The following is a 56,803-nucleotide window of genomic DNA, read 5'->3' on the forward strand; positions in this document are numbered from 1 at the left end:
CGCCGTTGACCCGCACCTCGCTCACGTCCAGCAGGAAGTCCAGGTCGAACCGGGAGAGGTCCTGGGTGGTGCGGGCCCGCAAGGTGGCCGTGCCCCCGCCCGTTCCCCGGATGATCCCGTTCGTCCGCTACGGCGCGCCCAGTTCGGCGGCGTACGGCGGTTCCGCACCCGCCCTGGAACAGGTGATCGCCGCCGCGCGCGCCGCGAACCCCAGCAACTCCCGCCAGCCGTCCGCCCCCAGCCCGGCGAGGGCCGCCGCGGACAACGAGTCCCGCACCGAAAGACCGTGCAGCAGCGCCGCGTTCACGGTGTCGCCGGCGCCGATCGTGTCCACGACGTCGACCCGCTCACCCGCCACGGAGTGCACGGCGCCGTCCCGGGTGACGACGCTCAGCCCGTCGCCGCCGTGCGTGATCACGACGGCCGAGGGGCCGGCGGACAGCCACTCGCGCGGGGTGCCGCCCAGCCACAGGGCGTCCTCCTCGGAGAGCTTCAGCAGGTTCACCGAGGGCAGCCAGCTCTTGAAGCGGACCCGGTAGGCGTCCGCGTCCGGGATCAGCCCGGGCCGGATGTTCGGGTCGAGCGTGGTGAACACGCCCTGGTCCGCGGCGGCCCGCAGCAAGTCCTCGTACGCGGTCGCACCCGGCTCCAGGACCAGCGAGCAGGTGCCGAAGGACACCGCGCGCGTCCCCTCGGGAAGCGCGGCCGGCGCCGAGAACAGCCGGTCGGCGGTGCCCTCCACGTAGAAGGAGTAGGCGGCGGAGCCGCTGTCGTCGACAGTGGCGACCGCGAGGGTGGTCGGCTCGCTGCCGCGCTGCACGGCGGACACGTCCACGCCCGACTCTCGCAGTCCGCCGAGCAGCGCCTCACCGAAGGCGTCGTAGGAGAGACGGGAGCAGAAGGCGGTGGGGGAGCCGAGACGGCCGAGGGCGACAGCGGTGTTGTAAGGGCCGCCGCCGAGGGCCGGCCGCAGACCGGCGAGGGCGCCCGGCCCCTGCGGTACCAGGTCGATGAGGGCCTCACCGGCGACGACGATCACGGGGCGGTTCCTTTCGGGGACACCTCGGGCTGCTGGGACAGCTCGGGTCGAGTGTGCCCGCTCCGCCGGAGGTCACGGTACGGAACGGCACGATCCGCACCGCGCCCCGGTGGCCTACTCCCAGTCCCACCCGATGCCCAGCAGCCCGGTCCGTACGCGAGGCTCGACCAGGTGGACAGAGTGGTGGCGGCCGCTGAGCGCCAGCTCTTGCCGGCCGCCGCGCGGCGCGGCCGCCGAGTGCTGGCTGAACCGGTGGCAGCGCACGGGCAGAGCGTGCTCGTCGAAACGAATCTGCAGGGCGTACTGGCCGCCCGCCGCGCCGAAGCCCCGGACGTACTCGCGGGAGACGCCGGCGGTGCCGTCCTCGACGGCGTAGCGGAAGAGGAAGGTGTCTCCGGCCCGCAGCCGGGTGTCGAAGAGCAGTTCGGCCACCAGGACGCCGGTGTCCTGGTGGCGGCGGACGCGGCCCGCCCGGCAGTTCTCCAGGGCGTGCACGGTCATCCGGTCGGGAGCGCACCCGGGGTCGCCGTGGTGGACGGCCACGAAGCGGTCGACGCCGTCGCGGTGCGCGCGCACGATGTGCTGCGACTCGCGTCCCAGCAGCTCACGGCGTGCACCGATGCGGACGCGCTCGTGGTGGCCCAGCGTGTGCAGCCCGCTGTCCAGTGGGCACTCCAGTTCGGCATGCAGCCGTTCAAGGACGTCGGACGCTTCGAGGAACCAGCGGTAGGACCGGCCGGCGGGCTGTCCGGCCGCGAGGACGGCGCCGCCGCTTCCGCCGCTGTCCTCCAGCAGCCGGATCAGGGACTCGTCCGGCAGGTGCAGGATCTCCTCCAGCGCGCGGACGGCCCGCAGGGACTCGGGGCGCTGCGGGCGCCGGGCGCCCTGCTGCCAGTAACTCAGGCTCGTGACACCGACCTTGACCCCGTGACGAGTCAGATGGTGCTGGACGCGCTGCAGGGGCAGTCCACGGGCGGCGATCGCGGCACGCAGCGCGACGTGGAACGGGCCGCCCCGCAGGACCGTGTCCAGTTCCGCGGTGGCGGCGTCCTCGACGGCGTCCGCGTGCTGTGTGGCGTGCGGCATGCAGGGGCCTTTCTGTGGAGGCTCGCGCAGGCTGGTCAAACCGTGCGCGTGAGGGGTCGGGGCCGCCCGCGGACGCCAGGCACTCCTTCACATCCGTGAAGCGTCGTTCGGGGCCCCGAGTTCCCCCGCATTGAAGCGTGTTGACCAAGTCCCGACAACACCTGATGCCCGAGTGACGCACGGCTGTGGCCGGTGTGCGAGGTTCACCGGTGTGATGGGGACCGGGACGCTCGGCGGCGGTTCGGGGCCCGTGACGGCGGCGGACGTCGCCGGCCCGCCGCGGGAGCGGATCGCGGCCGGCTGTCCAAAAACATCCGGCGGCCGGCCGCCGACGTCTCCCGGAGGCCCCTGATCGGGGCCCTCGAAAGCCCTCTGCCGGGGGCCTGCCGCACCTTCCGGGTCCGGAGTCGTCCACAGCCCCCAGGACACTCCGACGGTTGTCCACAGCCCCGCCGGAGTGTCACTCCGCGCCAGTAGGGTGTGAGACATGGCCGACCCCTCCAGCTACCGCCCCAAGCCGGGACAGATCCCGGACTCTCCCGGGGTGTACAGGTTCCGCGACGAGCACCGCCGGGTGATCTACGTCGGAAAGGCGAAGAGCCTGCGCCAGCGCCTGGCGAACTACTTCCAGGACCTCGCGGGCCTGCACCCGCGCACCCGCTCGATGGTCACCACCGCCGCGTCGGTGGAGTGGACGGTCGTGTCCACGGAGGTCGAGGCACTCCAGCTGGAGTACTCCTGGATCAAGGAGTACGACCCCCGGTTCAACGTGAAGTACCGCGACGACAAGAGCTACCCGTACCTCGCGGTCACGATGAACGAGGAGTTCCCGCGCGTACAGGTGATGCGCGGCCACAAGAAGAAGGGCGTCAGGTACTTCGGTCCGTACGCGCACGCGTGGGCGATCCGGGACACCGTCGACCTGCTGCTGCGCGTCTTCCCCGTGCGCACCTGCTCCGCCGGAGTCTTCAAGAACGCCGCCCGCACCGGCCGCCCCTGCCTGCTCGGCTACATCGGCAAGTGCTCCGCCCCCTGTGTCGGCCGGATCACCGCCGACGACCACGGAGAACTGGCCGACGAGTTCTGCGACTTCATGGCGGGCCGCACCGGCACCTACCTCCGCCGTCTGGAGAAACAGATGACGGAGGCGGCCGAGGAGATGGAGTACGAGCGGGCCGCCCGCCTGCGCGACGACATCGAGGCCCTGAAGAAGGCCATGGAGAAGAACGCGGTGGTCCTCGCGGACGCCACCGACGCCGATCTGATCGCGGTCGCCGAGGACGAGCTGGAGGCGGCCGTCCAGATCTTCCACGTCCGCGGCGGCCGGGTGCGCGGCCAGCGCGGCTGGGTCACCGACAAGGTGGAGGAGATCACCACCGGTGCCCTCGTCGAACACGCCCTGCAACAGCTGTACGGCGAGGAGAGCGGCGACGCCGTGCCCAAGGAGGTGCTGGTCCCGGCCCTGCCCGACCCGGTGGACCCCGTCCAGGAGTGGCTGACCGGCCGCCGCGGGGCGAACGTCTCGCTGCGCATCCCGCAGCGCGGCGACAAGCGGGCCCTGATGGAGACCGTGGAGCGCAACGCCCAGCAGGCACTCGTCCTGCACAAGACAAGGCGCGCCTCCGACCTCACCACCCGCTCGCGTGCCCTGGAGGAGATCTCCGAGGCCCTCGGCCTGGACAGCGCCCCGCTGCGGATCGAGTGCTACGACATCTCGCATCTCCAGGGCGACGACGTGGTGGCCTCCATGGTGGTCTTCGAGGACGGCCTGGCCCGCAAGAGCGAGTACCGCCGCTTCCAGATCAAGAGCTTCCAGGGCCAGGACGACGTCCGCTCCATGCACGAGGTGATCACCCGCCGGTTCCGGCGCTATCTCGCCGAGAAGGAGCGGACGGGGGAGTGGGCCGACGGCGAGGACGCCCTCACCGAGGAGGACGGCCGCCCCAAGCGCTTCGCGTACCCGCCCCAGCTGGTCGTCGTGGACGGCGGGCAGCCCCAGGTCGCGGCCGCGCAGCGGGCCCTGGAAGAACTGGGGATCGACGACGTCGCCGTCTGCGGCCTCGCCAAGCGCCTGGAGGAGGTCTGGCTGCCGCACGAAGAGGACCCCGTGGTCCTGCCCCGCACCAGCGAGGGCCTCTACCTCCTCCAGCGCGTCCGCGACGAGGCCCACCGCTTCGCGATCACCTACCAGCGAACCAAGCGGGCCAAGCGGTTCAGGGCCGGCCCCCTGGACGAGGTACCCGGTCTCGGCGAGACCCGCAAGCAGGCGTTGATCAAGCACTTCGGCTCGGTGAAGAAGCTGCGCTCCGCGACGATCGACGAGATCTGCGAGGTTCCCGGCATAGGCCGCAAGACGGCCGAGACCATCGTCGCGGCCCTCGCGCTTGCGGCCCGGCCCGCCCCCGCCGTGAATATGGCGACCGGAGAGATCATTGATGATGAGGAACCCGAGACGACGGAGGGTTCCCCGGGGGACCCCGTGACAGCGGGCGCCCCGGAAGAACGACGGGGGCAGGAGACATGACCGAGCACGAGTACCGAGCACACCCCACGGACGAGCGAGATCAGGCGCCCACGGCCGCAGCCGGCCAGGCGCCCAGGGAAACGGGCGAAAGCCGCCCCCGGTCCGACACCGGCCCCGAGCCGGCCCCCGACAGTGCCCAGCCCCACACCGGCCCCGAGCCGGCCCCCGACAGCGCCGAGCACGACGCACGCCACGAAGACGGAGCACAGGTGAGTACGGACAGCACGCCGCCCGGGGTCCCCGAGGCGGCCATCCCCGAGCTGGTGATCATCTCCGGCATGTCCGGGGCCGGCCGCTCGACGGCCGCCAAGTGTCTGGAGGACCTCGGCTGGTTCGTGGTCGACAACCTCCCGCCCGCGCTGATCCCCACCATGGTGGAACTCGGCGCCCGCTCCCAGGGCAACGTGGCCCGGATCGCGGTCGTCGTCGACGTCCGCGGCCGCCGCTTCTTCGACAACCTCCGCGAGTCCCTCGCCGACCTCGAGTCGAAGCACGTCACCCGGCGGATCGTCTTCCTGGAGTCCTCCGACGACGCGCTGGTGCGCCGCTTCGAGTCCGTGCGCCGCCCGCACCCCCTCCAGGGCGACGGCCGGATCGTCGACGGCATCGACGCCGAGCGCGAACTGCTGCGCGAACTGCGCGGCGACGCCGACCTGGTGATCGACACCTCCAGCCTCAACGTGCACGAGCTGCGCGCCAAGATGGACGCCCAGTTCGCCGGCGAGGAGGAGCCCGAACTGCGGGCCACCGTCATGTCCTTCGGCTTCAAGTACGGCCTCCCGGTCGACGCCGACCTGGTCGTGGACATGCGTTTCCTGCCCAACCCGCACTGGGTCCCGGAGCTGCGCCCCTTCACCGGCCTCAACGAGGAGGTCGCGGCGTACGTCTTCAACCAGCCCGGCGCGAAGGAGTTCCTCGACCGGTACGCGGAGCTCCTGCAGCTGGTTGCCGCGGGCTACCGCCGGGAGGGCAAGCGCTATGTGACCATCGCGGTCGGCTGCACGGGCGGCAAGCACCGTTCGGTCGCGATGTCGGAGAAGCTCGCCGCCCGCCTGGCGGCCGAGGGTGTGGAGACGGTGGTCGTACACCGGGACATGGGACGGGAATGACGGGACGTACTCCGCGGCTGGGCCGGCTGCGCAGGCCGGTTCCCGAGGCCCGCGCGAGCCGGCCGGTCGAGACCCGCGGCGCCCGGCCGCGCCGTCGCGGCGCCCAGCCCAAGGTCGTCGCGCTCGGCGGCGGCATGGGCCTGTCCGCGTCGCTCGCCGCGCTGCGCCGGATCACCGGCGACCTCACCGCCGTCGTCACGGTCGCCGACGACGGCGGCTCCAGCGGCCGTCTGCGGGACGAACTCGGCGTGCTGCCACCCGGGGACCTGCGCAAGGCGCTGGCCGCGCTGTGCGGCGACGACGACTGGGGCCAGACCTGGGCCCGGGTCATCCAGCACCGCTTCCAGTCCCAGGGAGAGATCAACGGACACGCGGTCGGCAATCTGCTGATCGTCGCCCTGTGGGAGCAGCTCGGCGACCACGTCCAGGCCCTGGACCTGGTCGGCAACCTGCTGGGCGCGCACGGCCGGGTGCTGCCCATGTCGGCCGTCCCGCTGGAGCTCCAGGCCCTGGTCAGGGGCCACGATCCGGAGCGGCCGGAGGACGTGGACACCGTCCGCGGCCAGGCGACCGTCGCCCTGACCCCCGGCGAGGTGCAGTCCGTGCACCTGGTGCCGCACGACCCGCCCGCCGTCCCCGAGGCGGTGGCGGCCGTCCTGGACGCCGACTGGGTGGTCCTGGGCCCCGGCTCCTGGTTCTCCTCGGTCATCCCGCACCTGCTCGTGCCCGAACTGCTGGACGCTCTCATGGAGACCAAGGCGCGGCGGGTACTCTCGCTGAACCTCGCGCCGCAGCCGGGAGAAACCGAGGGCTTCTCCCCGCAGCGTCATTTGGAGGTTTTGGGACGACACGCCCCTAAACTCGCCCTGGACGTGGTGCTGGCCGACGAGGCCGCCGTGCCCGACCGCGACTCCCTGACCGATGCCGCCACCCGGTTCGGGGCCGCTGTCGAGCTGGCGACGGTGGCCCGGACCGACGGAACGCCCCGGCACGACCCGGAGCTCCTCGCCGCCGCGTACGACCGTATTTTTCGGATGCATGGAAGGATCGGCCCATGGCGATGACGGCAGCGGTGAAGGATGAGATCTCCCGGCTCCCCGTCACCCGGACCTGCTGCAGAAAGGCGGAGGTCTCCGCCATCCTGCGGTTCGCCGGCGGCCTCCACCTGGTGAGCGGTCGCATCGTGATCGAGGCGGAGCTCGACACGGCGATGGCGGCCCGCCGGCTCAAGCGGGACATCCTGGAGATCTTCGGCCACAGCTCGGAGCTGATCGTGATGGCACCGGGCGGGCTGCGCCGCGGCTCGCGCTATGTCGTGCGCGTGGTCGCCGGCGGCGACCAGCTGGCCCGGCAGACCGGTCTGGTGGACGGCCGCGGGCGGCCCATCCGCGGGCTGCCTCCGCAGGTGGTCTCCGGTGCGACCTGTGACGCCGAGGCGGCCTGGCGGGGGGCCTTCCTGGCACACGGCTCGCTCACCGAGCCCGGCCGCTCCTCCTCGCTGGAGGTGACCTGCCCGGGCCCGGAGGCCGCGCTCGCACTGGTCGGCGCCGCCCGCCGGCTGTCGATCGCCGCGAAGGCCCGCGAGGTGCGCGGCGTGGACCGGGTCGTGGTCCGCGACGGGGACGCGATCGGCGCGCTGCTCACCCGCCTCGGCGCGCATGAATCGGTGCTGGCCTGGGAGGAGCGCCGGATGCGCCGCGAGGTGCGCGCCACGGCGAACCGGCTCGCCAACTTCGACGACGCCAACCTGCGCCGCTCCGCCCGCGCCGCGGTCGCGGCCGGCGCCAGGGTCCAGCGCGCCCTTGAGATCCTCGGCGACGAGGTGCCCGAGCACCTCGCGGCGGCCGGCCGGCTGCGCATGGAGCACAAGCAGGCCTCCCTGGAGGAGCTGGGCGCGCTCGCCGACCCGCCGCTGACCAAGGACGCGGTGGCCGGCCGGATCCGCCGCCTGCTGGCGATGGCCGACAAGCGCGCCTCGGACCTCGGCATCCCGGGTACGGAGGCCAACCTCAGCGAGGAGCTGGCCGACAACCTCGTGGGCTGACGCCCCCTCAGAACGCCGGTGGACTACCCCGATCGGGTGGGACCACCGGCGTTTCCCTGTCCTTGAGGCGCCCTTGACTGGATCATGAACTGTCATGAGCCTGGCAGAGTTCGCCGCTGTGGCGAACCTACGCAAGGGGGGTACATGAGACGAAGAGCGAGATCGATCCTCGCTGTCGGCGCACTCCTGCTCGGCGGAGCAGCACTCGCACCCATCGCCCAGGCGCAGCCCGCGGGCGCGCCCAAACCAGACCCGGACGAGGTCAAGGTCTTCCGCGCCGAGGTCACCAGGCAGCAGGTGCCCCTGCTGCTGGCGGCCGGCCAGGACGGCCATGAACTCGGTGAGCAGGCGCCCGAGAAGGGAACCGCCACCGTCGAGGTCTACCTCACCGACGGGCAGGCGAAGAAGCTCGAGAAGCAGGGTGTCGAGCTCACCGAGCACACCCTTTCGGCCAAGGCGGAGAACCGGCTGGAGGCGGCCTCCGACGGAGTGTTCCGCCCCTACGGCGGCAGCGGCGGCCTGAAGGAGGAGGTCGTCCGCACCGGGCAGCAGAACCCTGGCCTGACCAAGGTCGTCTCCATCGGGAAGACCGTCGACGGCCAGGACATCCTCGCGCTCAAACTGACCAAGAACGCGAAGAGTTCGAAGGACGGCTCCAAGCCCTCGGTCCTGTACGTGTCCAACCAGCACGCGCGCGAGTGGATCACGCCGGAAATGACCCGCCGGCTGATGCACTACTACCTGGACAACTACAAGACCGACAAGCGCGTCAAGAAGATCGTCGACTCCACCGAGCTGTGGTTCGTGCTGTCGGCCAACCCCGACGGCTACGACTACACCTTCCAGAACTCCGACACCCGCCTGTGGCGCAAGAACCTGCGGGACGTCAACGGCGACGGCGTCATCTCCACCGGTGACGGCGTCGACCTCAACCGCAACTTCTCCTACAAGTGGGGCTACGACGACGAGGGTTCGTCCCCCAACCCCACCAGCCAGACCTACCGCGGCGCGAGCCCCGGCTCCGAGCCCGAGACCAAGGCACTCGACTCCTTCGAGAAGCGGATCGGGTTCACGTACGGCATCAACTACCACTCCGCCGCCGAACTGCTGCTCTACGGCGTCGGCTGGCAGGTCGCCACCGACACCCCGGACGACGTCATGTACAAGGCGCTCGCCGGCACCCCCGACAACTCCGCGATCCCGGGTTACCACCCGCAGGTCTCCTCGGAGCTCTACACGACCAACGGCGAGGCGGACGGCCACGCGGCGAACGTCAACGGCACGGCGATGTTCACGCCCGAGATGTCCACCTGTCAGACCGCGTCGAACATCGACCCGAACGACCAGTGGAACGCCGCGGACTGCCAGTCGGTCTTCAACTTCCCGGACGACGAGAAGCTGATCCAGCAGGAGTTCACCAAGAACGTCCCGTTCGCGCTCTCCGTCGCCGAGTCCGCGGCGCAGCCCGACCAGCCGAAGTCCTCGGTCGGTCTGAAGGCCGCCGACTTCGCCCCGGCGCCGTTCACGACGTCGTACTCGCGCGGCGCGGACCAGGAGGTCTCCGTCGTCGCCCGCAGGGCGATCCGCGACAAGGAGCTCAAGTACCGCGTCAACGGCGGCCGTACGCACGACCGGAAGCTCAAGCCCTGGAAGGGCGGCGAGACCTACGGCGGGTACGACAACCTGTACTTCGACGAGTACCGGGCCAAGGTGCAGGACGGCGGGCCGGGCGACAAGGTCGAGGTGTGGTTCACCGGTGAGACCAAGGCCGGCAAGAAGGTCTCCAGCTCGCACTTCACCTACACGGTCGCCGCGCGGCCCAAGGCCGACACCCTCGTCGTCGCCGAGGAGGGCGCGGCCGCCACGCAGGCGCAGACCTACGTCGACGCGCTGAAGGCCAACGGGCACAAGGCGGTCGTCTGGGACGTCGCCACCCAGGGCGCGCCCGACGCGCTCGGGGTGCTCGGCCACTTCGACACGGTCGTCCACTACACGGGCGCGAGCGTCCCCGGCAATCCGACCCAGCTCGAACTGCGCGCCTTCCTCAACGAGGGCGGCAAGCTGATCGAGGCGGGCGAACTGGCCGGCGGCACCGTCGACCTCGGCGACGGCACCCTCTCGGACGACTTCAGCCAGTACTACCTGGGCGCCTACTCCCGGACGACGACCCCCGGCGCCACCGGCTTCACCGGCTCCGGCGCGCTCGTCGGCTTCACCGGCGCCCTCGGCGCGGCCCCCGGCAACCCGCTCGACAAGGCGGGCACCTACGGCGTCACCTCGGACGAGCTGCCCGTCTCGACGTACCCGCAGTTCACGAGCGCGGGCGGGGGCCAGTTCAGCGGGACGGTCAACCCGTACGGGCCGTACACGGGCTCGTACATGGCCGCCGCGGTGCACACCGACGACGCCTACAAGCGTCTCACCCGCACCATCGACCTCAGCGGTGTCGGCGCGGCGAGCAAGCCCACCCTGCGCACCCAGCTGCTGTGGGACACCGAGCCGGGCTACGACAACGCGATCGTCGAGGTCCACACGGCCGGCGCCGACGACTGGACCACGCTCCCCGAGGCGGGCGGCGCGACCAGCACGGCCGTACCGGCCGAGTGCGGGGGCGGCTTCTACATCGGCGAGCACCCGTGGCTCAAGCACTACCTGACCCTCGGCTCGAACGGCTGCACCGCGACCGGCACCACCGGCTCCTGGAACGCCCTCACCGGCGCCTCCAGCGGCTGGCAGCAGGTGAACTTCGACCTGAGCGCCTACGCGGGCAAGAACATCGAGGTCTCGATCAGCTACGTCACCGACCCCGGCACCGGAGGCCACGGCGTCCTCGTCGACGACGCCTCGCTGGTCGTCGGCTCCGCCGCCACCGAGACCGAGGGGTTCGAGACGTCGCTCGGCGCCTGGCAGGTCGCCGGACCGCCCGCGGGCAGCCCGGCCGTCCTGAGGGACTGGGCGCGCACCGGCGCGCTGTTCCAGACGTACGGAGCGGTCACCACCGACGACACCGTGCTGCTCGGCTTCGGCCTGGAACACGTCTCCTCGGCCGCCGAACGCAAGACGCTCATCGGAAAGGCACTCGCATCACTTGATCAGTGACATGACGTGTCCGCCCGGTTGACGCTCCGTGCTGAAACCGGGCGGCAGGGCCTTACGGCCCGGGCGGTCCGTACCCCTACTGGCGGGTACGGACCGTCCTGCCGTGTATGGGCGAAGTCGATGTCACCGACGGCGTCCCGGAGAGGTAGGGTCGGGGGTGGTCGGGGACATCCCAAATACAGCTCGCCGGCACCGCATGGCCGGCGTACCAACGAGGAGATCGGTTCGTGACGATCCGCGTAGGCATCAACGGCTTTGGCCGCATCGGTCGTAACTACTTCCGCGCGCTGCTGGAGCAGGGTGCTGACATCGAGATCGTGGCTGTCAACGACCTGGGTGACACCGCGACCACCGCTCACCTGCTCAAGTACGACACCATCCTGGGCCGCCTGAAGGCCGAGGTGTCGCACACCGCCGACACGATCACCGTGGACGGCCACACCATCAAGGTGCTGTCCGAGCGCAACCCCGCCGACATCCCGTGGGGCGAGCTCGGGGTCGACATCGTCATCGAGTCGACCGGCATCTTCACGAAGAAGGCCGACGCCGAGAAGCACATCACCGGCGGCGCCAAGAAGGTCCTCATCTCGGCTCCGGCCAAGGACGAGGACATCACCATCGTGATGGGCGTCAACCAGGACAAGTACGACCCGGCGAACCACCACGTCATCTCCAACGCCTCCTGCACCACCAACTGTGTGGCGCCGATGGCCAAGGTCCTCGACGAGAACTTCGGCATCGTCAAGGGTCTGATGACGACGGTCCACGCGTACACCAACGACCAGCGCATCCTGGACTTCCCGCACTCGGACCTGCGCCGTGCCCGCGCCGCCGCCGAGAACATCATCCCGACCACGACGGGTGCCGCGAAGGCCACCGCCCTGGTCCTCCCGCAGCTCAAGGGCAAGCTGGACGGCATCGCGATGCGCGTCCCGGTCCCGACCGGTTCGGCCACCGACCTGGTCGTGACGCTGCAGCGCGAGGTCACCAAGGACGAGGTCAACGCCGCGTTCAAGAAGGCCTCCGAGGACGGCGACCTCAAGGGCTACCTGGCGTACACCGAGGACCCGATCGTCTCCTCGGACATCGTCAGCGACCCGGCCTCCTGCACCTTCGACTCCTCCCTGACCATGGTCCAGGAGGGCAACTCGGTGAAGATCCTCGGCTGGTACGACAACGAGTGGGGCTACTCCAACCGCCTCGTCGACCTGACGGTCTTCGTCGGCGGCCGGCTCTGATCGTCGGATCAGGCACCTCGATGTGAACGCAGGGCCCGGGCGGCGCAGGGACGCGCCGCCCGGGCCCTGACTCGCGTACGCCGCGCCCTTGTCTACGATCACGGTGCATCACCAGCCCTCGGGAGCCCCTTTCATGAAGACGATCGACGAACTCCTCTCCGAAGGAGTGGAAGGCCGGCGGGTCTTCGTCCGCGCCGACCTCAACGTGCCGCTGGACGGCACGACCATCACCGACGACGGCCGCATCCGCGCCGTCCTGCCGACCGTCAAGGCCCTCGCGGACGCGGGCGCCCAGGTGGTCGTCGCCTCCCACCTGGGCCGCCCCAAGGGCGCCCCGGACCCCGCGTTCTCCCTCGCCTCCGCCGCCGCCCGGCTCGGCGAACTCCTCGGCTCCGCCGTGGCCTTCGCGACCGACACCGTCGGCGAATCGGCCCGGGAGACGGTCGCGGGCCTCGCCGACGGCCAGGTCGCCGTCATCGAGAACCTCCGGTTCAACGCCGGTGAGACGTCCAAGGACGACGCCGAGCGCGGCGCCTTCGCCGACCAGCTCGCCCAGCTCGCGGACGTCTACGTCGGCGACGGCTTCGGCGCGGTGCACCGCAAGCACGCCTCCGTCTACGACCTCCCCGCCCGGCTGCCGCACGCCGCCGGCTTCCTCATCGCCACCGAGGTCGGCGTCCTGAAGAAGCTCACCGAGGACGTCAAGCGCCCCTACGTCGTAGCGCTCGGCGGCGCCAAGGTGTCCGACAAGCTCGCCGTCATCGACGAACTGCTCGGCAAGGCCGACCGCCTGCTCATCGGCGGCGGCATGGCGTACACCTTCCTCAAGGCCAAGGGCTACGAGATCGGCAGCTCCCTCCTTCAGGAGGACCAGATCCCGGTCGTCCGGGAGTACGTCGAGCGCGCGGAGAAGACCGGCGTCGAGCTGGTCCTTCCCGTGGACGTGCTGGTCGCCCCCGCGTTCCCGGACCTGAAGACCAAGGCGCCGGCGAACCCCACCGCCGTCGCCGCGGACGCCGTCCCCGCCGACCAGATGGGCCTGGACATCGGTCCCGAGACCCGCAAGCTGTACGCCTCGAAGATCACCGACGCCGCCACCGTCTTCTGGAACGGCCCGATGGGCGTCTTCGAGCACCCCGATTTCGCCGAGGGCACCAAGGCGGTCGCCCAGGCCCTCGTCGACTCCCCGGCCTTCACGGTCGTCGGCGGCGGTGACTCCGCCGCCGCCGTCCGACTCCTGGGCTTCGACGAGAACGCATTCGGCCACATCTCGACCGGCGGCGGCGCCTCCCTCGAATACCTCGAGGGCAAGACGCTCCCCGGCCTCGCCGCACTGGAGGACTGACCCTCAATGACTGCTCCCGAAACGGGCCGCACGCCCCTGATGGCGGGCAACTGGAAGATGAACCTCAACCACCTCGAGGCCATCGCCCACACCCAGAAGCTCGCCTTCGCCCTGTCCGACAAGGACTACGAGGCCGTCGAGGTCGCCGTCCTGCCGCCCTTCACCGATCTGCGCTCCGTGCAGACCCTGGTCGAGGGCGACAAGCTCGCCATCCGGTACGGCGCCCAGGACATCTCGGCGCACGAGTCCGGTGCCTACACCGGCGAGATCTCCGGCCCGATGCTCGCCAAGCTGAAGTGCACGTACGTGGCGATCGGCCACTCCGAGCGCCGCCAGTACCACGCCGAGACCGACGAGATCGTCAACGCCAAGGTCAAGGCCGCCTTCAAGCACGGCCTCACCCCCATCCTGTGCGTCGGTGAGGAGCTGGACGTCCGCGAGGCGGGCAACCACGTCTCCCACACCCTCTCCCAGGTCGAGGGCGGACTGAAGGATGTCCCCGCCGAGCAGGCCGAGACCATCGTGATCGCCTACGAGCCCGTCTGGGCCATCGGCACCGGCAAGGTCTGCGGCGCCGGGGACGCCCAGGAGGTCTGCGCCGCGATCCGCGGGAAGCTCGCCGAGCTGTACGGCCAGGAGCAGGCCGACAAGGTCCGCATCCAGTACGGCGGCTCCGTGAAGGCCGGCAACGTCGCCGAGATCATGGCGCAGGCCGACATCGACGGCGCGCTGGTCGGCGGCGCCTCGCTGGACACGGACGAGTTCGTCAAGATCGTGCGTTTCCGCGACCAGTGAAACGACCGGTGAGTCGGGCTGCGAGTATGCGGTAGGCCCGATCCGTCGTACTCTTGCGGGGGCACAGCCGAGGTGCTGTGCCCCCGTCGTCATATCTCGTTATCCGAATCCGAGGAAGTTGGTCCAGCCGTGGTTTTGGGGTTCTCGATCGCCCTGATCGTCTTCAGCCTGCTGCTGATGCTGCTGGTGCTGATGCACAAGGGGAAGGGCGGCGGTCTCTCCGACATGTTCGGTGGCGGTATGCAGTCGTCCGTCGGCGGCTCCTCGGTCGCCGAGCGCAACCTCGACCGCATCACCGTGGTGGTGGGTCTGTGCTGGTTCGCGTGCATCGTCGTCCTCGGCATCATCATGAAGACGAACAGCTGACCAGGCTCTCACAGGCACGCACATTCCGTACGTAAGGCCCCATGTTCGGTACGCGCAGCTGAGCGCGGCCTATCATGGGGCTTGCGTCTAGATGTGGGGGCTGTAACTCCAATCACTGGACGCGCGTTGGGCCTTACGTAGACTGAGGCGCTCGCAGCGAAGCGAAACGCCGACTCGCTTTGCGGCACCATCACGCAGGGAGTTACGACCGTGGCAAGTGGCAACGCGATCCGAGGAAGCCGGGTCGGGGCGGGGCCGATGGGCGAGGCCGAGCGGGGCGAGTCCGCGCCCCGTCTGCGCATCTCCTTCTGGTGCTCCAACGGGCACGAGACGCAGCCCAGCTTCGCGAGCGACGCGCAGGTTCCCGACACCTGGGACTGCCCGCGCTGCGGATTCCCGGCCGGCCAGGACCGGGACAACCCCCCGGCCCCGCCGCGCACCGAGCCCTACAAGACGCACCTCGCCTATGTGCGGGAGCGGCGCAGCGACGCGGACGGTGAGGCGATCCTCGCCGAAGCGCTCGCCAAACTGCGGGGCGAGATCTAGGTGTATTGATCGATACCGGCCGGACGCCTCGAGGCGTCCGGCCGATTGTCAGTGGTGCCCTCTACGGTTGTCCGCAGCCGTTCTCGTGACGGTGACGCGCCGGTGACCGGAGGGGGATCCGTGACGGAGTTCGGCGGCTGTGGAGCGCCGCCGTGCTGTCCAGCTTCGGTGACGCCCTGCGTGCGGCCGCCCTGCCGCTGCTGGCCGTGTCACTGACCGACGATCCGCTGCTCATCGCCTCGGTCACCGCCTGCAGCTACCTGCCATGGATCGTCTTCGGACTGCTCGGCGGCGCCGTCGCGGACCGGGTGGACCAGCGGCGCGCCATGGGGGCGGTGGACGCCGTACGGGGCCTTCTCGTCGCCGGCTTCGCGGTGGCCGTGGCGCTCGGCCACGCCTCGATCGCCCTGCTCATCGTGCTGACCTTCGCCCTGACCACGCTCCAGACGCTGTTCGACAACGCCTCCACGGCCCTGCTGCCCGCCCTCGTGGGCCGCGAAGCGCTGGGCAGTGCCAACGCCCGCCTGATGACCGGGCAGCGGATCGCCGGCGGTCTGGTGGGCACACCGGTCGTACCGCTGCTGATCGCCGCCGGCGCGGCCGTGCCGTTCGCGGTCGACGCGGCGACCTTCCTCGTGGCGGCCGCGCTGGTCGCCTCGCTGCGCACCACCGCTCCCGGGCGGAAGCCGACAGGCGCGGGCAGCAGCCTGCGCCGGGAGATCGCGGAGGGCCTGAGGCACCTGTGGCGGGACGGTCCGCTGCGAGGCCTGTGCGCAGCCACCGCCCTGTGCAACGTCGGCATGGGTGCCCAGCTCGCCACGCTGGTCGTCCTGGTGACCGGCTGGCTGGACGCCGGCCCCGCGGGCTATGCCGCGGCGGGCACCGCGGTCACCGTCGGCAACCTCGCCGGGGGAGTGGTGAACGGCCGGCTCGTGCGCCGCATCGGCCCCGTCCGTGCCGTGCTCCTCGCCGGCGGGGCGCAGACCGCCGCGCTCGTCGTCATGGGAACCGTGCGCAGTCTGGCCGTGCTGGTCGGCGCCCTCGTCGTCTTCGGGCTCATGGGCATGGTGTGGAACGTCAACACGACGACCCTGATGCAGCAGCGCACCCCCACCGACCTCCTCGGCAGGGTCAGTTCGGCCTTCCGGACCCTGTCCTTCGCCGGAGTGCCCCTGGGCGCCCTGATGGGAGGAGCCGTCGCCGGTGCCTGGGGGCCGCCTTCTTCGCCCTCGCCGTCGCCGCGTTGATACCCGCGGGCCGGGCGGACGTACCTGTTGTTGCCCCGCGTGGCAGCGACGCGTCCGCTCATGCGACGCCCTGATCAACTAGGTTGGGAGCGGCGGGGCAAGACGTGCGAGGCAGCACGGACAGGTGAGGAAGGGCTGAAGTCCGACATGAACGCAGACGGCCGTACGAGGCTCAACCAGACGCCCGAGTGGACGGCTCTGGCCAAGCACCGCGAAGAGCTCGGCGAAGTACAGCTGCGCGAGCTGTTCGCCGCAGCCCCGGAGCGCGGCAGCGGATACACGCTGCAGGTCGGCGACCTGCACATCGACTACTCCAAGCACCTCGTCACCGACGAGACACTGCGGCTGCTGCGCGAGCTGGCCGCCTCAGCCGGCGTGTTCGGGCTGCGCGACGCGATGTTCCGGGGCGAGAAGATCAACACCACCGAGGACCGCGCCGTTCTGCACACCGCGCTGCGCGCCCCCGCCGACGCGGTGATCGAGGTCGACGGCGAGAACGTGGTGCCCGCGGTGCACGCCGTCCTCGACAAGATGGCCGACTTCGCGGGCCGGGTCCGCTCCGGCGAGTGGACCGGGCACACCGGCCGGCGGATCAGGAACGTCGTCAACATCGGCATCGGCGGCTCCGACCTCGGCCCGGCCATGGCCTACGAGGTGCTGCGCAGCTTCACCGACCGCGACCTCACGGTCCGCTTCGTGTCCAACGTCGACGGCGCCGACCTGCACGAGGCCACCCGTGATCTGGACCCCGCCGAGACGCTGTTCATCATCGCGTCCAAGACCTTCACCACCATCGAGACGATCACCAACGCCACCTCGGCCCGCACATGGCTGCTGGACGCGCTGGGTGGGGGAGAGGCGGCGGTCGCCAAGCATTTCGTGGCGCTGTCGACCAACGCCGGGAAGGTCGCCGGCTTCGGCATCGACACGGCCAACATGTTCGAGTTCTGGGACTGGGTCGGCGGCCGCTACTCCTTCGACTCGGCGATCGGCCTGTCGCTGATGATCGCCATCGGCCCGGACCGGTTCCGGGAGATGCTCGACGGCTTCCATCTGGTCGACGAGCACTTCCGCACCGCTCCCGCCGAGTCCAACGTTCCGCTGCTGCTGGGCCTGTTGGGCATCTGGTACGGCAACTTCCACGACGCCCAGTCGCACGCGGTGCTGCCCTACAGCCACTACCTGTCCAAGTTCGCCGCCTACCTCCAGCAGCTCGACATGGAGTCCAACGGCAAGTCGGTCGACCGGGACGGCGATCGGGTCGACTGGCAGACCGGCCCCGTCGTCTGGGGCACACCGGGCACCAACGGGCAGCACGCCTACTACCAGTTGATCCACCAGGGCACGAAGCTGATCCCGGCGGACTTCATCGGCTTCGCCCGGCCGGTCGCCGAGCTGAGCGACGAACTCAGCGCACAGCACGACCTGTTGATGGCCAACTTCTTCGCCCAGACGCAGGCGCTGGCCTTCGGCAAGACGCCCGAGGAGGTGCGAGCGGAGGGGGTGCCGCAGGAACTGGTCGCCCACAAGACGTTCCGGGGCAGCCACCCGACGACCACGATCCTCGCCCGTGAGCTGACCCCTTCGGTGCTCGGCCAGCTCGTCGCGCTCTACGAGCACAAGGTGTTCGTGCAGGGCGCGATCTGGAACATCGACTCCTTCGACCAGTGGGGCGTGGAGCTGGGCAAGGTCCTCGCCAAGCGCGTCGAACCCGCGCTGACGGAAGGGGCCCAGGTGCCCGGCCTCGACGCCTCCACCGAGGCACTGGTCGCCAAGTACCGTGAGTTGCGCGGCCGTAGCTGATTCCATTCCTTGTAGACTCCCGGGCGATCATGCACACGATCGTTCGGGAGCCTCAAGTGGGTAATGCGCACCGCAGGAGCTGGACCGACGGCAGTCTGACGGCCCGGTCCTTCCTGCTGCCCCATCGCGTGGCCCGCGCGGTGTTCCACCCCGCCTGGATCCCCGAACCGCTCGACCCGACCGTGGAGCGGCTCAAGCGGGCCAGAGTGGCCGCCGGATTCTTCGCGGCCCTCGGCGTCCACTTCTTCGTCGGGGCCCGGTTGGCCTGGGACGACCTGCCGAGGAACGCCGCGACCGCATCGGCCGTGCTGTTCTGCGTCACCCCGCTGGCGACCGGTGCGATGCTCCTGGTCTGGCGTCGCGGCGGTACCGTGCGCCGGCTGCGGGCGAGACTCTTCGACTCGCTCAAACTGCTCTCGCTTTTCACTGCCTCGGCCTTCGTCTGTATCGCGCTGTTCGCGTTCGGCGACATGCTCGGGACGCTCCCGAAGATCGTCCTGAGCGCCCTGGGCCTGTGGACGGCCTTCTTCGTGATAGCGGGCGCTGTCCGGCTCACCGGCAACTTCTTCGGCACCGCCGCCGTACACCGCTGTCTGCCGCCGCTGCTGGCCACCGTGACGACCTGGCTGATGGCGGTCCCCGACATCGTCACCGCCGACACGCACGGCCTGGGCCGCGTGCCGGGCGCCACCTTCGTCCTGGGCGCCCCGGTGACGGTCACGGCGATCGCCCTGCTGGAGACCCGCCGCCTCCGGAAGCGCTACGGCATCCGGCTCACGGTCCACCCGGCCACGCTTGCGAGCGTCCCGGGACCGGCCCAGCCCACGCCGGGCCCGTGGACCCCGCCGGCGACATCGCCGTACACCCGGTACAGCGCCCACAACGGCCGGAACCCGTACGGCGGTTGACCGTACGGGTTCCGTGCGGGAGGGACGACTGCCTCAGGGGGAGGCGGGCGGGTACAGCGACCTGGGCAGCCGGGAGGCCGCCGACTGGTCCAGGAGCCACAGGGTGCGGGCCCGGCCGCGGGCGCCCGCCGCCGGGGCCTGGATCTCGCCCGCGCCCGAGAGGGCGATCGCCGCGGCCTGCGCCTTGTCCTCGCCGGCCGCCAGCAGCCACACCTCACGCGCCGCCCGGATGGCCGGCAGGGTCAGCGTGACCCGGGTCGGCGGGGGCTTCGGCGCGCCGTGCACACCGACCACCGTGCGCTCGGTCTCCCGCACGGCCGGCAGCTCGGGGAAGAGCGAGGCCACATGGGTGTCCGGGCCCACGCCCAGCATCAGGACGTCGAAGGTGGGCACCGCGCCATGGTTCTCGGGGACGGCCGCACGGGCCAGCTCCTCGGCGTACGCCTCCGCGGCGGCCTCGACGTCGGCGCCGTACGGACCGTCGGACGCGGGCATGGCGTGCACGCGCTTCGGGTCCAGGGGCACCGCGTCCAGCAGGGCCTCGCGGGCCTGCGTGACATTGCGTTCCGGGTCGCCCTCGGGCAGGAAGCGCTCGTCGCCCCACCACAGGTCGAGCCGGCCCCAGTCGATCGCGTCCCGGGCGGGCGCCGCGGCCAGGGCGGCCAGCAGGCCGTTGCCGTTGCGGCCGCCCGTGAGGACCACGGAGGCGGAGCCCCGGGAGGCCTGCGCGTCCACGATCTTCGTGATCAGCCGGGCCGCGGCGGCCTGGGCCATCAGTTCCTTGTCGTGGTGCACGACCAACTGCGGGGCGTTCACTTCGCCGCCGCCTTCGAGGGCAGGCCGGAAGGGAGCTGCTTCAGCGATGCCGGCGCCGCCCCTTCCTTCCCGGAAGCTTCCTCAGGTGCTTCGAGGCCGCCCGGTGCTCCTTTGGCCGGCTCGGCTTCTTTGACGGGCTCGGCGTCGACCTCGGCCTTCTCGACCGCGACCTCGGCCTTCTCGACCGCCGCTCCGGCCTTCTCGACCGCGGCCACGGCCCTCGCGACCGCGTCCCCGTTCGGCTCCCGCACCGCCGCCGCGGCCGACGCGTTCAGCCGCTCCACCCCGAACCGCAGGGCCGAGGCGTACGTGTCGTCCGGGTCGAGCCGGCGCAGCTCCTCCGCGATCAGCTCGGCCGTGTCGCGGCGCTTGAGCGCCACCGCACGGTCGGGCTGGCCCTCGATGGAGAGCGTGGCCAGCGAGCCGTCGGCCCGGTCCAGTGTGATCGGCCCGGACGAGGTCGCCATGCGCACGGCGGTGAGCCCGGGGCCGTTCGACAGCGAGCGCCTGACGGGGACGTCCAGCCGGTCCGCGAGCCACATGGCGAGCAGTTCGCAGCTCGGGTTGAACTCCTCGCCCTCCACCTCGACCGACCGCACCTCGCAGGTGACCTGGTCCAGGGCCGCGGCCAGCATCGAGCGCCACGGCGTGATGCGGGTCCAGGACAGGTCCGTGTCACCGGGGGTGTAGGTGTCGGAGCGGGCGCCGAGCTCGCGCACCGGCTGCTCGGAGGCGTAGGTGTCGGTGACGCGGCGCTGGGCCAGCGCGCCGAGCGGGTCGGCGGCCGGGTCGAGCGGGGCGTTCACCGGCCACCAGACGACCACGGGGGCGTCGGGCAGCAGCAGCGGCAGGACCACCGACTGGGCGTGGTCGGAGACCTCGCCGTACAGCCGCAGCACGACCGTCTCGCCGGTGCCCGCGTCCGCGCCCACCCGCACCTCGGCGTCGAGCCGCGAATGGGTGCGGTCGCGCGGGGTGCGGGAGACGCGCTTGATGACCACGAGCGTGCGCGAGGGGTGCTCGCGGGAGGCGTCGTTGGCGGCCTTCAGCGCGTCGTAGGCGTTCTCCTCGTCGGTGACGATGACCAGCGTGAGCACCATGCCCACGGCCGGGGTGCCGATGGCCCGGCGGCCCTGGACCAGCGCCTTGTTGATCTTGCTGGCGGTGGTGTCCGTGAGGTCTATCTTCATGGCCGGCGCCAGCTCCGTCCGTCTCGTTCGAGCATCTCGTCCGCCTCGACGGGCCCCCAGGTACCGGACGGGTACTGGGCGGGCTTGCCGTGCTTGTCCCAGTACTCCTCGATCGGGTCGAGGATCTTCCAGGACAGCTCCACCTCTTCCGTGCGGGGGAAGAGGTTCGAGTCGCCGAGGAGGACGTCGAGGATGAGGCGCTCATAGGCCTCGGGCGAGGACTCCGTGAAGGACTCGCCGTAGGCGAAGTCCATGGACACGTCCCGGATCTCCATCGAGGTGCCGGGCACCTTGGAGCCGAAGCGGACGGTCACGCCCTCGTCGGGCTGGACGCGGATGACGATCGCGTTCGACCCGAGTTCCTCGGTGGCCGTCGTGTCGAACGGGGAGTGCGGGGCCCGCTGGAAGACGACCGCGATCTCCGTCACCCGGCGGCCCAGCCGCTTGCCGGTGCGCAGGTAGAAGGGGACGCCCGCCCAGCGGCGGTTGTCGACCTCCACCTTGATCGCGGCATAGGTGTCGGTCTTCGACTTCGGGTCGATGCCGTCCTCTTCGAGATAGCCGATGGCCTTCTCGCCACCCTGCCAGCCGGCCGCGTACTGACCGCGCACGGTGTCCCGGCCGAGGTCCTCGGGCAGCCGCACGGCCCCGAGCACCTTGGTCTTCTCTGCGGCCAGCGCGTCCGCGTCGAAGGAGGCGGGCTCCTCCATGGCGGTGAGTGCCATGAGCTGGAGCAGGTGGTTCTGGATGACGTCCCGGGCGGCGCCGATGCCGTCGTAGTAGCCGGCGCGGCCGCCGATGCCGATGTCCTCGGCCATGGTGATCTGCACGTGGTCGACGAAGGACCGGTTCCAGATCGGCTCGAACATGGTGTTGGCGAAGCGCAGCGCCAGGATGTTCTGGACGGTCTCCTTGCCCAGGTAGTGGTCGATGCGGAAGACCTGGTCCGGGGCGAAGACCTCGTGGACGACCTTGTTGAGCTCCTCGGCCGACCTCAGGTCGTGGCCGAAGGGCTTCTCGATGACCGCGCGCCGCCAGGAGTCCTTCGTCTGGTCGGCCAGCCCGTGCTTCTTCAGCTGCTGGATGACCACCGGGAAGGAGCGCGGCGGTACGGAGAGGTAGAAGGCGAAGTTGCCGCCCGTGCCCTGCGCCTTGTCGAGCTCGTCGATCGTCGCCCGCAGGCGCTCGAACGCGTCGTCGTCGTCGAAGGTGCCCTGCACGAAGCGCATGCCCTGGATGAGCTGCTGCCAGACCTCCTCGCGGAAGGGCGTGCGGGCGTGCGCCTTGACGGCGTCGTGGACCTCGGCGGCGAAGTCCTCGTGCTCCCACTCGCGGCGGGCGAAGCCGACCAGGGAGAAGCCCGGCGGCAGCAGACCCCGGTTGGCGAGGTCGTACACGGCGGGCATGAGCTTCTTCCGGGACAGATCGCCCGTCACGCCGAAGATGACCAGGCCCGACGGCCCCGCGATACGCGGGAGCCGTCGGTCCGCGGGGTCACGGAGCGGGTTCGCTCCGGAACCGGAAAGGGGCGACAAGAGTTCAGCCCTCCGAGGGGGCGAGGCGCTCCAGCTCCGCCTCGGTCGACTTGAGCAGGTCGTTCCAGGACGCCTCGAACTTCTCGACGCCCTCGTCCTCGAGGAGCTGCACCACGTCGGCGTACGCGATCCCGAGCTTCTCGACCGCGTCGAGGTCGGCGCGGGCCTGCTCGTAGGTGCCGGTGATGGTGTCGCCGGTGATCTCGCCCCGCTCCTCGGTGGCGAACAGGGTGGCCTCCGGCATGGTGTTCACCGTGTTGGGCGCCACCAGCTCGTCGACGTACAGGGTGTCCTTGTACGCCGGGTCCTTCACACCGGTGGAGGCCCACAGCGGACGCTGCTTGTTGGCGCCGGCGCTCTCCAGCTTGCGCCAGCGGTCGGTCCCGAAGACCTCCTCGTACGCCTGGTAGGCGAGCCGGGCGTTGGCGAGGGCGGCCTTGCCGCGCGCGGCCTTGGCCTCGTCGGTGCCCAGGGCGTCCAGGCGCTTGTCGATCTCGGTGTCGACGCGGGACACGAAGAAGGACGCCACCGAGTGGATGAGGGAGAGGTCGAGGCCCTTCTCCTTCGCCTTCTCGAGGCCCGCCAGGTAGGCGTCCATGACCTCGCGGTAGCGCTCGAGGGAGAAGATCAGCGTGACGTTGACGCTGATGCCGTTGCCGATGACCTCGGTGATCGCCGGCAGACCCGCCTTGGTGGCCGGGATCTTGATCAGCGTGTTGGGGCGGTCGACCAGCCAGGCCAGCTGCTTGGCCTCGGCGACCGTCGCCCGGGTGTTGTGCGCGAGGCGCGGGTCGACCTCGATCGACACCCGGCCGTCCTGGCCGCCGGTGGCGTCGAAGACCGGGCGCAGGATGTCGGCGGCGTCGCGGACGTCCGCCGTGGTGATCATGCGGATGGCCTCTTCGACGGTGACCTTGCGGGCGGCGAGGTCGGCGACCTGCTGCTCGTAGCCGTCGCCGCCGCTGATGGCCTTCTGGAAGATCGACGGGTTGGTGGTGACGCCCACGACGTGCTGCTGGTCGATCAGCTCGGCGAGGTTGCCGGACGTGATCCGCTTGCGCGACAGGTCGTCCAGCCAGATCGCGACGCCCTCCTCGGAGAGGCGCTTCAGTGCGTCTGTCATGGAAATTGCATCTCCTACGTGTCGTATGTGAGCGTCAGCGCCGGGCGTCGGCGAGGGATTCCCGCGCCTTCGCGGCCACGTTCTCGGCAGTGAAGCCGTACTCCTGGAAAAGGACCTTGCCGTCTGCCGAAGCACCGAAGTGCTCCAGGGAAACGATGCGGCCGGCTTCGCCGACGTACTTGTGCCAGGTCAGACCGATTCCGGCCTCGACCGCGACGCGGGCCTTCACGTTCGGCAGCAGGACGCTGTCCCGGTACCCCTGGTCCTGCTCCTCGAACCACTCCACGGACGGCATGGACACCACCCGGGTCGGCACCCCGTCGGCCTCGAGCCGCTCACGGGCCTCGACGGCGACGTGCACCTCGGAGCCGGTGGCGATGAGGATGACCTCCGGCGTCCCGCCGGAGGCGTCGAACAGCGTGTAACCGCCGCGTGCCGCGTCCTCGTCGGGCTCGTACGTCGGCACACCCTGGCGGGTGAGGGCGAGGCCGTGCGGGGCGCCCTTGCCGAAGACCTTGGTGTAGCGCCTGAGGATCTCGCGCCAGGCGATCACGGTCTCGTTGGCGTCGGCCGGGCGGACCACGTTCAGGCCCGGGATGGCGCGCAGCGAGGCGAGGTGCTCGATCGGCTGGTGCGTCGGGCCGTCCTCGCCGAGGCCGATGGAGTCGTGCGTCCAGACGTACGTCACCGGCAGGTGCATCAGCGCCGAGAGCCGGACGGCGTTGCGCATGTAGTCGGAGAACACCAGGAACGTGCCGCCGTAGACACGGGTGTTGCCGTGCAGTGCGATGCCGTTCATCTCCGCGGCCATGGAGTGTTCGCGGATGCCGAAGTGGATCGTGCGGCCGTAGGGGTTCGCCTCCGTCAGCGGGTTGTCCGCCGGGAGGAACGACGACGTCTTGTCGATGGTGGTGTTGTTGGAGCCTGCCAGGTCGGCCGAGCCGCCCCACAGCTCCGGAATGACCGCGCCGAGCGCCTGGAGCACCTTGCCGGACGCGGCACGGGTGGCGACGGACTTGCCGGGCTCGAAGACCGGGAGCTTCTCCTCCCAGCCGGCCGGCAGCTCGCCCGCGGCGACACGGTCGAACTCGGCGGCGCGCTCGGTGTTGTTGTCGCGCCAGAGCTGGAAGGACTTCTCCCACTCCGCCTTCGCGTCGGCACCCCGGTCGAGGGCCTTGCGGGTGTGGGCGATGACCTCGTCGGCGACCTCGAAGGACTGCTCCGGGTCGAAGCCCAGAACGCGCTTGGTCGCGGCCACCTCGTCGTCACCCAGCGCCGAGCCGTGCGCGGCCTCGGTGTTCTGGGCGTTCGGGGCGGGCCAGGCGATGATCGAGCGCATCGCGATGAAGGACGGCTTGTCCGTCACCTTCTTCGCGGCCTCGATCGCGTTGTAGATGGCGTGCGGGTCGAGGTCGCCGTCCGGCTTCGGGGCGATCCGCTGCACATGCCAGCCGTAGGCCTCGTACCGCTTGACGGTGTCCTCGGAGACGGCCGTCTCGGTGTCGCCCTCGATCGAGATGTGGTTGTCGTCCCACAGCAGGACCAGGTTGCCGAGCTTCTGGTGGCCGGCCAGCGAGGACGCCTCGGCGGAGATGCCCTCCTGGAGGCAGCCGTCACCCGCGATCACGTACACGAAGTGGTCGAAGGGCGACTCGCCCTGCGGGGTGTCGGGGTCGAACAGACCGCGCTCGTAGCGGGCGGCCATCGCCATGCCGACGGCGTTGGCGACACCCTGGCCCAGCGGGCCGGTCGTCGTCTCCACGCCCGTGGTGTGGCCGTACTCCGGGTGACCCGGCGTCTTCGAACCCCACGTGCGGAACGACTTCAGGTCGTCCAGCTCCAGGCCGAAACCGGCCAGGTACAGCTGGGTGTAGAGGGTCAGGGACGAGTGGCCCGCGGACAGCACGAACCGGTCGCGGCCCACCCAGTCGGCGTCCGCCGGGTCGTGCCGCATCACCTTCTGGAAGAGGGTGTAGGCGGCAGGCGCCAGGCTCATCGCCGTACCGGGATGGCCGTTGCCGACCTTCTGTACGGCGTCGGCGGCCAGGACGCGGGCGGTGTCGACGGCCCGCTGGTCCAACTCGGTCCACTCGAGGTCTGTTGTGGTCGGCTTGGTGCTCACCCTGGGTCAGGGCTCCTCTCCACATGTCACGCATGTCGAAATGTCACGCATGTCGAATACCGGTGCACGCGGCGCCCACCGGCCGTTGTCGAGCCTACCCCCGTAGGTACGTCCGTTTTTTCGAGTCATGGCAGGAGTCGTTCCCGACTGCCCGGGCCGCCGGGGATCGGCCTCCCGACCGGGAACTCTCCTGTTCAGCATGTGAATACGGAGGTGCTCGTACGAGTGCTCAACAGAGTGCCGTACGGCTCTTCCGCGAGCCCCGCCCAACACGACCCCACCCCCGCGAATGCCCGGGTCTGGGCAACGTCTACAGTGGCGTGGTACGCGCGAGCCTTCGCCCCGCATTCACATGGGGAGGCTTGCTGGGAGTCTCTGTCAGGGGTGTGCGTGACGGCCGTTGAATCCCGTCCGGTAGGGATGATCGGGACGAGCCAGAGCCCGAGCCGACGGCCGCCGAAGGCCCGGGTCATGGGGTTCGTGGCGCTGACCAAGCCGCGGATCATCGAGCTGCTGCTGATCACCACCGTTCCGGTGATGTTCCTGGCGCAGCAGGGTGTCCCGGACCTCGGTCTGGTGCTCCTGACCTGCGTCGGCGGCTACCTCTCCGCGGGCGGTGCCAACGCCCTGAACATGTACATCGACCGGGACATCGACGCACTGATGGACCGCACCTCGCAGCGTCCGCTGGTCACCGGGATGGTCAGCCCGCGCGAGTGCCTCGCCTTCGGCATCACCCTCGCGATCGGTTCGACCCTGCTGTTCGGGCTGACCGTCAACTGGCTGTCCGCCTGGCTGTCGCTCGGAGCGCTCCTCTTCTACGTCGTCGTCTACACGATGATCCTCAAGCGGCGCACCTCGCAGAACATCGTGTGGGGCGGCATCGCCGGCTGCATGCCGGTGCTGATCGGCTGGTCGGCCGTGACGGACTCGGTGTCCTGGGCGCCGGTCATCCTCTTCCTCGTCATGTTCTTCTGGACGCCGCCGCACTACTGGCCGCTCTCCATGAAGGTCAAGGACGACTACGCGCGCGTGGGCGTGCCGATGCTGCCGGTCGTCGCCTCCAACAAGGTGGTCGCCAAGCAGATCGTCCTCTACAGCTGGGTGATGGTCGCCGTCTCGCTGCTGCTGACCCCGCTGGGCTACACCGGCTGGTTCTACACCTCGGTGGCGCTGGTGGCCGGCGGCTGGTGGCTGTGGGAGGCGCACGCGCTGCAGAACCGTGCGAAGGCCGAGGTCACGGGCGGGAAGCTGAAGGAGATGCGGCTGTTCCACTGGTCGATCACCTATGTCTCGCTGCTGTTCGTGGCGGTCGCCGTGGACCCCTTCCTGAGGTAAGCGTCACGCCCCCCGGCCGTCGCCGATCGAACTACCCGTCGGTAGCATCCTGGTCATGGCAGAAACTCAGCAGGTCGACGCGAAGGCCGAGCGCAGGGCCGCCCGCCTCACCAAGCAGATCAACGCCTTCGCCAAGGAGCACGGCGGCGCCGAGGCACAGGTCGCCCACATCGGCGAACGCGGCGCCCGGATCGTGCTCGTCGGCGAGGACGGCGGCTGGGGCGACCTCGTGGCCCCCTCGGTGGAGATCGCCGGGCAGGCCGTCGAGAAGGCCGGGGTCACGGTCCACGAGTCCTTCGACGGCGAGTTCGCGGCGAAGGTGAGGACGGGACCGTACGAGTGGACCCGCATGGCAGGCATCCAGCTCGGCGGCCCCAAGAACGGCTGAGTCCGTCTGCGGCACTACCTGACAGCCGGTTCACCCGTTAGGACCTTAGGAGTACGAGGTCCAGTCAGCGGGAGTCCCGATGATCGAAACGCCGTCCCTGGTGGACCAGTACTGCCACGGCGTCCTGAGAACGGAGCTGGGTCTCGGCACGTTCGAGGCCCAGCTGGCGCGCACCGAGGGTCCGCCGGCCCCGGGCACGACCCTGTTCGACACCCAGACCGGGTTCGCGGTGCGCCGCTGGTGCCCGCCGCTGCTCGGCCTGGAACCGCACTGCCCGCCCGCCCGCTATCTCGCCAGACGCCGGGAACTCGGCGTCCTGGAGGCGGGCCGCAGACTGTTGCGCGGCAGCGGCATCACCACCTACCTCGTCGACACCGGACTGCCCGGCGACCTCACCGGACCGGACGAACTGGCCCTGGCGGGAGCCGCCGAGGCGCGCGAGATCGTGCGTCTGGAACTCCTCGCCGAGCAGGTCGCCGACACCTCCGGAACCGTCGAGTCCTTCCTCGCCAACCTCGCCGAGGCGGTCCACTCCGCCGCCGCGAACGCCGTCGCCTTCACCTCCGTCGCGGGAGTCCGGCACGGCCTGGCGCTGGCGCCCCAGCCGCCGGGGCCCGGGGAGGTGCGGGGAGCGGCGGGCCGCTGGCTGGCCGCCCGCCCGGTCGGCGGCGAGCTGAGCGACCCCGTACTGCTGCGGCACCTGCTGTGGATCGCCGTCGCCTCGGGACTGCCGCTCCAGCTGCACGCCGGGCTCGGTGAGCCGGGCCTGCGCATCGACCGCACCGACCCGATGCTGCTGACGGACTTCGTCCGGGCGACGGCCGGCCTCGGCACCGACCTGATCCTGCTCCACGGCTACCCCTACCACCGCCAGGCCGCCCATCTGGCCGGGATCTTCCCGCATGTCCACGCCGATGCCGGCGCCGCACTCGTGCGCATCGGCGCCCGCGCCGCGACGGTCCTCGCGGAGATCCTGGAACTGGCCCCCTTCGGCAAGATCCTGTTCTCCAGCGGAGCCCAGGGCCTGCCCGAACTGCATGTCGTCGGAGCGCGCCTGTTCCGCGAGGCGCTGGACCGGGTGCTGGGCACCTGGGTCGCCGAGGGCGCGTGGTCGCTGACGGACGCGCAGCGGGTGGCGGGGATGGTGGCGGCGGGGAACGCGCGGCGGGTGTACGGGCTCGGGTGAAGGGCCGGGGAGAGGCTACGAGGGGGAGCCGACCGTGGCCTCCGCCGCCGGTCCCGGCAGCTCGATCGTGGTCTCCGGGCGCTCGCGCAGCGCCAGCAGGACCCGCAGCACGGCGATCCACACCAGGGCCGAGCCGAGCATGTGCACGCCGACCAGGGCCTCGGGCAGGTTGGTGAAGTACTGGACGTACCCGACGACACCCTGGGCGAGCAGCACCAGGAACAGGTCCCGGGTGCGGTCCAGCGGGTCCTTGGGGGAGTCGACCGCCTTGAGGACGAACCACAGGGCGAAGGTCAGCGACACCACGATCCACGCCAGTACGGCGTGCACCTTGCTGACCGTCTCCCAGTCCAGGGGCATCCGCTCGACCTCGCTGGAGTCGCCCGCGTGCGGGCCCGCGCCGGTCACCACCGTGCCGACCAGGATCAGCAGCACCGAGGCGGCGACCAGGAACCACACCAGCTGCCGGACGGCTCCGCCGACCAGCGGACGGCTCTCCCCGTCGCCCTCCCGTGTGCGCTGCCACATCACCGTGGCGACCGCGATCAGGGCGGATGTGGCCACGAAGTGCGCGGCCACCGTGTAGGGGTTCAGGCCGACGAGGACGACGATCCCGCCGAGGATCGCGTTGCTCATCACGATCCAGAACTGCGCCCAGCCGAGCCGGGTCAGGCTCCGGCGGTACGGCTTCTGCGAGCGCGCGGCGATGATCGCCCAGCCGACCGCCGCGCACAGCACGTACGTCAGCATGCGGTTGCCGAACTCGATGGCGCCGTGGAAGCCCATCGCGCCGGTCGCGGTGAGCGAGTCGTCGGTGCACTTGGGCCAGGTCGGGCAGCCGAGGCCGGAGCCGGTCAGCCGCACGGCGCCGCCGGTGACCACGATGACCACCGACATCACGAGCGCGGCGAGCGCCGCCCGCCGGACCGTCCGGGGTCGGGGGGTCCAGCGGGTGGCGATGAAGGCGAGGGGGTTGCGCAGGGCCGCCAAGGCGTCGGCGCGGGTCACGTTCGGCACGCCCACCATCGTAGGCCGCCGCTTGTGCACGCTTTCACGAGGGTCGCTCACGGGCTCATTCCCAGCGGAAGAACCGGCCTGCCGCCGCCAGCGCGGCGACCGCCCACACCGTGAGAATCCCCAGGTCACCCCACGGTGTCCCGGCCCCGTGCTGGAGCACGTCCCGCAGTCCGTCCGACAGCGCCGAGATCGGCAGCAGCCCCAGGACGTCCTGGACACCGGACGGGAACTTGTCCAGCGGGACGATGACCCCGCCGCCCACGAGCAGCAGCAGGAAGACCAGGTTGGCGGCGGCCAGGGTCGCCTCCGCCTTCAGGGTGCCCGCCATCAGCAGGCCGAGGCCGGAGAAGGCGGCGGTGCCGAGGATCAGCAGGAGCAGGACGGCGAGCGGGTTTCCGTGCGGGTCCCAGCCCAGCGCGAAGGCGATCACCGTGAGGAGGATCACCTGCAGGACCTCCGTGACCAGCACCGACGCCGTCTTCGCGGTCATCAGGCCCCAGCGGGGGAGGGGGGAGGAGGCGAGCCGCTTCAGGACGCCGTAGCGGCGCTCGAAGCCCGTCGCGATGGCCTGGCCGGTGAAGGCCGTGGACATGACCGCGAGCGCGAGGACGCCGGGGGTGAGGAAGTCCACCGCCTCGCCCGCCCCGGTGTCGATGATGTCCACGCCGCTGAACAGGACCAGCAGCAGCGTCGGGATCACCACGGTGAGCAGCAGCTGCTCACCGTTGCGCAGGAGCATCTTCGTCTCCAGCGCCGCCTGGGCCGCGATCATGCGGGGGAGGGGCGCCGCCCCCGGCTCGGGGGAGTAGAGGCCGGTGGCGGTCACGAACGCAGCTCCTTGCCGGTCAGTTCGAGGAAGACGTCCTCCAGGGTGTGCCGTTCCACCGAGATGCGGTCCGGCATCACGCCGTGCTGCGCGCACCACGACGTCACCGTCGCCAGCAGCTGGGGGTCGATCTTGCCCATCACCCGGTAGGAGCCCGGGGTCAGTTCGGCCGCGGAGGAGTCCGCGGGCAGGGCCTTGAGCAGGGACGCGACGTCGAGGCCGGGCCGGCCGGTGAACCGCAGGGTGTTCTCGGCGCCGCCGCGGCACAGCTCCTCCGGGGAGCCCTGGGCGATGGCCCGGCCCGCGTCGATGATCGCCACGTCGTCGGCGAGCTGCTCGGCCTCGTCCATGTAGTGGGTGGTGAGGATGACCGAGACGCCGTCCGCGCGCAGGTCCCGGACCAGGTCCCAGGTGGCGCGGCGGGCCTGCGGGTCCAGGCCGGCGGTGGGCTCGTCCAGGAACACCAGCTCCGGGCGGCCCACGACCGCCATCGCCAGCGCGAGGCGCTGCTGCTGGCCGCCGGACAGCCGCCGGTACGTGGTGCGGCCGCAGGAGCCGAGGCCGAGCCGTTCGATCAGCGCGTCCACGTCCAGCGGGTGGGCGTGCAGCTTGGCCACGTGCCGCAGCATCTCGTCGGCCCGCGCGCCCGAGTACACGCCCCCGGACTGCAGCATCACCCCGATCCGGGGCCGCAGCCCGGAGGCCTGCCGCACCGGGTCGAGCCCCAGCACGCGCACCTCGCCGGAGTCCGGTCTGCGGTATCCCTCGCAGGTCTCGATCGTCGTCGTCTTCCCGGCGCCGTTGGGGCCGAGTACGGCGGTGACGCCCGGCCGGGCCGTCAGATCGAGGCCGTCCACCGCGGTCTTCGTCCCGTACCGCTTCACCAGGGCCTGGACCCGGACGACAGGCTCAGTTCGCATGGGTCCAGAGTCTAGGTTCGCCGGTGCGGGCTCGGACGTGGGGGTCCCCCCGCTCGAGCGGAGCCGAGAGTGGGGGAGGGTACGGGAACCGGCCACACCCGTCGGTCCTACTCCTCGCGGGGCCGGTGCACGGCCAGCCACCGCTCGGCGTAGGCGACGGCGTCCGCGACCGGAAACAGCCGTACGTCGGCCGCGCCCACCTTGCCCCGTACGACGGTCCTGTCCCGCTCGAAGTCGTAGCCGAGCTCGTCGAACCGGTCGGAGTCGATCGACACCTCGGTCACCACCTCCCAGCCGGCGGCCCCGGGCCTGCCGATCTCCACCAGCGGGGCCGGGATCCGGTACTCGGCCAGGTGGAAGCTGGTGCAGGTGCCGTATCCCGCGCCGAGGAGCAGCACCCGCGCGCCCAGCCTCTCCAGTCGGGCGAGCGGACTGCGCTCGCCCAGCCGGCAGTCGGGCGCGTGCCCGTCGACGATCTCGGCCGCCCGTGGTCCGAGCGCCGCGAACGAGGTCTGCGGGTGCGCGCTGCGCAGGGCGCCGGGCCAGGTGCGCAGGGTCTCCGGTATCACGCCCGTCCCTCGGGAGGGGGTGACGAGGGGGTCGTACGCGGGCATGGTGACGCGGATCGTCTCCCACCACTCCTCCGGCACGGGAGGACGGCGCCACTCCGCGGGGTCGGACAGGTCGCCGGTCTGGGTGGGGACCACGAGTGTGCCGTCCGGGCCGATCGCGTCCAGAAGTCCCCGGACGACCGCCACGGCGCCTCCGCAGACCCAGCCGAGTGCCCGCATGGACGAATGGACCAGGAGGATTTCTCCTGGTTCGACGCCCAGGGCGCGCAGCTGGGCCGTGAGGGTCTCGCGGGTGACAAGTGGGCCGGTGGGAGGGGGTGTGGGCATGGTTCGGCAGTGTCCTCGCACAGGGAGTCCGGGGCCAGTGAATTAAGCGGCCCGTTCGCGGCCCGCTGATCGATCAAAGATCGTTTGCGCAGGTCGGATTAGGTATGCCTAAGTGACGCAGGGCACCGCCGGTCGCTCCGGGCGCGGCTTGCCTGCCTCGAAGGAATTACGCAACAATGGCGTTGTGAAAAACGTCGGCGAGGCTCGGGAGACCCCCACGGGGGCCCCTCAGGAGGAGCTCGCGGCTGGGTTGCGTTCGGACCGGTCCACCCGCAACCGGGTCGCGCGGTCCATCCTGGACCACGGGCCCTCCACCGTCACCGAGCTGGCCGGACGGCTGGGGCTCACCCCCGCCGCCGTCCGCCGCCACCTCGACGCGCTGGTCGCCGACGACGTCGTGGAGGCCCGCGAGCAGCGGGTGTACGGAGCGCGGACCCGCGGTCGCCCCGCGAAGGTCTTCGCCCTCACCGACTGCGGCCGGGACGCCTTCGACCAGTCCTACGACGCGCTCGCCGCCGACGCCCTGCGCTGGATCCAGGAGCGCTTCGGCGGGGACGAGGCCGTCGTCGCCTTCGCACGCGCGCGGATCGCCGAACAGGCCGCCGCGTACCGCGAGGCGATCGAGGCCGCCGCCCCCGAAGAGCGGACGGAAGCCCTGGCCAAGGCCCTGAGCGTGGACGGGTACGCTGCTACGGCGCGTAGCGCACCGGTCGGCGAACAGCTCTGCCAGCACCACTGCCCCGTCGCCCACGTCGCGGAGAAGTTCCCGCAGCTCTGTGAGGCGGAGACCGAGATCTTCTCCCAGCTGCTCGGAACCCACGTCCAGCGACTGGCGACCATCGCGCACGGTGACGGCGTCTGCACGACGTTCATCCCCAAAGTTTCCACAACCACCCACAACGCATCTGCAAGCACGGCCGGGAGGAACCCCGCATGACTCTCCCCACGGAGACTGCCCACCCCGAACTCGAGGGCCTGGGTAAGTACGAATACGGCTGGGCCGACTCCGACACCGCCGGTGCCTCTGCGCGGCGCGGCATCAACGAGGACGTCGTCACCGACATCTCCTCGAAGAAGTCCGAGCCGGAGTGGATGACCAAGCTCCGTCTCAAGGGCCTGAAGCTGTTCTCGAAGAAGCCCATGCCGAACTGGGGCTCCGACCTCTCCGGCATCGACTTCGACAACATCAAGTACTTCGTGCGCTCCACGGAGAAGCAGGCGGAGTCCTGGGAGGACCTGCCCGAGGACATCAAGAACACCTACGACAAGCTCGGCATCCCGGAGGCGGAGAAGCAGCGCCTCGTCGCGGGCGTCGCGGCCCAGTACGAGTCGGAGGTCGTCTACCACCAGATCCGCGAGGACCTGGAGGAGCAGGGCGTCATCTTCCTCGACACCGACACCGCGCTGAAGGAGCACCCGGAGCTCTTCAAGGAGTACTTCGGGACCGTCATCCCCGCCGGTGACAACAAGTTCGCGGCCCTGAACACCGCCGTGTGGTCGGGCGGCTCCTTCATCTACGTCCCCAAGGGCGTGCACGTCGAGATCCCGCTCCAGGCCTACTTCCGGATCAACACGGAGAACATGGGCCAGTTCGAGCGGACCCTGATCATCGTCGACGAGGGCGCCTACGTGCACTACGTCGAGGGGTGCACCGCCCCGATCTACAAGAGCGACTCCCTGCACAGCGCGGTCGTCGAGATCATCGTCAAGAAGAACGCCCGCTGCCGCTACACGACCATCCAGAACTGGTCGAACAACGTCTACAACCTGGTCACCAAGCGCGCCGTCGCCTACGAGGGCGCGACCATGGAGTGGATCGACGGCAACATCGGCTCCAAGGTGACGATGAAGTACCCGGCCGTCTACCTGATGGGCGAGCACGCCAAGGGCGAGACCCTCTCCATCGCCTTCGCGGGCGAGGGCCAGCACCAGGACGCCGGCTCCAAGATGGTCCACATGGCGCCGAACACCTCCTCCAACATCGTCTCCAAGTCGGTGGCGCGCGGCGGCGGCCGTACCTCCTACCGCGGTCTCGTCGAGATCGGCGAGGGCGCCCACGGCTCCAAGTCCAACGTGCTGTGCGACGCGCTGCTCGTCGACACCATCTCCCGCTCCGACACGTACCCCTACGTGGACGTCCGCGAGGACGACGTGTCCATGGGCCACGAGGCGACCGTCTCCAAGGTCTCCGAGGACCAGCTCTTCTACCTGATGAGCCGCGGTATGAGCGAGTTCGAGGCGATGGCGATGATCGTGCGCGGCTTCGTCGAGCCCATCGCGAAGGAGCTGCCGATGGAGTACGCGCTGGAGCTCAACCGGCTGATCGAGCTGCAGATGGAAGGCGCGGTCGGCTGACCGCCCTCACGAGAAGCAGCAGCAGATTTCTGACGTAGGAAGAGAGCAAACCGACAGCCATGGCTGAGGCTCAGAACTCCCCCACCCTCAACTCCGTTCGGGCGGGGGGACCCCCACCCGCGGGGTCGACCACCGCGGGCGCGATCGCGGTCGCCGCCGAGTCGACCGTCGCCACGCGCATGAGCGCGCCCCCGTCCTACGACGTGGCGGACTTCCCGGTCCCGCACGGCCGCGAGGAGGAGTGGCGGTTCACCCCGCTGGAGCGCCTGCGCGGGCTGCACGACGGCACCGCCACCGCGACCGGCGACGGAGTGAAGGTCACCGTGGAGGCCCCCGAGGGCGTCACCGTCGAGCTCGTCGGCCGTGACGACGCCCGGATCGGCAGGGCGGGCGTCCCGGCCGACCGCGTCACCGCCCAGGCCTACTCCGCCTTCGAGAAGGCCGGCGTGATCACCGTCCCCAAGGAGACGGTCCTCACCGAGCCGGTCCGGATCGCGGTGCACGGCGAGGGCGGCACCTCCTTCGCCCACCAGGTGATCGAGCTCGGGGCCTTCGCCGAGGCCGTCGTCGTCATCGACCACACCGGTGACGCCGTCGTCGCGGCCAACGTCGACTACGTCCTGGGCGACGGTGCCAAGCTGACCGTCGTCTCCGTCCAGGACTGGGACGACAAGGCCGTCCACGTCGCCCAGCACAACGCCCTGATCGGCCGGGACGCCTCCTTCAAGTCGGTCGTCGTGACCTTCGGCGGCGACCTCGTACGCCTTCACCCGCGCGTGTCCTACGCGGGCACCGGCGGCGAGGCCGAGCTGTTCGGCCTGTACTTCACCGACGCCGGCCAGCACCAGGAGCACCGCCTGCTGGTCGACCACAACGTCCCGCACTGCAAGTCCAACGTCGTCTACAAGGGCGCGCTCCAGGGCGACGACGCGCACGCCGTGTGGATCGGTGACGTGCTCATCGAGGCCAAGGCCGAGGGCACCGACACCTACGAGATGAACCGCAACCTCGTCCTCACGGACGGCGCGCGCGTCGACTCGGTGCCCAACCTGGAGATCGAGACCGGTGAGATCGTCGGCGCCGGCCACGCCTCCGCCACCGGCCGCTTCGACGACGAGCAGCTCTTCTACCTGATGGCCCGCGGCATCCCGGCCGACGAGGCCCGCCGCCTGGTGGTCCGCGGCTTCTTCGCCGAACTGGTCCAGCAGATCGGTGTCCCGGACATCGAGGAGCGCCTGCTCGGCAAGATCGAGACCGAGCTCGAGGCCACGGTCTGATGGCCGGCTTCGTACGCGCCTGCGGGCTGAGCGAGCTGGAGGAGGACACCCCGAAAAGGGTGGAACTCGACGGCACGCCGGTCTCGGTCGTGCAGACCGCCGGGGAGGTGTTCGCCATCCACGACATCTGCTCCCACGCCAACGTCTCGCTCTCCGAGGGCGAGGTGGAGGACTGCCAGATCGAGTGCTGGCTGCACGGCTCCAGCTTCGACCTCCGCACCGGCAAGCCGTCCGGCCTTCCCGCGACGCGCCCCGTCCCCGTATACCCCGTAAAGATCGAAGGGGACGACGTGCTCGTCTCCCTCACCCAGGAGTCCTGAGGCACCCATGGCAACGCTTGAAATCCGAGACCTGCACGTCACCGTCGAGGCCGACAACGCCACGAAGGAGATCCTCAAGGGCGTCGACCTGACCGTGAAGCAGGGCGAGACGCACGCCATCATGGGCCCCAACGGCTCCGGCAAGTCGACCCTCGCCTACTCCCTCGCGGGTCACCCGAAGTACACGATCACCGAGGGCACCGTGCTGCTCGACGGCGAGGACGTCCTCGGGATGTCCGTCGACGAGCGCGCCCGCGCCGGCCTCTTCCTGGCCATGCAGTACCCGGTCGAGGTCCCCGGCGTCTCGGTCTCCAACTTCCTGCGCACCTCCGCCACCGCCATCCGCGGCGAGGCCCCCAAGCTGCGCACCTGGGTGAAGGAGGTCAAGGAGACCATGGAGCGCCTCAACATGGACCCGTCCTTCGCCGAGCGCAACGTCAACGAGGGCTTCTCCGGCGGTGAGAAGAAGCGCCACGAGATCCTCCAGCTCGAGCTGCTCAAGCCGAAGATCGCGATCCTCGACGAGACCGACTCCGGCCTCGACGTCGACGCTCTTCGCATCGTCTCCGAGGGCGTCAACCGCGTCCGCGAGACCGGCGAGGTCGGCACCCTGCTGATCACGCACTACACGCGCATCCTGCGCTACATCAAGCCCGACCACGTCCATGTCTTCGCCGATGGGCGGATCGCCGAGTCCGGTGGCCCCGAACTCGCGGACAAGCTGGAGAACGAGGGCTACGAGGCATACGTGAAGGGTGGCGCATCCGCGTGACACAGCTGCCGGGCCTCCTCGACACCGAGGCGCTCCGCAAGGACTTCCCGATCCTGGACCGCCAGGTCCACGACGGTCAGAAGCTCGTGTACCTGGACAACGCGGCGACCTCGCAGAAGCCGCGCCAGGTGCTGGACGCCCTGAGCGAGTACTACGAGCGCTACAACGCCAACGTCCACCGCGGTGTGCATGTGCTCGCCGAGGAGGCCACGGCGCTGTACGAGGGCGCGCGCGACAAGGTCGCGGAGTTCGTCAACGCGCCCAGCCGCGACGAGGTGATCTTCACCAAGAACGCCTCCGAGTCGCTCAACCTCGTGGCGAACATGCTCGGCTGGGCGGACGAGCCCTACCGCGTGGACCACGAGACCGAGATCGTCATCACGGAGATGGAGCACCACTCCAACATCGTGCCGTGGCAGCTGCTCGCGCAGCGCACGGGCGCGAAACTGAAGTGGTTCGGTCTGACCGACGACGGCCGTCTGGACCTCTCCGACATCAACGAGGTCATCACCGAGAAGACGAAGATCGTCTCCTTCGTGCTGGTCTCGAACATCCTGGGCACGGTCAACCCGGTCGAGGCGATAGTGCGCCGCGCCCAGGAGGTGGGCGCCCTGGTCTGCATCGACGCTTCGCAGGCCGCCCCCCACATGCCGCTGGACGTCCAGGCCCTCCAGGCCGACTTCGTGGCCTTCACCGGCCACAAGATGTGCGGCCCGACCGGCATCGGTGTCCTGTGGGGCCGCCAGGAACTCCTGGAGGACCTGCCCCCGTTCCTGGGCGGCGGCGAGATGATCGAGACGGTGTCGATGCACTCCTCGACCTACGCGCCCGCCCCCCACAAGTTCGAGGCGGGCACCCCGCCGATCGCCCAGGCGGTCGGCCTCGGCGCGGCGATCGACTACCTCAACGCGATCGGCATGGACCGGATCCTCGCCCATGAGCACGCGCTGACCGAGTACGCCGTCAAGCGGCTGGGCGAGGTCCCGGACCTGCGGATCATCGGCCCGACCACGGCCGAGGACCGCGGGGCCGCGATCTCCTTCACCCTCGGTGACATCCACCCGCACGACGTGGGCCAGGTCCTCGACGAGCAGGGCATCGCGGTCCGGGTGGGTCACCACTGCGCCCGACCCGTCTGCCTGCGCTACGGAATTCCCGCGACCACCCGGGCGTCGTTCTATCTGTACTCCACGCCGGCCGAGATCGACGCTCTGGTCGACGGTCTGGAGCACGTACGGAACTTCTTCGGCTGAAGGGCGTGAGCTGAGACCGTGAAGCTGGACTCGATGTACCAGGAAGTCATCCTGGACCACTACAAGCACCCGCACGGGCGTGGTCTGCGGGACGGCGACGCCGAGGTGCACCACGTCAACCCCACCTGCGGCGACGAGATCACCCTGCGGGTGAAGTACGACGGCACGAGGATCGAGGACGTCTCCTACGAGGGCCAGGGCTGTTCCATCAGCCAGGCCAGCGCGTCCGTCCTCAACGAACTGCTGGTCGGCAAGGACCTGTCGGACGCGCAGAAGATCCAGGAGACCTTCCTGGAGCTGATGCAGTCCAAGGGCAGGATCGAGCCGGACGACGCGATGGAGGAGGTGCTGGAGGACGCGGTCGCGTTCGCCGGTGTCTCCAAGTACCCGGCCCGGGTGAAGTGCGCCCTCCTCAGCTGGATGGCGTGGAAGGACGCGACGGCTCAGGCTCTGGGCGGAGCCGACGCCGAAAGGGAGACGGCATGAGCGAGACCGTTGAGATGAAGCCGGCCTCGGAGGAAGAACTCCGCGAGGCGCTGTACGACGTCGTGGACCCCGAGCTGGGCATCGATGTCGTCAACCTCGGGCTGATCTACGGCATCCACATCGACGACGCGAACATCGCGACGATCGACATGACCCTGACGTCTGCGGCCTGCCCGCTGACCGACGTCATCGAGGACCAGGCCAAGTCCGCCACCGACGGCCTGGTGAACGAACTGCGCATCAACTGGGTCTGGATGCCCCCGTGGGGCCCCGACAAGATCACGGACGACGGCCGCGAGCAGCTGCGCGCGCTGGGCTTCAACGTCTGAGGTCCTCGGGCACACGAAAGCGGCGGCGCCCCCGTGGGGGGTGCCGCCGCTTTCATGTGTGTCTCAGCCCAGCCCGGCCACGAACCGGAAGGCGGAGTCCGCCCGGTACAGGCCGCTGTTCTGGTACGGGTCGAGCCGGATCTGGAAGTCCTTGTGGCGCAGATAGCGGCCCGGGTAGTTCACCGACTCCAGCATGACCGCGCCGGAGTAGGAGGAGGGACGGGCGCAGAAGGTGGCGTCCTGCTTGAACAGGCCCGAGCCGTCGTTGCGTTCGGCGCGCAGCACGAAGTTGCGGTGCCGCAGGTAGTTGCCGTCGGCCGTCTTGAACGAGAAGCAGGAGCTGTCGGTCAGCCCCTTCACCACGGTGTAGGTGGAGTCCGCCCGGGACTCCGAGCCGCGCGGCGAGTCGAGCTTCACCAGACCGCTGCTCACGTGCCAGTAGCGGTCGGGGTAGTTGACCGACTGCACCGACCGCTCGTAGCTGGACGGCGCGGGATCGGCCGGCTTCGTGGTCTTCGAAGGCGACGAGGACGGCTTCGCCGAAGTGTGCGGCTTGGGGCTGCTCTTGCTGCCCGCCTGGGGAGAGGACGAGGCGGACCCACTGCCGGAGACGGACGGAGCGGGACTCTCGCTCTTCGCGTTCTTCCCTGCCGCCCCCGCACTGCTGCTGCCGGTCGCGGACGGTGTGGCGAAGGAGATGAGCCCGGACGCGGTCTCGTCGTCGGACAACGTCTGCCCTTCACGGGCGTCCGAACTCCGGTCGGTGTCCCGGTCGTTCACGGCGATGGCCGTCACGCACGCGACGACGGTGGCCACGGCGAGAGCACCCGCGAGCCACAGGCGTCGGGTTCCGGGAGCCCGGGAGGTGTCCGGGGCCCAGCCGTTCTCCCACGGTTGATCCTGGGGCGGCCGGGACTTGTTTTCTGGCATGCGCTGTTCCTCCAGCGGCGCCCCTGACGGCTGCCGCGGCTGCGGTGGCCCGGTGTGTGAACGGTGAAACAGTAGTGGACCCCGTGGCGGGTGTTCATCCGTTTCGGCGAGCGCTTTCGATAACGCTTTCGCACTCCCGCCCGCGAACACGGACGAACTCTCCCATGAAGGCGCCCCGTTACCGCCGCTCCCGCACCGTGAGCCAGTCGTTACGTACGCACGTACACATCATCGGGCTTCGTTGTGTACGCTCGTACACATGGGATACGTGACGCTCTGCGGAGCCATCGCCGCCGAGGTGGCCGCGACGACCGCCATGAAGTACAGCGACGGCTTCAGCAGGCTCTGGCCCACCCTGGTCACGGCCGCCGGGTATGTCGTCTCGTTCGCCCTCCTCGCCCAGACCCTGAAGTCCGTGGGCATCGGCACGGCGTACGCGATCTGGGCCGGGGTGGGCACCGCGTCGATCGCCCTCCTCGGCCTGCTCCTCTTCGGCGAGACCCTCACCGTCACCAAGATCGCCGGGGTTGTGCTGATAGTGGGCGGAGTGGTCGTCCTGAACCTGGGCGGCGCCCACTGATGGCCCGCCGCTACGACCCCGAACGCCGCCAGCGGATCATCGACGCGGCCATACGGGTCGTCGGCCGCAAGGGACTGGCCGGGCTCACCCACCGCTCGGTGGCCGCCGAGGCGGACGTCCCCCTGGGCTCGACGACCTACCACTTCACCACTCTCGACGACCTGATGACGGCCGCCCTGCGCCAGGCCAACGAGGGCTTCGCCAAGGTGATCGCGGACCGCGGCGCCCTGTCCGACCCCCGTACCGACCTGCCCGCCGAACTGGCCGGCCGGCTCGGCGAATGGCTGGCCGGCGACCGCACCGGCGTGGAACTCGAATACGAGCTCTACCTCGCCGCCCTGCGCCGCCCGGCACTGCGTCCGGTGGCCGCGGAATGGGCCGACGACCTGGCCGCCCTCCTGACCCCCCGCACCGACCCGGTCACGGCCCGCGCCCTGGTGGCCCTGCTGGACGGCATCTGCCTCCAGGTACTCCTCACGGACACCCCGTACGACGAGGACCACGCCCGGGAAATGCTGGCCCGCCTCGTTCCCCCGCCCCCGCCCGCATCGCACTGAGCGCGGCGGAGGCGGGCGGACCCGACGCCCCGACCGGCGTCGGCTCCGCATCCGACGGCGACGGTCCGCGGTGCCGGCGTCACCGTTGCGCGGGCGGGACGCCGACCAGCTTCGTCAGGAAGCGGTCCACCTGTTCCTCCAGCGCGGGCCAGGGCAGCTCGGGTTGGTTGACGCGCAGGGAGACCGCGCCGTGGACGGCCGTGCGCAGGTCCAGGGAGACGGTCTCCGCGTCACCGTGTGGCACCAGCCCGGCGTCCATGCACCGCCGGATCGCCGCGGTCGTGCGCTCGGACATGTCGTCCTTGAAGGACATGTCCGAGCGCCGGTTGAGCGTGCTCTCGTGCAGCACTTTGTAGAGCCCCGGGTGCTCGCGGGACCACGTGCCGAGCAGCGCCGTGCGGGCCCGCAACGCGGCCACGGGATCGGCGGCGCCCGACTCCGCGTCGTCCACCGCGCGCAGCAGGCCCGCGTGGCAGTGCTCCAGCGCGGCCAGCACCAGTGCGTCACGGTCGGCGAAGTGGATGTAGACGGAGGTCGCGGCGATGCCCACCTCGCGGGCGACCGCGCGCAGCGACAGCGCCTGGTCGTCGGCGAGTTCGTCCAGCAGCCGGAGTGCCGCGTCGACGATCTCGGCGCGCAGCCGCTCGCCCTGGCCGCGCGGGTTGCGGCCGCGCGGCGCGGTACGGGCGGGCTTCCGGCCCGGGGTGGTCGCGTCCATGGTCCGGCATTGTATTGGACGGACTGTAGGGCTACGCTCGTAGCCTTACAGTCGTAGCCCTACAGTCGTCCACTCAGAGGAGTCGTCATGACGCTGCCGACCCGCACCACGGTCAGAGAACTGGACCCCGCGTTCGCGGAGATGGCCGCCGCAAGCTTCCAACTCGCCGGAACCGGAGCCACGCTGACGCAGCGTGAGCGGATCCTGCTCAACCTCGTGGCCGACGTCTGTGAGCAGGTCCTCGGCATGCCCTTCGAAATGCACGTGCGGGCCGCCCTGGACAACGGCCTGGACGCCGACGACCTGCGTGAGCTGCTCCGCTTCATCTCCTACGACAGCGGCTACCCGGCGGCGCTGGCCGCCCTGGCGCGGCTGGCCGAGATCGAGCGCGAGCATGGCCTGCCCGGGCCGACCGGCCAGGGCCACCACGTGAACGCGGACGGCACGGGCAGCCCCCTCCCCGCCGCGATGCGCGCCGAGGTGCGTGCCCTCGACCCGCGCTTCGCCGACTACATGGACCTGCAGTCGCGGATCCGCGCCGGCATGTCCCGGATCAGCGTCCGAGAGCGGGCGTTCGCCACCATGACGGTGGACGTCCTCTACCAAACCCTCCAGGAGAGCTTCCGCGCCCACGTCGGCCGCGCGCTGGGTGCGGGAGTGACGCCCGACGAGGTGCGCGCCGCCGTCCGCGCCACCGCGACATTCGGAATGACCCGGACCTGGCGCGCTCTGCACGTCCTCGACGAGCTGCTGGCCGACCACGAGGAACCGCGGGGAACGGGGGGAACGCGGGGAAAGCGGGCGGCCGTGGACGCCTGAACGCCGGTCGCCCGCACCCCGCACACGAAGCGGACCGCAGGGCCGGTCCGTCGGTCCGGCACAGGGCCACAGGTGCCGACCGGCAAGCGGTGCTCAACCGCGACGGGCTCGCCGCACCGCCACGGCCCCGGCCACGGCACCTGCCGCCCACCGGCGCCGTCCCCGAACCGCGCAGGAATCGCCCCGGATCCGACCCGCGTACTTCCCCTGGCGCCCGGCACCTGAGACGCCGCTCCGCTGGTTGGCCTGCGAACCCCCCATCCGGTTAGGTTTCCCCCATGACCGACACGACTGCTCCGCGCACCACCGGCGCCGTGGCCGCCGGCCTCGCCACGATCGCCGCCGACGGCACGATTCTCGACACCTGGTTCCCCGCCCCCGAGCTCGCCGAAGAGCCCGGTCCCTCCGGCAGCGAGCGCCTGACCGCCGAGCAGGCCGTGGCCCAGCTCGGCGAGGGCGCCGCCAAGGCGATCGGGCCGGACCCCCGGCGAGGCGTCGACGTCGTAGCGGTCCGCACGGTCATCGCCTCGCTCGACGCCAAGCCGCTCGACGCCCACGACGTCTACCTCCGCCTCCACCTCCTCTCCCACCGCCTGGTCAAGCCGCACGGCCAGAGCCTGGACGGCGTCTTCGGCCACCTCGCCAACGTCGCCTGGACCTCCCTCGGCCCGGTCGCCGTCGACGACGTCGAGAAGGTCCGCCTGAACGCCCGCGCCGAGGGCCTGCACCTCCAGGTGACGTCCATCGACAAGTTCCCCCGCATGACGGACTACGTCGCCCCCAAGGGCGTCCGCATCGCCGACGCCGACCGGGTCCGCCTCGGCGCGCACCTCGCCGAGGGCACCACCGTCATGCACGAGGGCTTCGTCAACTTCAACGCCGGCACGCTCGGCACCTCGATGGTCGAGGGCCGCATCTCGGCCGGCGTGATCATCGGAGACGGTTCGGACATCGGCGGCGGCGCCTCCACGATGGGCACGCTCTCCGGCGGCGGCAACGTCATCATCTCCATCGGCGAGCGCTGCCTCATCGGCGCCGAGGCGGGCGTGGGCATCGCGCTGGGCGACGAGTGCGTGGTCGAGGCCGGCCTCTACGTCACCGCCGGCACCCGCGTCACGATGCCCGACGGCCAGATCGTCAAGGCCCGCGAACTCTCCGGCGCCTCCAACATCCTCTTCCGCCGCAACTCGGTCACCGGCACCGTGGAGGCCCGCCCGAACAACGCGGTGTGGGGCGGCCTGAACGAGATCCTGCACAGCCACAACTGACCACCGGCGGCCGTGACCCGCGGCCGCCACCTCGATCGACATCCTGACCTGCTGCGGAGCCGTCGTCGACTGTGGTCGGCCGGCGCCGGCTTTCGTCTGCTGTCGACGCCGGTCACCATCGAGCGCCCTTCCACGGCCCGGAGACGGCCCGTGGGAGGGCGTTCATGTCGCCCGTCCCGGGACGGCGCACCGGCGACGGCCCCGGAAAATTCCCCGGACCACGCGGGCATAGCGGCGCCGTGCCGCAGGCGTCAGAAGGGGTACGGGGGGCGGGCAGCGGGTCCGCTCCCGGGGGATGAGAAGGTGACGATGGATGCCGAGGACCTGGAGAGTTTCCGAGATTTCGTGGACAACAGGTCGTCCGCGCTGCTGAGGACCGCCGTGCTGCTCAGCGGCGGCGACCGGCATGCCGGCGAGGACCTGCTCCAGAACGCCCTGGCCAAGGCCGCGGGCAGGTGGCACCGCATCGACGAACCCGAGGCGTACGTACGGCAGGTGCTGTACCGGCAGCAGATCAGCCGCTGGCGGCTGAAGTGGCGCAGACGCGAGATGAGCGTCGCCGAGCCGCCGGAACCGGCGGCGGACCAGGACTCCTCGTCGGCCGCCGAACTGCGCGTGGTGATGCGTGCGGCCCTGTCCCGGCTGACCGCCCGCCAGCGCACCGTTCTCGTGCTGCGCTACTTCGAGGACCTGCCGGAGGCCGACGTGGCCCGCCTCCTGGGCTGCTCCGTGGGCACCGTACGGTCCACCACCCACCGCTCCCTGGCCCGGCTGCGGGCCCTCGCGCCCGAACTGACCGCTCTCGGCTCCGCCGGTGCCGAGCGGAATCCGCCGTCGCGCGACTTCTCGCCCGTGGAGGTACGCCCGTGAACGTCGAGGACCTGGTGCGCGACTCCCTGCGGGAACTGGCCGCCGAACAGCCGGTGACGGGAGTGGGCTTCGCCGACCGCGTGCTGGCCGTCCGCCGGCGCAGCCGCACCCGCCGGCTCGTCTCCGTCGCCGCGGCCGCCGCTGCCGTGGTCGCCGTCGGAGCGGCCGTGCCGCTGCTGGACTCCGGGAAGGAAGACGTGCGTCCCGCGAACGTCCTGGACCAGGACGGCATCCACGCCCACCCGGGCCAGTCGCCGCCGCGCGACCTGATCGGGGCCGGGGACGCGGTGCTGGCCGCGTACTACACGGCGGAGATCCGGCCGCAGACCGACAAGCGGGCCGTCTCGGCGCGCACCTACTGGCTGCTCGACCCGAAGACCGGGAAGTACACGAAGGACACCCGCTGGTCCTTCGTCACCGTCGCCCCCGGCCTGAAGACCGCCGCCGTGCTGGAGCGGAACCTGCCCGCGCGCCGGATCGGCCTGCTCGACCTCGCGACGGGGGAGGTCGAGCAGTGGATCCCGGTCGGGCACGGGGTCGGCGGACTGGCGTTCTCGTACGACGGCGGCAGGCTCGTCGCGACGACGTACGACGAGAACCCCGATCTGCGGATCAAGGAGAAGCTGATCAAGCCCGACGGCCAGGAGGACTGGACGTGGGGATCCACGTTCGGCCGGTCGAGCCGGTCCGGCTTCTACGACCTCGACGTGGCCTCCGGCCAGGCCTCCTGGAGCGCGGTCGCACCTGACCGCAGCATCAACGCCCGCCAGGACTTCTCGTTCAGCCGCGCGGGCGACCGGGTGTACGCGCAGACGATCGGAGGCAAGGACGGTCTGCAGCAGTTCTACGACCTCCACGGCGACAAGGCCGCCGCGCCCGCGAACGAGAAATACCTGCGCTCGGACGTCTCCGCGCGACTGTCCCCGAACGGCAGGCTCGCCGCCCTCGGCCTGACCAAGGAGGTCGGCGGCGACCCCGGCAGGTCGTACTCCTCGATCCGTGATCCTCGTACGGGCAAGGAGATCACCAAGGTCCGCGGCGCCGACCTGGTCGCCTGGGTCGACGACAAGCGGCTCATCGCCTGGGAGCGGGTCACGAGCCTGGAGGAGGAGTACCGGCCCCGGCTCGTGCTGGTCACGATCGGCAGCGACAAGGCCGTACCGCTGAGCGGCGTCCGCGCCGAGAACACCGGGAACGGCCGGGAGATGTGGCAGCCCGTCTTCGCGCGCCGCTGATCAGCCGGCGGTGAGCGACTCGTACGCCGCCAGCAGCCCCTCCGTCGCCTCCCGGCCGGCGGGACGCAGCGGTGCGCGGACCGGGCCCGCGGGCAGACCGAGCGCGTCGAGGAGCGCCTTGGCGGTGACGGCGCCGGGCAGGCCCGCCGCCATCATCAACTCGATGAGCGGCGTGGCGCGTTGCTGGAGGCGGGCGGACACGGGGGTGTCGCCCGCCTCGAACGCGTCCAGGACGGCGCGGAGTTCCGCCGGTACGACGTTCGCGACCGTGCTGACATAGCCCGCGCCGCCCACCGCGTACAGGGCGAGGTTGTGCTCGTCGCAGCCGGCGTAGTACGCCAACTCGGTGCGCGCGAGCACCTTTTGGATGCCGAGGAAGTCGTAGGAGCAGTCCTTGACGGCCACGATCCTGGGATGTCCGGCGAGCCGCAGGACGGTCTCCGGCTCGATCCGCGTTCCGGTGCGGCCGGGGATGTCGTAGAGCATGACCGGCAGCCCGGACGCGTCGGCGACCTCCAGGAAGTGCGCCTCCAGGGCGTCCTGCGGTGGCCGGCTGTAGTACGGGCTGACGACGAGCACCCCGTCCGCGCCGGCCTTCTCCGCGGACCGGGCGAGTTCGACGGTGTGCCGGGTGTCGAAGGTGCCGACGCCGGCGACGACGGAGGCACGGTCGCCGACGGCCTCCCGCACCGCCGCGATCAGCTCCGCCTTCTCGGTGTCCGAGGTGGTCGGCGACTCGCCCGTCGTCCCGGACAGCACCAGCCCGTCGCAGCCGAGCCCCACCAGTCGCGCGGCGAGCCGCTGGGCCCCGTCCAGGTCGAGCGTGCCCGTCGCGGTGAAGGGCGTGATCATCGCGCAGAGGGCACGGCCGAAGGGAGCGGGTGCGGAAACGGTGTTCGTCATGAGAGCAGTGTCGTCACCGCGATCGTGAAGCTCCACTTAGATCTGCTACGGGATACGGATAAGCATCACTGAAGAATGACGTCGGTCTGCGATGCCGGGCGGCCCTGGCCTGAACCTGTCCGGCCATGGGTAGCGGCGCGTGGCCGGGGTACCCGGATCCGCAACCGAGAGGAGGCGGAACACCGTGACCGCGACACAGCCCACGGAACACCACACCGTTGGTGAACTCGTCAACCGGGCCACCGAACAGCTCTCCCAGTTGGTGCGACAGGAGCTCGCGCTGGCGAAGATGGAGTTCGCGGAGAAGGGCCGGCGTGCCGGGCGCGGCGGCGGACTGCTCGGTGCTGCGGGCGCATTCGCGTACGCCGGGCTGCTCGCGCTCTCCGGCACGGCCGTCGCCGCCCTCTCGCTGACGCTGCCCGTCTGGGCCGCGGCACTGATCGTGACGGCGGTGCTGTTCGTGATCGCCGCCGTGCTCGCGGCGCTCGGCCGCGGCCAACTGCGCCGGGCCGCACCCCCCACACCCGAGGAGACCCTCGTCAGCGTCAGGGCCGATGTGGAGGAGATCAGAGAAAGGGCACAGCGATGACGGAAAAGGACACAGTGGCGCAACTGCGCCGGCAGATAGCCCGCACCAGGAGCCAACTCGGCGCCACGGTGGAGGAGTTGGCGGGCAAGACGGACGTCCGTGGCCGGGCCCTCGCCCGCGCGGCGGACATCCGCGACCGCGCGGGCGCGATGACGGTACAACTGCGCAGCACGGCGGCCCAGGCGAGCCATCTCGTGCAGGACAGGGCGACGCGCACCGGACACCTCGTCCAGGACAAGGCGGTCCGCACCGGTCATGTCGTCCAGGACAGGGCGGCCCGCACCGGGCACATCGTGCAGGACAGGGCGGCCCGCTCGGGCCACCTCGTCCAGGGCGACGCGGCCCGCACCGGCCGGGGTGTGGAGCGCGGCGTTCCCGCCCCCGTGCGCGCGCCCGTGCGCTTCGCCCTTCGTCACCCGCGTCCCGTGGTGATCGTCGGCGCGGCGGGCGTGGCGCTCCTCGCGGCGGGCCTTCTCGGCAGGCGACGGGCCAGGCGCTAGAACCGCCGAGCAGGTGCATGGCGGCCCGGTATCCGCACCCTGCGGATGCCGGGCCGACGCATGCCTGCCGCCCGCCCGCCCCCCGCCCACCGAAAACTCGAATCCCCTGGACAAAAAAAGTTTTCGGTGAGACGGTGGACGCATGCTGGACATCACCGTGATCGAGGACCCCGAGGCCGCCGCCGTCTCCCTTGACCCCATACGGGCCCGACTGCTGGCCGAACTGGCCGCCGGCCCCGCCTCGGCGGCGATGCTGGCCGGGAAGGTCGGGCTGCCGCGGCAGAAGGTGAACTACCACCTGAAGGCACTGGAGCGGCACGGCCTGGTCGAGCTGGCAGGCGAGCGCCGCAAGGGCAATGTGACCGAGCGGCTCATGCGCGCCACCGCCGCCTCGTACGTGATCTCGCCGCTCGCCCTGGCCGAGGTCCAGCCGGACCCGGACCGCTTCCGCGACCAGCTCTCCGCGCGCTGGCTGCTGGCGCTCGGCGCCCGTCTCGTGCGGGACGTCGGCTCGCTGATCACCGGCGCCGCGAAGGCCCGGCAGCGCCTCGCGACCTACGCGCTGGACGGCGAGGTCCGCTTCGCCTCCGCCGCCGACCGCGCCGCCTTCGTCCAGGAGCTGACCGCCGGGGTCACCGCCCTCATCAGCAAGTACGACGCCCCCGACACCGAGGGCGGCCGCGACCACCGGATCGTCGTCGCCGTACACCCCACGCTCAAGCCGCAGCCGGCCCGGCAGCCGACCGGACTTCCCGAATCGCCAGCACAGTTGAGGAGACCGTCATGACACACGAAAACGAGAAGGCCTTCGAGATCGTCCGCGAGTTCGAGGTCGACGCCACCCCCGAACAGGTGTGGGAGGCCATCACGAACGGCACCGGGGGATACCTGTGGCCGATGGAGGCCCCGGAGCCCAAGGTCGGCGGCAAGGCGGCCTTCGGCTCCACGGTCACCGCCTACGACCGCCCGCACCACCTCACCATCCGCAGCGAGGACGTCGGGTTCCCCATCCAGAGCGTGAACCAGCTCGAGCACGTCATCGAGTCGCGCGACGGCGGCCGGCGCGCCTGGGTGCGGTACGTGCACAGCGGGATCTTCACCGACGACTGGGACAACCAGTACGACGGAGCCAGCAGGCACACGGACTTCTACCTGCACACCCTGCGCGAGTACCTCACCCGCTTCGCGCCCCGTCCCGTCACCTTCGCGCAGCTCGACGGGGGAGAGGCGGCCACCGCCCCCGACGCGCTGGCCGCCGTGGAGCGGGCCCTGGGGCTCGCGGACGACGCTGCCGAGGGAACCCGGGTGACCGTGCACGGCCCCCAGGACTTCGAGGCCGTACTCGACTACCGCAACGCGTACTTCGTCGGACTGCGCACCGACGACGCCCTGATCCGTTTCTTCGGACGCAACCACTGGGGCGCCCCGGTCGGCATCAGCGTCCACGACTTCGCGGCCGACGCCGACGCCAAGAAGGACGAGACCGCCTGGCAGGGCTGGCTGGACGGCGTGTTCAACCGTCCCAGCTGATGTGCCGACAGGCGACGTTCGCCCCCTCGCGCAAACGCCCACCTGGCGCCGCGAGAGCACGATGCCCCGCACCTCGTGGCGGATCTCCCCGGCCACCCAGTCCGGTGGGAATCCTTCCGGCGCGAGCGGGCCCGGACCGCGGTGCCCCGCGCGGTGGACTCCAGGCCCCCCGCCGGGAACCCTCCGACGCGCAGCCCCACCCCGACGGTCCCGTCGCAGCCGAGTGCCTCGCACTCGGCCACCGCGCGGCCCGGCGCCAGCCTGCGCGCCGCGTCCTCCGAGGACAGCGCCGAGTCCCAGGCGCCGGCCGCCCGGGGCTGTGCCGCCGAGCCCGGCGGCGGCCCCCGGCGGACCGGCGTCTCGTCGGTGTGTCATCGACTCACGTGCCATCGAGCTCATCGGCCTCTCGGCGTACCGCGTGGATCGCGTGTCACCACGCGGCAGCGGATGTCGTCGGAGGAGCCCGCGAAACGGTGATCGCGGGCTCCTCCGGCGGGCCGGACCGGTCGCCTTCGACGGCGGGCGGGCCTACGGCTCGAAGCGCAGGACCTGCGGGTCGTGGTCGCTGATCTGGTCGTGGAACTCCGAGTTGATGTGCACGCTGTCGTACTCGAAGTCGCAGGCCCGCCGGATCGACGGGCTGACCAGGATCTGGTCCAGGACCTGTTGGTTGCCCTGGTAGTCGTAGGTGTAACGCTCGCTCTTCGGCAGCGACTTGATCGCCGACCACAGCGTGCCGTCACCCTCGAGGATCTTCGCGGTACCGGAGAACTCGAAGTCGTTGATGTCGCCGAGCGCGACGACATCCGCGTTCTTCTGGACGTCGAGGATGTCCTTGACGAACGCGTTGACCAGCGTCGCCTGTTGGTGGCGCTGGGTCTCCGAGCTGCGCACCACCGGCTGGTACTGCGAGGTCAGACCCTGGTCGCCGCCCTTGGAGTTGAAGTGGTTGGCGATCACGAAGACCGTGCGGCCACGGAAGACGAACTCGCCCACCAGCGGCTTGCGGCTGGTCTTCCAGGCGGTGTTCGCGGGGTCGATACGGCCGGGGGAGACCGTCAGTGCCGCCTTGCCGCGCGTCCTCGTCACGCCGACTGCGGTGGTCGCGTCGCCGCCCGCGCGGTCGGTGAACGACACCCGCTTCGGGTTGAACAGGAACACCTGGCGGATGTTGCCGCCCGGCTCGCCGCCGTCGGTGTCGTTCGTCGGGTCGATGGAGCGCCACTCGTAGCTCGGGCCGCCCGCCGCCACGATCGCGTCGATCAGCTTGGTCACGGTGACGTCGGCGGCGGTCGTGCCGTCGTCCGTCGCGCCGTTGTCGTCCTGGATCTCCTCCAGGGACACGATGTCGGGCGACTTCAGGTTGTTCACGATCGCGGAGGCGTGCTCCTCGAAGGTGCCGTCGGACGGGTCGAGGTTCTCGACGTTGTACGTGGCGACGGCCAGCTCGCCGGTCCGCTGCTTGCGGGTCGTCTCCCGCTGCAGGCCGCCGCTCTTCAGCGTGCCGAGGGTGTTCGCGACGAGGGTGTAGCCGCCGAACTGGTTGTAGTCCAGCGGGCCGGCGGTGGTGCCGGTGAGGGCGTCGCCGACGTTCGCGACGGGGAAGCCGGCCGTCGGGCCCAGCGACTGGATCTGCAGCCGGCCGGTGTTCTGCGACTCGTAGGAGCCGTACACCGTGCCCCCGCGGCGGTTCGCGTTCTCGTGCGGCTTCACCGTGACCCACAGCTCGCTGTACGGGTCGGTGGCGGTGACCACGCGGGCGTCGTCGACCTGGACGTTCATGCCCTCCAGGGACTCGTAGTAGTCCAGGGCGTACGTCCGGGGCTGCAGGGTGAGACCGCCCACCGAGTTGCCGGCGGCGGTGTCCCCGGCCGGGGTGTACACGTCCGGGACCGAACTCGCGCCGATCACCGTGGCGGCCGGAACCGGGTTGCCGCCGGACACCACCGTCACCACCGGCTTGGTGATCTCCGTGATCGACTGGTTGCCGGTCGTCGTGCCGCCCGGGACGTACTCCGAGACCGTGCCGCTCACCGTGACCGAGTCGCCGACGGCGACCTTCGGGGTGGAGCTTGTGAAGACGAAGACACCCTCGCTGGTCGCCGGATCGGCGTCCGGGTTCGGATCCTGGATCCAGAAACCTCTCGAGGAGCCGTAGGTGCGCACGCCGGTGACGATTCCGGCCACACCCGTGACCGCCTGGCCGGCGTACGGCGAGGTACGGGTGGTGCCCTGGATGTCGTGGACGGCGACCGTGGCCGCGTGCGCGGGCGAGGTGAGGGCGACGGTGGAGGCCGCGGAACAGACGGCGGCGACGGTGAGCGCGGCGACGCGCGCGGACTTCTTGCTCGGCAACGTAGATCCCTCCGGGGACGTGCGTGGGCGCCGGGACGAGGGTGGAGCGTGGGCGCGTGGGACGTGCGTGTGACGCGCGTAGAAACGAGTGAACACTCGTTCCCCCGACTTCTACGCGCGTCAATCTCCTGCCTGATCAAGCCAGTTGTCAAGGATTGAGCCATGTATGGCTCCCGGCGGGGAGATGAACCGGACGGGATGGGTCGAAATCCCTCTAGGCTGAACGCCTGAGTGGTACGACGCCATAGGAGAACCCGCCGATGTCAGACAGCTCCCCCCTGCCGCCCGTACGGCTGCACCCCGAAGCGGAGCTGGCGCGTGACGCGCTGTCCACGCCGTTGCTCTCCCGGGCCGTCCGGCTCGCCCGCTGGGCCGGCCCCGACACCCGGGTCGACGCCGGGGGCGGACTGGTCGACGAGCAGTTGCCGGCCGCCGCCGAGGTGCTCGGACTCACCGGTGACGACGCGGCCGCCGACGCGAGCGAGGCGTGGCGGGTCGCCATGGACGCCGGGCTCGTCGAGGTCGTCGACGAACAGGCCGACACCGTCAGGGCCGGTGAGGGCCTCGCCCTGCTGACCGGCGGCAGCCCGCACGACGTGCTCGCCGTCTGGCTGGGCGCCCTGGAGGCCGTGATCGCGGAAGCGGCCGTACCCGATCTCGACGCCCTGATCGACGTCATGGACGAGGGCGCCGCCGTCGACTTCTCCCAGCTCGACTGGGACCCCGAGGGCGAGGCCGAGTTCCTCGACGGTGTGCTCGGCAACCTCTACCTGCTCACCGCCAGCGAGGACGGCCCCGGCGACGGCCCCGTCCCGCTTCCCGCACTCGCCGCCTCCATGATCGTCCCCGGTGACATGGGGGAGCCCACCAACGACATGCTGGAGCAGGTCTCCGACGCGATGATGCGCCTCGACGACCAGTTCCGGCTGCTCGAACCGATCGGAGCCGTCGCCTACCGGCCCGTCGACGAGGCACTGATGGCCGACCCCGAGGAGGAGCCCCCCGCCGGGCCGGTCGACGAGACCGACGTCTCCCGCTACGGGATGGTCCGCCTCACCCCGCTCGGGCTCTACGGGCTCCGGGCGCGGCTGCTCGAGGCCGGCTTCGAGGCGCCGGCCGTCGGCGACCTCGCCGACAAGGGCGCCGATGTGCTGCTCGACGGCAGCGCAGGGTACGGGCCGCGGGCGGCCCGCGCCGAGACCGAACAGTGGCTGGACCGCCGTGAACCCGTCACCGCGGCACGGGAGCTGCTCTCCGCCGCGCGCGGCTCGGACCCGGGGGCACCGCTGCGCCGGCTCCGCTGCCAGCAGGCACTCTCGCTCGTCGGCGCCCAGGCCGAACCCGCCGTGCGTGAGGTCCTCGACGACCCCGAGCTCGGCGGCCTCGCCCGGGTGTGGCTGACCGAACTGGGCGCGGCGGACGTACCGGCGCCCTCCGAGGACCTGGTCTTCTGGCTCACCATCGACACGGTGGCCGCGCAGCTCGCCGCGGAGGGCAACTCCGAGGAACTCCAGGCCCTCGTCGAGGGGCTGGCCCAGCAGCACGGCGGCTTCTTCGCCGCGGCCTGGCGTGTCGAGCACCCGGCGACCCCGGACGTCCTGGAGGCGATGGGCCGACTCCACCCCGACAAGAAGATCGCGAAGGAGGCCCGCAAGGCGGCCTTCAAGGCCCGGTCCCAGCAGGGCGGCTGACACCGGCCGGGAGAGGGCGGCCGCCGGGCACGGGGGCCCGGCCGACCCGAGGGCCGGGGGCGCCGGGGCGAGCGGGCGGTGGGTGGCTCGGACGGGTGAGGTGTGGTGTGGCGGCGCTGGACGTGGGCCCGCCGGTGTGGTGGCGTGGGAAGGGTTACCTCGGGCAGGCGATGTCTTGGCGTCCTGTTGACCGGGGTTGTACGGGTTCATGGAAGCGGCACCCCTGTGGCCGCCCACCGTTCAACTCCCGTTCAGGCCTGGGCGGGACGGTGTCGCCGAACCGCGGTCCGCCACCCTCCACGGCACACCCACCGTCTCAGGAGACACCATGTCGCTCACCCGCAGGGACTTCGCCAGACAATCCGCGCTCACCGGGGCCGGAGTCGCGCTGGCGGGCAGCGTCGGCGCCCTCGCGACCGCTCCGAACGCCCTCGCGTCCACGGAGACCGAGAGTGCGACGGAGGAGTCGACGGCCGGCCACCACCACGGCGGCGTCGGCTACGGGCCCCTGCTCCCCGACCCGGACGGCATCCTCGCGCTGCCCGCCGGATTCAAGTACCGGATCATCACCTACAGCGGCAGGACCAAGCTGGAGTCGGGCGAGTTCACCCCCTCCAACCACGACGGCACCTCCACCTTCGACGGCCCGCGCGGTGCGACGCTCCTGGTCAACAACCACGAGCTGAAGGGCCCGCGCGCGGACTGGAAGTATCCGGTCCCGCTCACCGAGGGCCTCGTCTACGACCCCGCTGCCGCCGGTGGCTGCACGGTCGTCGAGGTCCGCCCCGGCGGCCATGTCGCCGAATGGGTCGGCATCGCCGGAACCTCCACCAACTGCGCGGGCGGCAACACCCCTTGGGGCACCTGGCTCACCTGCGAGGAGACCGAGGACAAGGCCGGCCAGAACGGCATGACCAAGGACCACGGCTACGTCTTCGAGGTCGACCCCGAGGACCGCCGGGCCAACCGCGGCCCCGAGCCGGTCAAGGCGCTGGGCCGGTACGCCCACGAGGCGGTCGTCGTCGATCCCAAGCGCGGCCACCTGTACCTGACGGAGGACGCCTCGGGCCCCAACGGCCTGCTGTACCGCTGGACCCCGCCGGCCGGCTTCCGCCACGGCCGCGGCAGGCTGCGCACCCTCGCCGACGACGCCGGCGTCCTCGAGGCCTTCAAGTGCTTCGACTCCGGCGGCAAGTTCGTCGACGACCTCTCCCGCGCCACGAAGACCGGCACCGTGTACGGCGTCGACTGGGTGGCCGTCCCCGACCGCGACGCGAGGACGACGTCCGTCCGCAAGCAGTTCACCGACGGCCAGGTCACCCGCGCCCGCAAGCTGGAGGGCATGTGGTGGGGTGACGGCGGCACCTACATCGTCTCCTCCTACGCCCGTGCCGAGAGCCCCGTCCAGCACGACGGCGCCGTCTGGTTCTACGACCCCAAGCGCCGCACCCTCACCCTGAAGGTGCTGATCGGCGTCAACCCGGACCCGTCGGTCGACGGCGCCTTCGACGGCCCCGACAACATCACCGTCTCCCCCTACGGCGGCCTCGTCATCGCCGAGGACGGCGAGGGCATCCAGCACCTGTTCGGCGCCACCGACAGCGGCCGCACCTACCCGATCGCCCGCAACGAGCTGAACATCGGCACCGAGGACGAGCCCGAGTACAGCGAGTTCACCGGCGTCACGTTCTCGCCCGACGGCAGGACCCTGTTCGCCAACATCCAGACGCCCGGCATCATGCTCGCCATCACCGGCCCGTGGAAGCGCCAGAAGCGCTGATCCACGGGCACGGCAGCCCTGCGGTGGCCCGCACCCGAACACGGGGGTGCGGGCCACACCCTTGTCCGCACCGGCGACTGACATCTAACATTTCAGTCCATGGAAGCCGTGCCACGCACTCTGCTCCGGGACCGCGCCTACGCGGCGATCCGGGACGCCATCGTGACCGGCGCGATCGAGCCCGGCACCGTGGTGCGGGACGCCGATCTCGCGGAGCGGCTCGGGCTGTCCCGGGCGCCGGTGCGGGAGGCGTTCGCCCGGCTGGTCGACGAAGGGCTGCTGGAGAGCAAGCCGCAGAGCTACACCAGGGTGACGCCGGTCGTCGCCGCCGACGTACGGGACGCCGCGGCCGTGGTCGGCGCGATGCACGAACTGGTCACCCGGATCGCGGTACCCCTGCTGTTCGCGGCGGACATCGAGGCGATGCGCACGGCCAACGAGCGGTTCGCGGCCGCCGTCGGCGCCGGTGACGTGGACGCCGCCCTGCGCGCCGACGACGCCCTGCACACCGTTCTCGTGCGGGCCGCCGGCAACCGCGCGGCCGCCGCCACCATCGCCCGCTACACCCCCCTCATCCGGCGGCTGGAGCGACGGCGCTTCGGCGAGGGCGGCACCTGCCGCTCGGCCGGGCTGCACGGCCGGCTGATCGAGGCCTGCGCCGGCGGTGACGTGGACGAGGCGGTCCGGGTCACGGCGGAGATCTGGCGCACCCTCGCCGACCTGGCCGACCCCGACTGAGGCCGGCCCGGCCCCACCCCGACCGAGCCAAGGAGGCTCCATGGCCGCGAAGTCCCTCTCCTCGTACGCGCGTTACCCCCTCCTCTTCGGCCCCTCCCCGGTGCACCCGCTGGAGCGGCTCACCGCCCACCTCGGCGGAGCCGCCGTCTGGGCCAAGCGGGAGGACTGCAACTCCGGTATCGCGTACGGCGGGAACAAGACCCGCAAGCTGGAGTACCTGGTCGCCGACGCGCTCGCCCAGGGCTGCGACACGCTCGTCTCGATCGGCGGGGTCCAGTCCAACCACACCCGCCAGGTCGCCGCCTGCGCCGCCCGTGCCGGGCTGAAGTGCGTGCTGGTGCAGGAGAGTTGGGTGGAGTGGCCGGACGCCGTGTACGACAAGGTCGGCAACATCCTCATCAGCCGGCTGGCCGGGGCCGACGTACGGCTCGTGCGGGCC

The 56,803-nt window shown here is 70.8% G+C and carries 52 protein-coding genes and 1 pseudogene (1 of these 53 cut by a window edge); 38 read left to right on the forward strand and 15 right to left on the reverse strand.

All coding sequences use genetic code 11. From position 1 onward, the window contains the following. Positions 1–127: 127 nt before the first annotated feature. Positions 128–1,039, reverse strand: a complete 912-nt coding sequence (locus ABT057_RS36365) for a carbohydrate kinase family protein (RefSeq protein WP_352348156.1) — start codon at positions 1,037–1,039, stop codon at positions 128–130. Between the two features lie 114 nt (positions 1,040–1,153). Continuing rightward, positions 1,154–2,125: a hypothetical protein gene (locus ABT057_RS36370; RefSeq protein ID WP_352348157.1), complete on the reverse strand. Its 972-nt coding sequence runs from the start codon at positions 2,123–2,125 to the stop codon at positions 1,154–1,156. Positions 2,126–2,612: 487 nt separating this feature from the next. Between ABT057_RS36370 and uvrC the strand changes: the two genes are divergently transcribed. From uvrC to ABT057_RS36435, 13 genes and pseudogenes are all read left to right on the forward strand, one after another. Next, positions 2,613–4,649: an excinuclease ABC subunit UvrC gene (gene uvrC / locus ABT057_RS36375; RefSeq protein ID WP_352348158.1), complete on the forward strand. Its 2,037-nt coding sequence runs from the start codon at positions 2,613–2,615 to the stop codon at positions 4,647–4,649. Then, positions 4,646–5,758, forward strand: a complete 1,113-nt coding sequence (gene rapZ, locus ABT057_RS36380) for an RNase adapter RapZ (RefSeq protein ID WP_352348159.1) — start codon at positions 4,646–4,648, stop codon at positions 5,756–5,758. Before uvrC ends, rapZ begins: the two co-directional genes overlap by 4 nt. Then, complete coding sequence (locus ABT057_RS36385) at positions 5,755–6,822, forward strand: gluconeogenesis factor YvcK family protein (RefSeq protein WP_352348160.1); 1,068 nt, start codon at positions 5,755–5,757, stop codon at positions 6,820–6,822. Before rapZ ends, ABT057_RS36385 begins: the two co-directional genes overlap by 4 nt. Then, the gene (gene whiA, locus ABT057_RS36390) at positions 6,813–7,802 is read left to right on the forward strand and encodes a DNA-binding protein WhiA (protein WP_030347991.1); all 990 of its coding nucleotides are present in this window, start codon (positions 6,813–6,815) and stop codon (positions 7,800–7,802) included. The genes ABT057_RS36385 and whiA overlap by 10 nt, the downstream gene beginning before the upstream one ends. A gap of 144 nt (positions 7,803–7,946) precedes the next feature. Then, entirely contained in the window at positions 7,947–10,901 is a 2,955-nt protein-coding gene (locus ABT057_RS36395) for a M14 family metallopeptidase (protein WP_352348161.1), read from the forward strand. 227 nt (positions 10,902–11,128) lie between these two features. Continuing rightward, positions 11,129–12,139 (forward strand): type I glyceraldehyde-3-phosphate dehydrogenase, encoded by a 1,011-nt coding sequence (gene gap, locus ABT057_RS36400; protein WP_352348162.1) that lies wholly within the window; start codon positions 11,129–11,131, stop codon positions 12,137–12,139. A gap of 133 nt (positions 12,140–12,272) precedes the next feature. Further along, positions 12,273–13,484 (forward strand): phosphoglycerate kinase, encoded by a 1,212-nt coding sequence (locus ABT057_RS36405; RefSeq protein WP_352348163.1) that lies wholly within the window; start codon positions 12,273–12,275, stop codon positions 13,482–13,484. A gap of 39 nt (positions 13,485–13,523) precedes the next feature. Further along, on the forward strand, positions 13,524–14,279 hold the full coding sequence (tpiA, locus tag ABT057_RS36410) for a triose-phosphate isomerase (RefSeq protein ID WP_352348242.1): 756 nt from the start codon (positions 13,524–13,526) through the stop codon (positions 14,277–14,279). Between the two features lie 129 nt (positions 14,280–14,408). Continuing rightward, positions 14,409–14,645 (forward strand): preprotein translocase subunit SecG, encoded by a 237-nt coding sequence (gene secG, locus ABT057_RS36415; protein WP_352348164.1) that lies wholly within the window; start codon positions 14,409–14,411, stop codon positions 14,643–14,645. Positions 14,646–14,855: 210 nt separating this feature from the next. Continuing rightward, a complete protein-coding gene (locus tag ABT057_RS36420; RefSeq protein ID WP_010352468.1) occupies positions 14,856–15,191 on the forward strand; it encodes an RNA polymerase-binding protein RbpA in 336 nt (111 codons plus the stop codon). 116 nt (positions 15,192–15,307) lie between these two features. Further along, positions 15,308–16,512 (forward strand): annotated as a pseudogene (locus ABT057_RS36425) (MFS transporter). Positions 16,513–16,585: 73 nt separating this feature from the next. Then, the gene (gene pgi, locus ABT057_RS36430; RefSeq protein WP_352348165.1) at positions 16,586–18,241 is read left to right on the forward strand and encodes a glucose-6-phosphate isomerase; all 1,656 of its coding nucleotides are present in this window, start codon (positions 16,586–16,588) and stop codon (positions 18,239–18,241) included. A gap of 56 nt (positions 18,242–18,297) precedes the next feature. Continuing rightward, complete coding sequence (locus tag ABT057_RS36435; protein WP_352348166.1) at positions 18,298–19,149, forward strand: hypothetical protein; 852 nt, start codon at positions 18,298–18,300, stop codon at positions 19,147–19,149. A gap of 33 nt (positions 19,150–19,182) precedes the next feature. Here ABT057_RS36435 and pgl read toward each other — a convergent pair whose 3' ends face one another. The 5 genes from pgl to tkt are packed head-to-tail and all read right to left on the reverse strand — an operon-like array spanning position 19,183 to position 25,935. Further along, positions 19,183–19,965, reverse strand: a complete 783-nt coding sequence (gene pgl, locus ABT057_RS36440; protein ID WP_352348167.1) for a 6-phosphogluconolactonase — start codon at positions 19,963–19,965, stop codon at positions 19,183–19,185. Beyond that, positions 19,962–21,155 carry a glucose-6-phosphate dehydrogenase assembly protein OpcA gene (opcA, locus tag ABT057_RS36445; RefSeq protein WP_352348168.1) on the reverse strand — a complete coding sequence of 398 codons (1,194 nt, stop codon included), beginning with the start codon at positions 21,153–21,155 and terminating at the stop codon, positions 19,962–19,964. The genes pgl and opcA overlap by 4 nt, the downstream gene beginning before the upstream one ends. Next, positions 21,152–22,690, reverse strand: coding sequence for a glucose-6-phosphate dehydrogenase (gene zwf, locus ABT057_RS36450; RefSeq protein ID WP_352348169.1), 1,539 nt, complete (start codon positions 22,688–22,690; stop codon positions 21,152–21,154). The genes opcA and zwf overlap by 4 nt, the downstream gene beginning before the upstream one ends. A 4-nt stretch (positions 22,691–22,694) precedes the next feature. Then, a complete protein-coding gene (gene tal / locus ABT057_RS36455) occupies positions 22,695–23,813 on the reverse strand; it encodes a transaldolase (protein ID WP_352348170.1) in 1,119 nt (372 codons plus the stop codon). A gap of 34 nt (positions 23,814–23,847) precedes the next feature. Beyond that, positions 23,848–25,935: a transketolase gene (tkt, locus tag ABT057_RS36460; protein ID WP_352348171.1), complete on the reverse strand. Its 2,088-nt coding sequence runs from the start codon at positions 25,933–25,935 to the stop codon at positions 23,848–23,850. Between the two features lie 420 nt (positions 25,936–26,355). Here tkt and ABT057_RS36465 point away from each other — a divergent pair, with 420 nt between their 5' ends. The 3 genes from ABT057_RS36465 to ABT057_RS36475 all read left to right on the forward strand — a co-directional run bounded on the left by ABT057_RS36465 (position 26,356) and on the right by ABT057_RS36475 (position 28,847). Then, positions 26,356–27,273 carry a heme o synthase gene (locus tag ABT057_RS36465; RefSeq protein ID WP_352348243.1) on the forward strand — a complete coding sequence of 306 codons (918 nt, stop codon included), beginning with the start codon at positions 26,356–26,358 and terminating at the stop codon, positions 27,271–27,273. Between the two features lie 55 nt (positions 27,274–27,328). Beyond that, positions 27,329–27,661, forward strand: coding sequence for a hypothetical protein (locus ABT057_RS36470; protein ID WP_352348172.1), 333 nt, complete (start codon positions 27,329–27,331; stop codon positions 27,659–27,661). Between the two features lie 79 nt (positions 27,662–27,740). After that, positions 27,741–28,847, forward strand: a complete 1,107-nt coding sequence (locus ABT057_RS36475; RefSeq protein ID WP_352348173.1) for an amidohydrolase family protein — start codon at positions 27,741–27,743, stop codon at positions 28,845–28,847. A gap of 15 nt (positions 28,848–28,862) precedes the next feature. On the opposite strand, the gene ABT057_RS36480 is transcribed toward ABT057_RS36475, so the two are convergent. From ABT057_RS36480 to ABT057_RS36495, 4 genes are all read right to left on the reverse strand, one after another. Beyond that, on the reverse strand, positions 28,863–29,873 hold the full coding sequence (locus tag ABT057_RS36480) for a COX15/CtaA family protein (protein ID WP_352348244.1): 1,011 nt from the start codon (positions 29,871–29,873) through the stop codon (positions 28,863–28,865). Between the two features lie 46 nt (positions 29,874–29,919). After that, on the reverse strand, positions 29,920–30,690 hold the full coding sequence (locus ABT057_RS36485; RefSeq protein ID WP_352348174.1) for an ABC transporter permease: 771 nt from the start codon (positions 30,688–30,690) through the stop codon (positions 29,920–29,922). Beyond that, positions 30,687–31,610, reverse strand: coding sequence for an ABC transporter ATP-binding protein (locus tag ABT057_RS36490; protein WP_352348175.1), 924 nt, complete (start codon positions 31,608–31,610; stop codon positions 30,687–30,689). The genes ABT057_RS36485 and ABT057_RS36490 overlap by 4 nt, the downstream gene beginning before the upstream one ends. Before the next feature lie 107 nt (positions 31,611–31,717). After that, entirely contained in the window at positions 31,718–32,509 is a 792-nt protein-coding gene (locus ABT057_RS36495; RefSeq protein ID WP_352348176.1) for an AAC(3) family N-acetyltransferase, read from the reverse strand. A 184-nt stretch (positions 32,510–32,693) separates the two neighbouring features. On the opposite strand from ABT057_RS36495, the gene ABT057_RS36500 reads away from it, so the two are divergent. The 8 genes from ABT057_RS36500 to ABT057_RS36535 are packed head-to-tail and all read left to right on the forward strand — an operon-like array spanning position 32,694 to position 39,301. Beyond that, positions 32,694–33,446, forward strand: coding sequence for a helix-turn-helix transcriptional regulator (locus ABT057_RS36500; RefSeq protein WP_352348177.1), 753 nt, complete (start codon positions 32,694–32,696; stop codon positions 33,444–33,446). Then, a complete protein-coding gene (gene sufB / locus ABT057_RS36505) occupies positions 33,443–34,864 on the forward strand; it encodes a Fe-S cluster assembly protein SufB (RefSeq protein WP_352348178.1) in 1,422 nt (473 codons plus the stop codon). Before ABT057_RS36500 ends, sufB begins: the two co-directional genes overlap by 4 nt. A gap of 59 nt (positions 34,865–34,923) precedes the next feature. Then, positions 34,924–36,141, forward strand: coding sequence for a Fe-S cluster assembly protein SufD (gene sufD / locus ABT057_RS36510; RefSeq protein ID WP_502974026.1), 1,218 nt, complete (start codon positions 34,924–34,926; stop codon positions 36,139–36,141). Further along, positions 36,141–36,461, forward strand: coding sequence for a non-heme iron oxygenase ferredoxin subunit (locus ABT057_RS36515; RefSeq protein WP_352348179.1), 321 nt, complete (start codon positions 36,141–36,143; stop codon positions 36,459–36,461). The genes sufD and ABT057_RS36515 overlap by 1 nt, the downstream gene beginning before the upstream one ends. A 7-nt stretch (positions 36,462–36,468) precedes the next feature. Next, positions 36,469–37,233, forward strand: a complete 765-nt coding sequence (gene sufC, locus ABT057_RS36520; protein WP_352348180.1) for a Fe-S cluster assembly ATPase SufC — start codon at positions 36,469–36,471, stop codon at positions 37,231–37,233. Further along, positions 37,230–38,486: a cysteine desulfurase gene (locus ABT057_RS36525; RefSeq protein WP_352348181.1), complete on the forward strand. Its 1,257-nt coding sequence runs from the start codon at positions 37,230–37,232 to the stop codon at positions 38,484–38,486. The genes sufC and ABT057_RS36525 overlap by 4 nt, the downstream gene beginning before the upstream one ends. A gap of 18 nt (positions 38,487–38,504) precedes the next feature. Then, the gene (sufU, locus tag ABT057_RS36530) at positions 38,505–38,972 is read left to right on the forward strand and encodes a Fe-S cluster assembly sulfur transfer protein SufU (protein ID WP_352348182.1); all 468 of its coding nucleotides are present in this window, start codon (positions 38,505–38,507) and stop codon (positions 38,970–38,972) included. After that, on the forward strand, positions 38,969–39,301 hold the full coding sequence (locus ABT057_RS36535; RefSeq protein WP_037743875.1) for a metal-sulfur cluster assembly factor: 333 nt from the start codon (positions 38,969–38,971) through the stop codon (positions 39,299–39,301). Before sufU ends, ABT057_RS36535 begins: the two co-directional genes overlap by 4 nt. A gap of 63 nt (positions 39,302–39,364) precedes the next feature. Here ABT057_RS36535 and ABT057_RS36540 read toward each other — a convergent pair whose 3' ends face one another. After that, entirely contained in the window at positions 39,365–40,231 is an 867-nt protein-coding gene (locus tag ABT057_RS36540) for an AbfB domain-containing protein (RefSeq protein ID WP_352348183.1), read from the reverse strand. A 259-nt stretch (positions 40,232–40,490) separates the two neighbouring features. On the opposite strand from ABT057_RS36540, the gene ABT057_RS36545 reads away from it, so the two are divergent. Both ABT057_RS36545 and ABT057_RS36550 read left to right on the forward strand, forming a co-directional pair. Beyond that, complete coding sequence (locus tag ABT057_RS36545) at positions 40,491–40,811, forward strand: DMT family transporter (protein ID WP_352348184.1); 321 nt, start codon at positions 40,491–40,493, stop codon at positions 40,809–40,811. Continuing rightward, a complete protein-coding gene (locus tag ABT057_RS36550) occupies positions 40,811–41,368 on the forward strand; it encodes a TetR/AcrR family transcriptional regulator (RefSeq protein ID WP_352348185.1) in 558 nt (185 codons plus the stop codon). The genes ABT057_RS36545 and ABT057_RS36550 overlap by 1 nt, the downstream gene beginning before the upstream one ends. Before the next feature lie 79 nt (positions 41,369–41,447). Here the strand turns inward: ABT057_RS36550 and ABT057_RS36555 are convergent, their stop codons facing one another. Then, complete coding sequence (locus tag ABT057_RS36555) at positions 41,448–42,086, reverse strand: TetR/AcrR family transcriptional regulator (RefSeq protein WP_352348186.1); 639 nt, start codon at positions 42,084–42,086, stop codon at positions 41,448–41,450. An 87-nt stretch (positions 42,087–42,173) separates the two neighbouring features. Here ABT057_RS36555 and ABT057_RS36560 point away from each other — a divergent pair, with 87 nt between their 5' ends. The 4 genes from ABT057_RS36560 to ABT057_RS36575 all read left to right on the forward strand — a co-directional run bounded on the left by ABT057_RS36560 (position 42,174) and on the right by ABT057_RS36575 (position 46,278). Then, complete coding sequence (locus ABT057_RS36560; protein ID WP_352348187.1) at positions 42,174–42,905, forward strand: carboxymuconolactone decarboxylase family protein; 732 nt, start codon at positions 42,174–42,176, stop codon at positions 42,903–42,905. Between the two features lie 278 nt (positions 42,906–43,183). Then, a complete protein-coding gene (gene dapD, locus ABT057_RS36565; protein ID WP_352348188.1) occupies positions 43,184–44,173 on the forward strand; it encodes a 2,3,4,5-tetrahydropyridine-2,6-dicarboxylate N-succinyltransferase in 990 nt (329 codons plus the stop codon). 309 nt (positions 44,174–44,482) lie between these two features. Further along, positions 44,483–45,043 (forward strand): SigE family RNA polymerase sigma factor, encoded by a 561-nt coding sequence (locus ABT057_RS36570; protein ID WP_352348189.1) that lies wholly within the window; start codon positions 44,483–44,485, stop codon positions 45,041–45,043. Further along, positions 45,040–46,278: a WD40 repeat domain-containing protein gene (locus ABT057_RS36575; protein ID WP_352348190.1), complete on the forward strand. Its 1,239-nt coding sequence runs from the start codon at positions 45,040–45,042 to the stop codon at positions 46,276–46,278. The genes ABT057_RS36570 and ABT057_RS36575 overlap by 4 nt, the downstream gene beginning before the upstream one ends. On the opposite strand, the gene dapA is transcribed toward ABT057_RS36575, so the two are convergent. Then, complete coding sequence (gene dapA / locus ABT057_RS36580; RefSeq protein ID WP_352348191.1) at positions 46,279–47,181, reverse strand: 4-hydroxy-tetrahydrodipicolinate synthase; 903 nt, start codon at positions 47,179–47,181, stop codon at positions 46,279–46,281. Between the two features lie 184 nt (positions 47,182–47,365). Here dapA and ABT057_RS36585 point away from each other — a divergent pair, with 184 nt between their 5' ends. From ABT057_RS36585 to ABT057_RS36600, 4 genes are all read left to right on the forward strand, one after another. Then, on the forward strand, positions 47,366–47,770 hold the full coding sequence (locus tag ABT057_RS36585; protein ID WP_352348192.1) for a phage holin family protein: 405 nt from the start codon (positions 47,366–47,368) through the stop codon (positions 47,768–47,770). Beyond that, positions 47,767–48,270: a DUF3618 domain-containing protein gene (locus ABT057_RS36590; protein ID WP_352348193.1), complete on the forward strand. Its 504-nt coding sequence runs from the start codon at positions 47,767–47,769 to the stop codon at positions 48,268–48,270. The genes ABT057_RS36585 and ABT057_RS36590 overlap by 4 nt, the downstream gene beginning before the upstream one ends. Before the next feature lie 142 nt (positions 48,271–48,412). Next, positions 48,413–49,057: an ArsR/SmtB family transcription factor gene (locus ABT057_RS36595; protein ID WP_352348194.1), complete on the forward strand. Its 645-nt coding sequence runs from the start codon at positions 48,413–48,415 to the stop codon at positions 49,055–49,057. After that, a complete protein-coding gene (locus ABT057_RS36600; RefSeq protein ID WP_352348195.1) occupies positions 49,054–49,800 on the forward strand; it encodes an SRPBCC family protein in 747 nt (248 codons plus the stop codon). Before ABT057_RS36595 ends, ABT057_RS36600 begins: the two co-directional genes overlap by 4 nt. A 528-nt stretch (positions 49,801–50,328) precedes the next feature. Here the strand turns inward: ABT057_RS36600 and ABT057_RS36605 are convergent. Beyond that, positions 50,329–52,155, reverse strand: a complete 1,827-nt coding sequence (locus ABT057_RS36605) for a DUF8508 domain-containing protein (RefSeq protein WP_352348196.1) — start codon at positions 52,153–52,155, stop codon at positions 50,329–50,331. A gap of 260 nt (positions 52,156–52,415) precedes the next feature. On the opposite strand from ABT057_RS36605, the gene ABT057_RS36610 reads away from it, so the two are divergent. From ABT057_RS36610 to ABT057_RS36625, 4 genes are all read left to right on the forward strand, one after another. Next, the gene (locus ABT057_RS36610) at positions 52,416–53,846 is read left to right on the forward strand and encodes a hypothetical protein (protein WP_352348197.1); all 1,431 of its coding nucleotides are present in this window, start codon (positions 52,416–52,418) and stop codon (positions 53,844–53,846) included. 328 nt (positions 53,847–54,174) lie between these two features. Then, positions 54,175–55,626: an alkaline phosphatase PhoX gene (locus tag ABT057_RS36615; protein ID WP_352348198.1), complete on the forward strand. Its 1,452-nt coding sequence runs from the start codon at positions 54,175–54,177 to the stop codon at positions 55,624–55,626. A 99-nt stretch (positions 55,627–55,725) separates the two neighbouring features. Then, positions 55,726–56,364, forward strand: coding sequence for a GntR family transcriptional regulator (locus ABT057_RS36620; RefSeq protein WP_352348199.1), 639 nt, complete (start codon positions 55,726–55,728; stop codon positions 56,362–56,364). Positions 56,365–56,404: 40 nt separating this feature from the next. Further along, positions 56,405–56,803, forward strand: the start of a protein-coding gene (locus ABT057_RS36625; protein WP_352348200.1) for a 1-aminocyclopropane-1-carboxylate deaminase. Its footprint extends 627 nt past the window's final position; the window shows 399 of its 1,026 coding nt (coding positions 1–399); its start codon is at positions 56,405–56,407; its stop codon lies off the right edge, out of view.

The sequence above is a fragment of the Streptomyces sp. NPDC002588 genome (assembly GCF_040295925.1).
Taxonomy (GTDB): Bacteria; Actinomycetota; Actinomycetes; order Streptomycetales; family Streptomycetaceae; genus Streptomyces.

What these genes read in the sequence shown, in the direction of transcription:
- ABT057_RS36405 (WP_352348163.1), top strand. Translation starts at nt 12,273, where the DNA reads ATGAAGACGATCGACGAACTCCTCTCCGAAGGAGTGGAAGGCCGGCGG.
- sufB (WP_352348178.1), top strand. Translation starts at nt 33,443, where the DNA reads ATGACTCTCCCCACGGAGACTGCCCACCCCGAACTCGAGGGCCTGGGT.
- rapZ (WP_352348159.1), top strand. Translation starts at nt 4,646, where the DNA reads ATGACCGAGCACGAGTACCGAGCACACCCCACGGACGAGCGAGATCAG.
- ABT057_RS36560 (WP_352348187.1), top strand. Translation starts at nt 42,174, where the DNA reads ATGACGCTGCCGACCCGCACCACGGTCAGAGAACTGGACCCCGCGTTC.
- dapD (WP_352348188.1), top strand. Translation starts at nt 43,184, where the DNA reads ATGACCGACACGACTGCTCCGCGCACCACCGGCGCCGTGGCCGCCGGC.
- ABT057_RS36470 (WP_352348172.1), top strand. Translation starts at nt 27,329, where the DNA reads ATGGCAGAAACTCAGCAGGTCGACGCGAAGGCCGAGCGCAGGGCCGCC.
- ABT057_RS36590 (WP_352348193.1), top strand. Translation starts at nt 47,767, where the DNA reads ATGACGGAAAAGGACACAGTGGCGCAACTGCGCCGGCAGATAGCCCGC.
- uvrC (WP_352348158.1), top strand. Translation starts at nt 2,613, where the DNA reads ATGGCCGACCCCTCCAGCTACCGCCCCAAGCCGGGACAGATCCCGGAC.
- ABT057_RS36475 (WP_352348173.1), top strand. Translation starts at nt 27,741, where the DNA reads ATGATCGAAACGCCGTCCCTGGTGGACCAGTACTGCCACGGCGTCCTG.
- ABT057_RS36480 (WP_352348244.1), bottom strand. Translation starts at nt 29,873, where the DNA reads ATGGTGGGCGTGCCGAACGTGACCCGCGCCGACGCCTTGGCGGCCCTG.
- ABT057_RS36535 (WP_037743875.1), top strand. Translation starts at nt 38,969, where the DNA reads ATGAGCGAGACCGTTGAGATGAAGCCGGCCTCGGAGGAAGAACTCCGC.
- sufC (WP_352348180.1), top strand. Translation starts at nt 36,469, where the DNA reads ATGGCAACGCTTGAAATCCGAGACCTGCACGTCACCGTCGAGGCCGAC.
- tal (WP_352348170.1), bottom strand. Translation starts at nt 23,813, where the DNA reads ATGACAGACGCACTGAAGCGCCTCTCCGAGGAGGGCGTCGCGATCTGG.
- ABT057_RS36620 (WP_352348199.1), top strand. Translation starts at nt 55,726, where the DNA reads ATGGAAGCCGTGCCACGCACTCTGCTCCGGGACCGCGCCTACGCGGCG.
- ABT057_RS36555 (WP_352348186.1), bottom strand. Translation starts at nt 42,086, where the DNA reads ATGGACGCGACCACCCCGGGCCGGAAGCCCGCCCGTACCGCGCCGCGC.
- ABT057_RS36570 (WP_352348189.1), top strand. Translation starts at nt 44,483, where the DNA reads ATGGATGCCGAGGACCTGGAGAGTTTCCGAGATTTCGTGGACAACAGG.
- ABT057_RS36515 (WP_352348179.1), top strand. Translation starts at nt 36,141, where the DNA reads ATGGCCGGCTTCGTACGCGCCTGCGGGCTGAGCGAGCTGGAGGAGGAC.
- dapA (WP_352348191.1), bottom strand. Translation starts at nt 47,181, where the DNA reads ATGACGAACACCGTTTCCGCACCCGCTCCCTTCGGCCGTGCCCTCTGC.
- ABT057_RS36595 (WP_352348194.1), top strand. Translation starts at nt 48,413, where the DNA reads ATGCTGGACATCACCGTGATCGAGGACCCCGAGGCCGCCGCCGTCTCC.
- opcA (WP_352348168.1), bottom strand. Translation starts at nt 21,155, where the DNA reads ATGAAGATAGACCTCACGGACACCACCGCCAGCAAGATCAACAAGGCG.
- ABT057_RS36495 (WP_352348176.1), bottom strand. Translation starts at nt 32,509, where the DNA reads ATGCCCACACCCCCTCCCACCGGCCCACTTGTCACCCGCGAGACCCTC.
- ABT057_RS36385 (WP_352348160.1), top strand. Translation starts at nt 5,755, where the DNA reads ATGACGGGACGTACTCCGCGGCTGGGCCGGCTGCGCAGGCCGGTTCCC.
- ABT057_RS36610 (WP_352348197.1), top strand. Translation starts at nt 52,416, where the DNA reads ATGTCAGACAGCTCCCCCCTGCCGCCCGTACGGCTGCACCCCGAAGCG.
- ABT057_RS36615 (WP_352348198.1), top strand. Translation starts at nt 54,175, where the DNA reads ATGTCGCTCACCCGCAGGGACTTCGCCAGACAATCCGCGCTCACCGGG.
- pgi (WP_352348165.1), top strand. Translation starts at nt 16,586, where the DNA reads ATGAACGCAGACGGCCGTACGAGGCTCAACCAGACGCCCGAGTGGACG.
- ABT057_RS36550 (WP_352348185.1), top strand. Translation starts at nt 40,811, where the DNA reads ATGGCCCGCCGCTACGACCCCGAACGCCGCCAGCGGATCATCGACGCG.
- tpiA (WP_352348242.1), top strand. Translation starts at nt 13,524, where the DNA reads ATGGCGGGCAACTGGAAGATGAACCTCAACCACCTCGAGGCCATCGCC.
- sufD (WP_502974026.1), top strand. Translation starts at nt 34,924, where the DNA reads ATGGCTGAGGCTCAGAACTCCCCCACCCTCAACTCCGTTCGGGCGGGG.
- ABT057_RS36600 (WP_352348195.1), top strand. Translation starts at nt 49,054, where the DNA reads ATGACACACGAAAACGAGAAGGCCTTCGAGATCGTCCGCGAGTTCGAG.
- ABT057_RS36490 (WP_352348175.1), bottom strand. Translation starts at nt 31,610, where the DNA reads ATGCGAACTGAGCCTGTCGTCCGGGTCCAGGCCCTGGTGAAGCGGTAC.
- whiA (WP_030347991.1), top strand. Translation starts at nt 6,813, where the DNA reads ATGGCGATGACGGCAGCGGTGAAGGATGAGATCTCCCGGCTCCCCGTC.
- ABT057_RS36395 (WP_352348161.1), top strand. Translation starts at nt 7,947, where the DNA reads ATGAGACGAAGAGCGAGATCGATCCTCGCTGTCGGCGCACTCCTGCTC.
- ABT057_RS36370 (WP_352348157.1), bottom strand. Translation starts at nt 2,125, where the DNA reads ATGCCGCACGCCACACAGCACGCGGACGCCGTCGAGGACGCCGCCACC.
- ABT057_RS36465 (WP_352348243.1), top strand. Translation starts at nt 26,356, where the DNA reads ATGATCGGGACGAGCCAGAGCCCGAGCCGACGGCCGCCGAAGGCCCGG.
- ABT057_RS36540 (WP_352348183.1), bottom strand. Translation starts at nt 40,231, where the DNA reads ATGCCAGAAAACAAGTCCCGGCCGCCCCAGGATCAACCGTGGGAGAAC.
- ABT057_RS36545 (WP_352348184.1), top strand. Translation starts at nt 40,491, where the DNA reads ATGGGATACGTGACGCTCTGCGGAGCCATCGCCGCCGAGGTGGCCGCG.